The following is a 55,342-nucleotide window of genomic DNA, read 5'->3' on the forward strand; positions in this document are numbered from 1 at the left end:
AGAACACCTGGTCCCCGCCGCCGGGGTGGTCCTTGCCGCGGAAGAAGTGGTTGAACCCGACCTCGTACAGGGTCGCAGCTCCGGCGTAGGTGGAGATGTGCCCGCCGACCCCGATCTCGGGCCGCTGCGCCCGGTGCACCATCACCGCCGCGTTCCAGCGCATGTACGCCCGGTACCGGCGTTCGAACTCCTCGTTGCCCGGGAACTGCGCTTCCTGGTCCACCGGGATCGTGTTCACATAATCCGTGGTGGTCACCATCGGAACCCCGACGCTCTGCGCGCCGGCACGCTGCAGGAGACTGCGCATGATGTATTGGGCACGCTCCGTGCCCTGTTCCCTGATCAACGCATCCAGGGACTCAACCCACTCGGCGGTCTCTTCCGGATCACGATCAGGCAGCTGGTTAGTCAACCCGCTGAGGATATGGGAGGTATCTTCTCCTGCAGCCACGTCCAACCTCTCTTTGCGCGCATTCATCGGCGCACTCAGGTCCGGCAGGGTAGCTGCCCGGCGTGAACGCGTCGTGTGCGTCATATCGGTTACAACAGCCCGGTCATGTGCGCCGGGCAGGGTTCTATCTCGTGTGTATGACTGCCTATTTGTCCGGGGCGGTCGCCCCTCTAGGCATAGTTGTCAACAGTCACTGTAGCTCTGACGGCCTGCGGATGCGTAGCCGTGGCTGAACCCCCGGACGTATTTGACCGTCATACTTGTTGTGTGACGCACAATAAGCCGCACCGCGGCGCACGTAGCTTGAAGCCCGCGCCCAAAGGGTGTTGGCTTGGAGTAATCGAAATCACTATGCACAGGAGGAACACGTGAGCGAGGCCGACGCCGCCACTTCGGTTAATGTGGCGGAAAAATTGGGTTTCAAGGACGGGGATCTGATTCAGGAGTTCGGTTACGACGATGACGTCGACTTCGACTTGCGTGATGACATAGAGGATCTGACCGGGTCAGAGCTCCTGGATGAGGATGATCACGACGTCGTAGACGCCGTGATTTTCTGGTGGCGGGACGGCGATGGCGACCTCGTGGACACCCTGGTCGACTCGCTCACCACCCTTACGGAAGGCGGCGTGGTGTGGGTCCTCACACCCAAGTCCGGCCGCCCGGGCTATGTATCGCCTTCCGATATCCAGGACGCCGCGCCCACCGCAGGGCTGCACTGCACCACGTCCGCTGGCGTGTCCAAGGACTGGAGCGCCACGCGCCTCGTCACCAGGAAGAACAAGTGACGGGACAGGCGGCCGTCGCAGCAGCTGACCTGGCCGAGGTGCCCGCCGTCGGACAGCCGGCGCCGGATTTCACCCTCGTTAACCAGTTCGGCGAACCCGTCCGGCTTGCCGATTACCGCGGACGCAACGTGGTGGTTGTTTTCTACCCGTTCGCGTTCTCCGGCATCTGCACGGGCGAGCTGTGTGAGATCAGGGACAACCTCGCTGTTTTCGAGCACGCCGACGCCGAAGTGCTGGCCGTCTCAGTGGACAGCAAGTTCTCCCTCCGCGCGTACGCAGAGCAGGAAGGCTATGGCTTCAGCCTGCTGGCCGATTTCTGGCCGCACGGGGCAGTCGCCGAAAAATACGGTGTGTTCGACGCGGAAACCGGAATGGCACGGCGGGGAACATTCATCATCGACGCCGGCGGAACGGTCCGCTACGTCGTTGTGAACCCGCGCGGCCAGGCCCGTGACCTTGCCGACTACCGGCGCGTCCTCGCAGAACTGGCCCAGGCCTAGGCGTCAGGGGCCAGTCCATGGATCGGCGGCGGACCGGCATCGGCCTGACAGGGTTCGCCAGCCTGCCGCCCGTCCAGCGTGCCGGGTCATCGGCCGATGACGTCGATGTGCTGGGCGGGATCCGGGATCTGCTGGCCGGGCTGCACCTGGCGCTTCTGACCGGAGCCGGATTAAGTACCGACTCCGGCATTCCGGACTACCGGGGGCCGGACTCGCCCCCGCGCTCACCCATGACCTATCAGGAGTTCGTGGCTGACGCCGCCAACCGCCAGCGCTACTGGGCCCGCAACCATATTGGCTGGTCCCACCTGAGACGGGCCAGCCCCAATGCCGGCCATGCCGCCGTCGCCGTCCTGGAACAACGCGGTCTCCTGACCGGACTGATCACGCAGAACGTGGACCGCCTCCACGAGGACGCCGGAAGTGTCAACGTGGTGGACCTGCACGGACGTTTCGACCAGGTGATTTGCCTGGAGTGCCGCCGCACGTACTCGCGGCACCTGCTCGCCAGGGTTCTGGAAGAGCTCAACCCGGATTTCCTGGACCACGCCTTGAAGTCCGGTCTCATTGAGATGGCCCCGGACGCAGACGCCACAGTCGAGGACCTGCGGCTGATCCGGAGCTTCGTGGTGGCCCGCTGCCCGGCATGCGGCGGTGTCCTGAAGCCGGACTTTGTGTACTTCGGCGAAAACGTCCCCAAGGACCGCGTGGAGCGCGCCTATGCAATGGTGGACGAAGCCGAGGGCCTGCTTGTTGCCGGCTCCTCACTGAGCGTCATGAGCGGGCTGCGGTTTGTCCGCCATGCTGCCAAACAGGGAAAGCCCGTTGTCATCATCAACCGCGGACAGACCCGCGGTGACGACCTCGCCACGATCAAACTCGAAGCCGGCGTCAGCGAGTCCCTCGCCTGGCTGGCGGAAGAATTGCCGGGGCTTGCCCCGGACCCGCCCGATTAGCGTTTGAGGGTTCTGTTCGGGTAGAGTCTATGTTCGTTGGTTGGAGCGCTTCGGTGCGAAAACACTGCGATTGGGTCTTTAGCTCAGCTGGTAGAGCGCCACGTTTACACCGTGGATGTCATCGGTTCGATCCCGGTAGGACCCACCTTGAAAAAACCCCGTTCGACCTCGCAAATCCGCCAGGTCGAGCGGGGTTTTGCGTTTGCCGGCGGATTTCGAATCGATGCCATGGCCGCCTCCAAGTTCTTTACGGAAAAATGTCCGGGCCTGGCCTTAGCCTGCGGGCATGGAACACGTACTTGTGAAGACTTCTGCCGACGGGCAGCCGGGGGCTGTGATCCGCGGCGGCCAGGAATGGACGGTGGGCGCGGAACCGCTGAGATGGTTTGAACGCGTCAGCTGGTGGGAGGCGGAGCGCCGGATGCCGCTGGGACTCAGCCGCGTGGACGTCGAAGTGTGGCGGCTGCAGACCCGGCTGGGACGCAACGCCGGATCAGCGCTGACCACCATGGAGATCGTGCGCGACGGACTTGGCGGCGGGTGGCGGCTGCGGAGCGCCGTTGCGGATGCAGCCTAGAAACGGGGGAGCCCGGAAATTGGATAAGCCCTCCACCGCGACTATTGGGGGATGCCGCGGTGGAAGGCTTGAACTTGAATATACCGTGAACATTCGGAAACACGAAACGAATAAGCGCGTGGCGCGCCGCCCGCTTTTCGCAGCATCCCAGCTTCGTCCCGCCTTCAGGCACCACAAGCCAGCCAGTATGATGGTAGGTGTTCAGTTGACTGGACAATTCCTCGGCATCGCCGCCGGAGCTGGTGGACGATGCGACTTCACGAGTCCCGCTGTCCGGGCGTGTACCGAAAAGGAGAATCATGGCCGATTCCCGCACCACCAAAGCCACCGACGGACTGGGCAGCGCATCCCCCGCGCCGGCCGTGACGCGGGCCGCCGCCGTTCTGGAGTCGCTCGCGGCGTCCGCCACTGGCAGGCTGACCCTCAGCGACCTCGCCCGGGAGCTCGGGATCCCCAAATCGTCAACGTCCAACCTCCTGTTGGCCCTCGAGGAGGCCCGGCTCATCAGCAGGCAAGGTGCCGAATACACGCTGGGGCGCAAGCTGGTTGAGCTGGGTGCCGCCTACCTCAGCCGGATGGACGAGGTCCAGGAGTTCTACCGATTCTGCGAGCAGGCACCCACGCTGTCCGGTGAAACCGTGCGTATCGCGATGCTTGACGGCACCAACGTCATCTATCTGGCGCGCTACGAGGGTCACCCTGCCGTCCGCCTGACGTCCAACATCGGCGACAAGATGCCCGTGTCCCTCTGCGCCGTGGGCAAGGCTCTGATCGCGAAGCTTCATGACCACGACGTTGATGCAATGTTCGCGGACGACGACGAGCTTCCCGTGCTGACGCCCAAATCACTGCGGACGGGTGCGGAGCTGAAGGCCCAGTTGGAGCAGATCCGCGAGCAGGGCTATGCGTTTGAAGATGAGGAATCGACAACAGGCGTGGTGTGCCTGGCTGTGACTGTACCCACCCACGGGGCGCACGGACCCAGCCTCGGCCTGTCAGTCACCGCGCTGAAGGCGACATATTCGCCGGAGCAGGGCGCACAGATGGTAAAGGAGCTGAACGAGCTGGCAAGGTCCCTCGGCAACCCCATGGGTTAAGGACACACCCGCACTATTGGCGCCTCGTTCAATATGTTGTACGCTGTTCAGCATAGTGATCGACGCAACAGTGTTGTCACTACTCACCAGGCCAACGGGGGCCTGGTGTCTTTGAGGGAGTGCTAGTGACAACTCGTACTGATTCACCGCTGGCTGATGCCGACGGCGCCGTCGTCGAACCGGAACAGCTGCGGAGGGCAACGCTTGCCAGCTCCGTAGGCTCCGCTTTGGAGTACTACGACTTTTACATTTACGGCCTGGCCTCGGCCCTCATCTTCGGGCCGCTGTTTTTCAAGCCGCTCGGCGACGAGGGTGCGCTGATCGCATCCTTCGCCACATATGGTGTGGGCTTCGCGGCCCGGCCTTTCGGCGGGATCGTCTTCGGCTATATCGGCGACCGGTTTGGCCGGAAGATGGTGCTGATCCTGACCATCGGCCTGATGGGAGCCGCCAGCTTCGCCATCGGCCTGCTGCCTACCTTTGAGCAGGCGGGAATGCTCGGCGCGATTCTCCTGGTGATACTCCGGATCGTCCAGGGGCTCGGTGCCGGCGCTGAGCAGGCCGGCGCTACAACGCTGATCTCGGAAGTGGCCCCGCCCCGCCGTCGTGGTTTCTTTGCCTCGCTGCCGTTCGTGGGGATCCAGCTGGGCACCCTTCTGGGGGCCGGCACGTTCGCTCTCATCGCAACCGCCAACAAGGACGTCCTCGAGGGCTGGCTGTGGCGTGTACCCTTCCTGGCCAGCGTGATCCTCATTGCCATTGCCGTCTTCATCCGCCTGCGCCTCAAGGAAACCCCGGTGTTCCAGGAGCTGGAGAAGCACAAGAACGTCGTCAAGAACCCGGTGGGCCAGCTCTGGAAGCACTCCAAGAAGAATGTCCTGGTGGGCATCGGCCTGCGCATGGGTGAGAACGGAAACTCCTCCATCTACTCGGCGCTGCTGGTGGCATTCCTGGCAGCGCCGGCGGGTGTTTTTCCCGGCGACAAGTTCATCGGTCCGGTGGGCCTCCTGATCGCCGCCGGCTTTGCCGCCCTCATGGTGGTCACCTTCGGTGCGTTGTCCGACCGCTTTGGCCGCGTCCCGGTCTACCGCTACGGGGCGCTGTTCCAGGCCGTCATCGCCTTCCCGGCTTTCTACCTGGTGACGCTCGGCAACGTCACGCTGGTATGGGTGGTCATGGTGGTTGGCATCGCCCTCGGCGTGCAGTCGATGCTGGGACCACAGTGCCCCCTGCTGCCCGAACTGTTCGGTTCGCAGTACCGTTTCACCGGTGTTGCCATGGCCCGCGAGATTTCCGCTGTGCTGGCCGGCGGCCTGGTGCCACTGGTGGGGGCGGCCCTGCTGGCAGCCACCGGCTACTCGTGGCTGGTCCTGGCGCTCTACTCCCTGGTCCTTGCCCTGATCTCCTTTGTGAGCACCTTCTTCACGCCGGAAACCATGGGCCGCAACCTGGTTGACATCGAGGACGCGCGCTAGGAAGCCGCAGAAGCCAGAAACCACAGCGCGAACGTACATTTGTGGCCCCGCCCGGCAACGGGTTGGGGCCGCAAGTGTACGTTCGCGCTTGGACTGGGGGTCGATTGGGCACGCAAGAGGAGAGCCGGGCAACCCTGTTCACGGGGCTGCCCGGCTCTTCCGGTACTACTGCGGCAGGGTTTAGTAGAAGTGGACCGTGTCCACGAGGTGCGGGAGTTCCCCGCCGTCCAGGAAGGTCCTGAGGTTGCTGCAGAAACGCTCCGCGATCAGGCGGTTCTCGGCGGCGCTCAGGGCCGAGGTGTGCGGCGACACCATGACGCGCGGGTGGTTCCAGAGCGGGCTGTCCTGCGGCAGCGGTTCGACGGCGAACACGTCCAGGCAGGCGTAGGAAACCTGGCCGTTCTCCAGGGCCTCAAGCAAGGCGTCCTCGTCCACCACGGTTCCGCGGCCCACATTCACGAACACCGTGCCGGGCTTCATGGCCGCGAAGATTTCGCGGCTGAAAAGCTTCTCCGTGTACGGGGTACCCGGCAGCGTGTTCACGACGGCGTCGGCCGAGGAAAGGAGGCCGGCCAGGCCGCTGTTGTCCGCGACTTCCTCGATGCCGTCGATCGGCTCTACGGAGCGCTTGGTGCCGCTGACTTTCATGCCGAGGGCCCGGGCAATGCGCGCGGTTTCCAGCCCGATTTCCCCGAGACCCGTGACCACCAGCGAGGACCCGTTGACCAGCCTGGTGGGAATGCGCAGTTCCGGCCACACCCTGGCTGCCTGGTCCTGGGCCAGTTCCGCAGTGCGCTTGAAGCCGTTGAGGATGCCGAGCGCGGCAAACTCCGCGAGGGGCAGTGCATGGACGCCTGCGGAGGTGGTCACCTTGAACTTGTTCAGGGTCCCGGCATCCAGCCCGGATGCCTTCACTGCGCCGCCTGCCCCCGCCGCCATGGCATGGATCCACTGCAGGCGCGGGTTCTCCTTCGCGATCCGCGCCAGGCCTGCAGGGTTCTCGTTTGGAAAGCCGTACAGCACATCGGCTTTGCCCAGCATCGCCCAGTAACGCTCCTCCTGCTCGGGGGTGCGCGTGAAATCGGGGTCGCCGGCATGGTCAGCCGGGAACCGTTCCGGCGGCAGCAGGTCCGGTTCGTAGAGAACGGTCACAGAGGGGTCAACGGCGCGGATGCGCTCCACGAACTCGGCTTCGAGCGGGACGGCGATCGCGACGGTCGTTTCAGTCGTCATGCTGTTCATCATACTGAATGAAGGCTAGAATACTGAACAGATTTCTTTGACCACAACGAAGTGAGGACGCACCTCGATGAACATACAGCGGGCAGGCTTTGTAGGCCTGGGCCTGATGGGCGCGCCCATGGCGGCGAACCTGGTGCAGAAGGGCTGGTCCGTTACGGCATGGAACCGGTCGCCGGGCGCGCTTGAGGATTTCCGGAGCCTCGGCGGCGCGGCAGCAGACAGTGTGGTGCAGCTAAGGGACGAGCCGGTGATCGTTTTCATGCTGCCGGACCTCGCCTACATCGAGGACGCGGCCACCGGCCTGCTGGCGGACTGGCAGTCTTCACCGCCGGCGGCCGGTACGGCTGTGGTGGTCATGAGCAGCGTTTCCCCCACCGCAGTCAGGGCCTTCGGGCATAAGGTCGCGGAGGCCAGTGCAGGCAATGCCGTGGTATTGGACGCGCCGGTCAGCGGCGGGACGAAGGGCGGAATGGAAGGCACGCTGGCCATCATGGCCGGCGCGGACGATGAGGCCGACTTCCGCCGGCTGCTTCCGTTCTTCGAGGCGATGGGCACCACGGTCAGGCTCTTGGGGCCGCTCGGCGCAGGATCGCTGGCAAAGGCCTGCAACCAGTTGGTGGTGGGAACCACGACGGCGGCGCTCGCCGAAGCTGCCGAGGTCGCCGAGCGCTCCGGCGTCGACGTTGCGGCCCTCTACGAGGTCCTGTCCGGCGGTCTGGCCGGAAGCAGGGTGCTGGACCAGGTGGGTCCGCGGATTGCCCGAAAGGACTATGCCCCCACCGGCCCGGCGAAGTTCATGCACAAGGACCTGTCCTTCGTCGTGGAGTCTGCCGACGCGACAGGCGCCGCAGTCCCGATGGCGCGGGCCGGCGTCGAGCTCTACGCCGAGCTGAAACGGCAGGGCCTGGGTGACCAGGACCTGGCCGTTGTGCGGCAAACCATTTCCAACCTCAGCAGGACAGGTGCCGCGGGCGCCACAGAAGGGATCGTTTCATGACTTCACTTTTTGATTTGACCGGGCGGGTTGCTTTGGTGACTGGTTCGAGCCGGGGGATTGGTAACGCGTTGGCGCGGGGCCTGGCTGACGCGGGCGCGACGGTGGTGTTGAACGGGGTCAACGCCGGGCGGTTGAAGGCGGCGGAGGCTGCGATGGCCGCGGATTATGCGCCGGGCCGGGTGCACAGTGTGGCGTTTGACGTCACGGACGACGCCGCCGCGCAGGCCGGGGTGGCGTGGGTCGAGGAGCACGTGGGCCCGTTGGAGGTATTGGTGAACAATGCCGGGATCCAGCACCGGGTGCCGATGCTGGAGCTGGATGTGGCGGACTGGGAGCGGGTGCTCTCGACGGATCTGACGAGCGCGTTCCTGGTGGGCCGGGCTGCGGCGAGGCACATGATCGGCCGGGGGCACGGGAAGATCATCAATATCTGTTCGGTGCAGACGGACCTGGCCCGGCCCACGATTGCCCCGTATGTGGCGGCGAAGGGCGGGCTGCGGAACCTGACGCGGGCGATGACTGCGGAGTGGGCGGGGTCGGGGCTGCAGATCAACGGGATCGCGCCGGGGTATATCCATACCGAGATGACGCAGAACCTGGTGGACGACGAGGCGTTTAATGCGTGGATTCTGGGCCGGACGCCGGCGGCGCGGTGGGGTACGGTGCAGGATTTGGCGGGTCCGGCGGTGTGGCTGGCCTCGTCCGGGTCTGATTTCGTGAACGGGCAGACGATCTTTATCGACGGCGGAATGACGGTGGTGGTCTGATGACAACAGCGGTGAACAGTGTTCTGCCGGTGTCGGGTCCGGCGGTGGTCGCGCACGGCAAGGGCGACCTGCGGATCGACGAGGTCCCGCTGCGGGCGCCGGGACCGGATGAGGCGGTGGTGGAGGTCCTGTTCGGGGGGATTTGCGGGTCGGACCTGCATTACTGGCTGCACGGTGCGGCGGGGGAGTCGATCCTGAAGGCCCCGCTGGTGCTGGGGCATGAGATCAGCGGCCGGATCGTCAAAGCAGCGGCCAATGGTGAGGGCCCGGTGGCGGGCACGCCGGTGGCGGTGCACCCGGCCACCCCGGGCCCCGGCGACGGGTCGGTGCGGTACCCGCAGGAGCGGCCCAACCTGTCGCCGGGGTGCACGTACCTGGGGTCGGCGGCGCGGTTCCCGCACACGGACGGGGCGTTCAGCCGGTACGTGAACCTGCCGGTGCGGATGCTCCGGGAACTGCCCGAAACATTGGATTTGCGGACCGCGGCGCTGATCGAACCGGCCAGTGTGGCGTGGCATGCGGTGTCCCGGGCCGGGGACGTGGCCGGCAAGACCGCCCTGGTGATCGGGTCCGGCCCGATCGGGGCGCTGACCGTGGCCGTGCTCAAACGCGCCGGCGCGGCCCGGATCGTCGCGGTCGACATGCACGACAAACCGCTGGAGATCGCCACGGCGGTGGGCGCGGACGAGGTCCTGCACGCCGCGGACGCCGAGGCGATCGCCGCGGTGCAGGCCGACGTCGTGATCGAATCCTCTGGCAACCACCACGGCCTGGCCTCCGCGATCACCGGCGCGGGCCGGGGCGGGACCGTGGTCATGGTCGGGCTGCTGCCCACCGGGCCCCAGCCGGTCCTGATCTCCCTGGCCATTACCCGCGAACTGGACCTGAAGGGCTCGTTCCGGTTCAACGACGAAATCGACGAGGTCATCACCGCCCTCGCCGACGGCACCCTGAACATCGGCCCGGTCATCACCCACGACTACCCCGTCACCCACGCCCTCGAAGCCTTCGGCACCGCCCGCAACTCCGCCCAATCCGGCAAAGTCCTCCTCAACTTCGGAGGTTAGGGGCACAGGCCAGGCGGCGGACCGCAGATCGGAGACCTAGGCGGACTGGGTCCGCCGCTGCAGCGGAACGAACACCCGCGGCTGCTCAACCCACACGGGCTCCATTTCCGAGATGGTGCGGCGCATGATCCTGCTTGACGCCTCACGGGCCTCTGCCGCATGTCCGCCGAAAATGGCTTCGGCCACGTCCAGGTGCCACTGCAGCGTCAGGTCCCGCGGGCGGTCCGGCATGAGCCCATGCACGGTGCGGCCGGTGAGGGTCTCGGCCACCTGGCCTACGAGGTTGGCGAACATTTCATTGCCCGAGCCGCTGAGCAGCAGGGAGTGGAACTGGATGTCCAGCTCAAGGAAGCGGGGAACGTCGCCCGCCTTGCCGGCGTCGCGCATGGCCAGGGCAACGTCGAGCAGTTCCTGCCGCAGCTCCTGCGGGGCATTGACCGCTGCGAGTTCCGCGGCCACGGGTTCGACGGCGGAGCGGAGCTCCGCGAGGGAACGCAGCTGGGCGCCGCGTCCTTCCCCGGCCAGCCGCCAGCGGATCACAAGCGGATCAAACGGGTTCCAGCGGTGGGCCGGCAGGACTTTGATGCCGACGCGTTTGGTGGTCTCCACCAGGCCCAGGGACTGCAGCACGCGGACTGCCTCCCGGATCACCGAACGGGACACCTGCAGTTCATCCTCCAGCTGTTCCGCGAGCATCACGTGCCCTGGCGGAAGGCTGCCGTCGACGATTCTGGTACCCAGGTGCTCGACGGCACGGTGGTGGAGGCTGGTTGACATAGTGGTAAGCATAATCGGCGGTTTGCGTCCAAGGAGTGGTCACAGGCTTTCGCCGCTGGCCACGAATATATATGCTTTATTCACAACGACCGACGCACACACTGAATTGGAGTTTTTGATGTCAGCACACATCGGTGTCACCGGCCTTGCGGTGATGGGCGCCAACCTGGCCCGCAACCTTGCCCGCAACGGCTTCACCGTTGCCCTGCACAACCGCTCCGTCGGCAAGACCGACGCCCTGCTCGAAAAGCACGGCCACGAGGGCGACTTCGTCCGGACCGAATCCCTTGAGGAACTGGTCAACTCCCTCGAAAAGCCGCGCCGCGTCCTGATCATGGTCAAGGCAGGTGCCCCCGTTGACGCAGTCGTCGACCAGCTGGTTCCCCTCCTGGAAGAGGGCGACATCGTCATCGACGCCGGCAACTCGCACTACGAGGACACCCGCCGCCGGGAGGCTGCGCTGGCCGCCAAGGGCCTGCACTTCGTCGGCGTCGGAGTTTCCGGCGGTGAAGAAGGCGCCCTCAACGGCCCGTCCATCATGCCTGGCGGTTCCAAGGAGTCCTACAAGGCCCTCGGCCCGCTGCTGGAGAAGATCTCCGCGAAGGTCGACGGCGAACCCTGCTGTGCATGGGTTGGCACGGATGGCGCCGGCCACTTCGTGAAGATGGTCCACAACGGCATCGAATACGCCGACATGCAGGTCATCGGCGAGGCCTTCGACCTCCTTCGCTCCGGTGCCGGCATCGAGCCCGCCGAGCAGTCCAAGATCTTCGCTGAATGGAACAAGGGCGACCTGTCCTCCTTCCTGATCGAAATCTCCGCCGAAGTCCTGGGCCACGTGGACGCCAAGACCGGCAAGCCGTTCGTCGACGTCGTGGTGGACGCCGCCGGCCAGAAGGGCACCGGCCGCTGGACGGTCATCTCCGCACTGGAACTGGGCTCGCCGGTGTCCGGCATCGCGGAGTCCGTGTTCGCCCGCGCGCTGTCCTCGCAGGCCGAGCAGCGCAAGCTGGGCCAGGAGCTGCTGGCGGGCAACGAGGCGACCGTTGAAATCCCCGAAACCTTCGTCGAGGACGTCCGCCAGGCACTGTACGCATCCAAGCTGGTCTCCTACGCCCAGGGCCTGGACATGCTGACGTCCGCTGCCAAGGAATACGGCTGGGACCTCAAGCTGGACGAGATCGCCTCCCTGTGGCGCGCCGGCTGCATCATCCGCGCCGAGCTGCTCAAGGACATCACCAAGGCCTACGCTGCCGACGAAAAGCCGGCCAACCTGCTGTTCGCTCCGGCGTTCACCAAAGCCATCGCCGACGCCCTGCCGGCATGGCGCCGCGTGGTGGCCGTCGCCGTCCAGCTGGGCATCCCGGTTCCGGTCTTCTCGTCGTCGCTGGCCTACTACGACGGCCTGCGCCGCAAGCGCGTCGCTGCTGCCCTGATCCAGGGCCAGCGTGACCTCTTCGGTGCCCACACCTACGGCCGCGTCGACGCCGAGGGTACCTTCCACACCCTGTGGGGCGAGGACAAGTCCGAGATCGAGGCAGTGGACACCCACTAGCCACATTCGCGGCATGACACAGCTACGGCCGGCCTCCCGGATTATTCGGGAGGCCGGCCGTTTGTGTGTCCGCGGTGCCGAAGCGGACCGCCTTCAGGGACGGATCCTCAGAAGGGGGTCAGATCCGGTACTCGATGTAATACTCTGCCGGGTCCACTGCGGGCTTGGTCTCCCGCTGCGCGTCGCGGTGCCGCCAGCTCGCCGGGATACCGGTGATGATGGACTCGGCCGGTGCGTCCTTGACTACGACGGCGTTCGCTCCCACGGCGCTGTCGTTGCCGATGTTGATCGGCCCCAGGATCTTGGCCCCCGCGCCGATCGTGACCCGGTCCCCGATGGTGGGGTGGCGCTTGACCTTGGCCAGGGAACGGCCGCCGAGCGTGACGCCGTGGTAGATCATGACGTCCTCGCCGATCTCGGCTGTTTCGCCAATGACCACGCCCATGCCGTGGTCGATGAAAAAGCGGCGGCCGATGGTGGCGCCGGGATGGATCTCAATGCCGGTCAGGAAGCGTGCCAGCTGTGAAATGAGCCGGGCGGGGAACCGGGTGGCCGGGTTCTGCCACAGCTTGTGCGTCAGGCGGTGCGCCCAGATGGCATGCAGCCCGGAGTAGGCGAAAAAGTTCTCAAAAGAACCTCGAGCCGCCGGGTCATGTGACCGGGCGGCGTCGAGGTCTTCCTTAAGTCTTGCGAAGAAACCCACAAAGATCTTTCTACAGGAAACGGAAAGCGGCTGGCTAAGGCCTAGCCTCGGATATCGTCATAGAGGACGGTGGAGATGTAACGCTCACCGAAGTCGCAGACGACCGCGACGATCAGCTTGCCCGCGTTCTCCGGGCGCTTGGCCAGTTCGAGGGCGCCCCACACGATGGCGCCGGAGGAGATGCCGCCCAGGATGCCTTCCTTGATGCCCAGCTCGCGGGCCACGGCCACGGAGTCTTCGAGGGTGGCGTCCAGGACCTCGTCGTAGACGTTGGTGTCCAGGAGCTCCGGGATGAAGTTGGCGCCGAGACCCTGGATCTTGTGCGGGCCGGGGGCACCGCCGTTGAGGATCGGGGAGTCCTTGGGCTCCACGGCCACGATCTGAATGTCCGGGTTGCGCTCCTTCAGGACCTGGCCGACACCCGTGATGGTTCCGCCGGTGCCGATGCCGGAGACGAAGATGTCAACCTTGCCGTCGGTGTCGGCCCAGACCTCCTCAGCGGTGGTCTTGCGGTGGATCTCCGGGTTGGCTTCGTTGGCGAACTGCTGGGCCCAGATGGAGTTCTCGGTGTTGGCCACGATTTCCTGGGCCTTTTCCACGGCGCCGCGCATGCCTTCGGAGCCCGGGGTCAGCACAATTTCGGCACCAAAGGCGCGGAGCATGACGCGCCGCTCGGTGGACATGGTTTCCGGCATGGTCAGGATGACCTTGTAGCCGCGGGCTGCGCCCACCATGGCCAGGGCGATGCCGGTGTTGCCGGAAGTGCCTTCGACGATGGTTCCGCCGGGCTTCAGCGCGCCGGACTTTTCTGCAGCGTCGATAATCGCGACGCCGATACGGTCCTTGACGCTGTTGGCCGGGTTGTAGAACTCAAGCTTGACCGCAACGGTGGCGTCCAGGCCTTCCGTCAGGCGGTTGAGCTTGACCAGCGGGGTGCCGCCCACCAGCTGTGTTACATCGTCGTAGATCCGTGCCATGTGTACTTGCGCCTATCTCTCAGGAGGGAATACTTTGGCCAGCCTAACGATGGGGTCAGCGCCCCTGCTACGCATTAAGCCACGCAGAGTAATATTTCCGCGCCTTGGCCAGCTTCGGGTTGATGATGACCTGGCAATACCCCTGCTCCGGGTACTTGGCGTAATAGTTCTGGTGAATGTTCTCCGCCGGATAAAACACCGGAAGCCGGCTGACTTCGGTCACAATCGGCCGGGACCACAGCGGCTGGTTCCGCTCGATCGCCTCCTCGAAGAGGATCTTTTCCTCGGTGGTCTCATAGAACATTGACGAGCGGTACTGCGTGCCGACGTCGTACCCCTGGCGGTTAAGCGTCGTGGGGTCGTGCAGGGCGAAGAACATGTCCAGGATGATCTCGGCCGGGATGACCTCCTCATCGAACGTCACGGCGACCACCTCCGCATGCCCCGTGGTGCCGGAACAGACGGAGTAGTAGTCGGGGTCGCGCTCATGGCCGCCGGTGTATCCCGATACCACTGACGTGACGCCCTTCGTTTTCTGGTAGACGGCGTCCAGGCACCAGAAGCAGCCTCCGCCAAGCACAAAAGTTTTCATGTCCTCTTCAATGGTTGACGCGCGCCAATGATTCCCCAACCAAGCCTAGGCTTAGCTCCCGGTCCGAGTCATCTGCCAATCAGGGCAAGAGCCGGCGGTAGGGTAAAAATATGAGTATGGAACCTGTGAACAGCGACGTTGCAGCGGAACCGGAAGAAGCTCCCGACGCCGCCGAGTCACCAGCAGCGGCAACGCTGGGCCAGCTGATGCTGGCTGTGGAGGAACTCTGGCCCGAGTCCCTTGCCGAGGCATGGGATGAGGTGGGCCTCGTGGCCGGCCACCCCTCCGCTGAAGTCACGCGCGTCATGTTCGCCGTGGACCCCACCATCGAGGTCATCGACGAGGCCATCGAATGGGGCGCGGAACTGCTCATCACCCACCACCCGCTGCTCCTTAAGGGCGTCACCTCGGTCGCTGCCAACACTCCCAAAGGCAGGGCCGTGCACCGGCTGATTGAATCCGGCACTGCGCTGCTGACCGTCCACACCAACGGCGACTCAGCCGTGGGCGGCGTTTCCGACGTCCTGGCCGACGCCCTGGGCCTGCAGAACGTATCACCGCTGACCCCCGCGTCCGACGGCCTTCCGGAGGAAGGCATCGGGCGGGTCGGGGACCTTGGCGAGTCAATGACCCTGGGTGATTTCGCCGCGCGCGTCTTCGGGATCCTCCCGTCCGTGGCCGGCGGAGTACGCGTATCCGGCGACAAGGACGGGCTGGTGCAGCGGGTTGCCGTGTGCGGCGGCGCGGGGGACTCCCTCTTCGACGAGGTCAGGGCCAGCAACGCTGACCTGTATGTCACTGCGGACCTGCGCCACCACCCGGCGTCGGAAGCCAGGGAAGCGGCCGTGAACGGCCGTCCGTACCTCATTGATGTTTCACATTTCGCGAGCGAATGGCTGTGGCTTCCGGCCGCCGCCGAAGCGCTGGGCAACGTGCTCACGGACCAGGGCCTCGACGTCGAGATCCGCGTCAGCACCACCAACAGCGATCCGTGGGACTTCATACTCACTCCCGGTTAAGCCCGGCGTGCCCGCACCGGGCGCACGCCGGCGAGGCTGGGGAGCGCGTTAGGCGCTAGAGTCTAGAAAACCCCACAGGGGTGCCGGCCGGCGGCCGGATGGGATCAACGCGGAGGTAAAACGTGGCCAAGGCAGCACCGGCGGAACAATTGAAGTTGCTCGAGCTCCAAGGCCTGGACGCCCGGCTGAAAGCACTCTCCAACCGCCGCCGCAGCCTGGAAAACGATCCCCGGATCACCGATCTCGAAGCCGCCCTCAACGTAGCCAACGGGGAACTGGGCGCCGCGAAGCTCGCCGTCCATGACGCCGAGGCGGAGCTGAAGCGTGCCGAGGCGGATGTGGAGCAGGTGGCGGTGCGGATCGAAAAGGACGAGGCCAGGCTCAACAGCGGCACCGGCCTGTCCAAGGATCTCGTTGCACTGCAGAAGGACATAGCCTCGCTCAACAAGCGCCGTTCAGACCTGGAGGACGTCGAGCTGGAGGTCCTCGAGCGGCTGGACGTCCTGCGGGAACGGCAGGCCGCCCAGCAAAGCATCGTGGATGACATCCAGGGTTCCTTTGGCGGGATCCGTGCCGAGCTCGATGCCGCCCTGGCCGAAGTTGCTGCGGAAGAGAACGAGGTGGCCGCAAAGCGGACCGCCTTCGCCGCAGGGCTGGACACCGGAATGCTTGCGGTCTACGAGAAGACCCTGGCCCGCCGCGGAGTGGGTGCGGCGCGCCTCTTCCACGGCACCTCCGAGGGCTCCGGCATGCAGCTGAGCCCGGGGGACCTCGCCGAGATCAAGGCCGCCGCCGAGGACGACATCGTCTTCTGCCCGGATTCCGGCTGCATCCTGGTGCGCTCCGCCGAGTGGGTCTAGCGCATCGGCCGCGGCCCCGGCGCAGGTCTAGCCCGGCAGGATGATGTTCAGGGCGTGCGCCTTGCGCGCCGTGCCCGGAACAAGTTCCGCAGCCCACTTTTCGGCCGCGGCCTTCCGCAGCTGCTCCGGCGTCTCCGGGGCCTTGCCCCGGCGCGTCAGCAGGTGCCGTGCCAGCTCACCCCGGGTGTGCTTGGCGAAGTGGCTGACCACCTTGCGTGTGCCGTTCACCTCGGTGAAGACATTGACTGTCACGGTGGCTGCCGCCGGGGGAGCCCACGCTGCGGCGTAGGTGCTGGAGCGGCAATCAACCAGGAGGTGGCCGTCGGCCACGCCGCCGAGGGCATCGGTCAGCTGCGGTTTCCAGAATGAGGCAAGGCGTCCGACGTCGGGCAGTGCCGTTGACATGGACAGCCGGTAGGCGGGCACGGAGTCTGCGAACCGAATGGCGCCCCACAGCGCGGAGATGACCAGGACCGACTCATCCGCCCGGCGCCGCTGCGCCGGCGTCATCGACCTGTAGCCGAGTGCGTCGTACAGCACCCCCGAATACACTTGGTGCGCCGGAGCCGCCGGTTCGGCGTGGAGCCGGGTGTTGCGTTCGACGTCGTCCTTGAGTGAGGCTCCGACGCCCAGCAGGGCGAGGGCATCCTCATGCGCGCTCACTGTTCCCAGCGCGTCCAGCACCTTTGCCCGGTAGGCGTTCAGCGCGGGGAAGCTCAATGAAGCCCAGTCCATGGCGGCGCCGTCGGCAGCAGGAGTCTTGCCTTCGGAGGGGGGAAGCAGAATCAGCACCGTACGATCTTAGCCGCCGGGTTCGCCCCCGCCGGCCAGTGCGCCCGGATCAGCCAGTGCGCCTGGATCAGCCGAGGGAGCGCCCCATGAAATCCAGCACATCCGGCAGCACGGACCGCCAGTAGGTCATGTTGTGCCCGCCGGGCCCGATGCCTCCCTCCACCTGTCCGGGAAGTCCCGACCGGTAGGCCCGCACTTGTGGGGCCAGGGCATCTTCGCTGCCGCAGTCGACCCACGTGGGTGTCGCGGCAAGCCGCGGCCGCAGCGGGAAAACGTTGTTCGCCGCGAAATCGGCGGGGCTGTCGAAGGCGCCGGACATCCCTGACTGGTAGCTGGGCCAGATGGCCGGGCTCATGGCCGCAACGGCGCGAAGCCCCGCCACCCTGCCCAGCGATGCCAGAAGGAGGGCGCCGAAACCCCCCATCGAGATGCCGAAGAGGGCGACCTTTCCGAGGTCAAACCCCTGCTCGGCCAGGAACGGCAGGAACTCCAGCACCAGCATCGACTGGGTGTCGGTGCCGTCGGCGCGGGCATGCCACCACGAGTTGCCGCCGTCGACGGCGGCAATGCCAAAGGGCGTCCCGCCGTCGGCGAGATAGCTTTGCAGCGCCCGGTGGGCAGCGAGCTCGCGCAGCAGGATGTCGCTGCTGCCGCTCCGGCCGTGCAGGAAGACAGCTACGGGCAGCAGCTGGTTGGCCTGTTCCGGAAGCGGCACGGCCATGGACCAGCGTGTGGTCACCGACGGACGGAAGCGGGACACAAAAGCGCCGCGCCGGGTGGAGACCGTGAAAGGCCGCACGGGGGACGGGGAAGGCGTCGGAATGCCCGCGCTGGTTGCCGGGCGGCTTAGATCGGGGACCGGAGACGGGGCCGTGCAGGCTGACGTGGCGGCCGCGGTCAGTCCTGCAGCGATTCCTGTCAGCTTCAGCATGTGTCGCCGCGGAAAACGCGGCCCCGGAGAGGGCATCAGGTCCATTTCCTGATCCTAAGCCCCGGGACGGGCGTTCATATGACACCGCTGGAAGACCGTAGACTGGACTGAAGGATGGGTTGGCCAGGCGGCCGCGCGCCACGGAAGTGGCTCGAGGAACGTCCGGGCTCCACAGGGCAGGGTGGTGGGTAACGCCCACTCGGGGTAACCCGCAGGCCAGTGCCACAGAAAACAGACCGCCCGGGTCGCGCCGATTTGAAAGCGGCACGAACCGGGTAAGGGTGAAACGGCGGTGTAAGAGACCACCAGCTTTCCGGGTGACCGGAAAGGCTAGGTAAACCCCACCCGGAGCAAGGCCAGACAGGGCACGTTTGAGGGCTGCCCGCCCGAGTGTCCGGGTAGGCCGCTGGAGGGCGTCGGCAACGGCGTTCGTAGATGGATGGCCGCCACTCCCGTGCCGGCAACGGCCCGGGAGGACAGAACCCGGCGTATCGGCCAACCCATCCGCACAACGCTGGAAGGTAAACCCGTGACTGACGATCTCCCGCATAAAACGTCCGGCATCGACCCGCGGCTGGACCTGCTGCTCGCACCCCTCTTTGGCCCCGGCCGCCAGGATCCTGACGGCACCATCGAGCTCACGGTCATAGTCGACGGGACGATAGTCTCCGGCTCGGTCGTCAGTGAGGAAGCGTGGACCCGGCGCCAGATGGCTCAAATCAGCACATCAAGCGAGTACCTGGCGGAGACTCCCGGCGGGGGACAGGCTGCACCGGAGAACCAGGTCCGGTTCATCCATTTTCTTGAACCCATGGTGATCTCCGGCGGAACCCCCATCCGCCTGAACGCCACGAGGGTGGACCTGCGGAACGTCTCTGCATGGAGCATCGGCCGTGTGCAATATGGCGAGAGGTAAATCACCGTGTGAGTGATTTCACGGGCGCACGGCCGTTCCGGGCCTCCGGCCCGCCCTAGAATGGATGGTGAACGTAGAAGTTCTTCCGCCGGATCTGCGTTCGCAGCCGGCGGTTTTTCTTTGCACGTCCAACGGCATCCGGGGTAGACCGAAACCCCGCCGGTGCCAGCTTGCCCTGGATAACTTCCAGTGGCCGCCATCCGGCTTACGAGGACGTAGCCGGTTGAACCAAGGAAGGTAGTTCTGTGAGCCAGACGTCAGATTCTTGTCTTGATACGTGGATGAGCCGGGAGGCACTCGCCGAGGCCATGATCCCGGTGATCGGCCGGCTGTACCGTGAAAATAACGTGGTTACCTCCATCCACGGCCGCAGCCTGATCAACAAGTCCACCATGAACATCCTGAAGGCCCACCGCTTCGCGCGCCGGATGAGCAAGGACGAGCTGCTCCTGGAGGAGACGGCACCGCTGCTGAACACGCTGGCACAGCTGGACCTTGGTGCCGCCGCCATCGATATTGCCCGCCTGAACCAGAAGTTCAAGTCCGACGGCGGCGACCTGACCCTGGAGGAATTCCTCCGTGCCGAACTGGCTGAGATTGTTGGCAAGCGCGGCGCCGACGAGCGTACCAGCACCGACGTCGTGCTCTACGGCTTTGGCCGGATCGGCCGCCTGCTGGCGCGGCTCCTCATCGAAAAGGCCGGCGGCGGCCACGGCCTGCGCCTGCGCGCCATCGTGGTCCGGCGCGGCTCCGACAACGACCTCACCAAGCGCGCCAGCCTGCTGCGCCGCGACTCCGTCCACGGCTCCTTCGAAGGAACCATCCGGGTGGACACCGAGGCCAACACGATCACGGCCAACGGCGTCCGGATCCAGGTCATCTACTCGGACAACCCCGCGACCATCGACTACACCGCCTACGGCATCAAGGACGCCCTCGTGGTGGACAACACCGGCCGCTGGCGCGACGCCGAAGGGCTCGGCCAGCACCTGCTGAGCAAGGGCGTCGCCAAGGTCCTGCTCACCGCGCCGGGCAAGGGCGAGCTGAAGAACATCGTCCACGGCATCAACCACCGCGACATCGCCGAGTCGGACAAGATCGTGACGGCAGCGTCCTGCACCACGAACGCCATCACCCCGGTCCTGAAGGCGCTCAATGACAAGTACGGCGTGATCCACGGACACGTGGAGACGGTCCACTCCTTCACCAATGACCAGAACCTGATCGACAACTTCCACAAGGGCGACCGCCGCGGACGCTCCGCCGCCCTGAACATGGTGATCACCGAGACGGGTGCCGCCAAGGCCGTGGCCAAGGCGCTGCCGGAACTGCAGGGCAAGCTCAGCGGCAGCTCCATCCGCGTCCCCACCCCGGACGTATCCCTGGCTGTCCTGAACCTGAACCTCGAACGGGGCACCACCAAGGACGAGGTCAACGATTACCTGCGCGAGATGTCGCTGCACTCGGACCTGCGCAAGCAGATCGACTACATCGACTCTCCCGAAGTGGTTTCCACCGACTTCGTCGGCTCCCGCCGTGCCGGCATCGTCGACGGCCTCGCCACCATCTCCAACGACAAGAACCTGGTTGTCTACGTCTGGTACGACAACGAGTTCGGCTACAGCTGCCAGGTGGTCCGTGTCATGGAGGAAATGGCAGGGGTCAACCCGCCGACCTTCCCGGCGAAGGACTCCGACAAGGATGCCGCCCCGGTCCTGGCCGCGGCAGCCTCAGTCTGACCCAAAACTGCCGTCAGCCCCGCCCGCACAGCCGTGCCGGCGGGGCTGACGCCTTCCCCGGAAGTTCCCGGGGAATTCTCTGGAATCGGCCGGTAATCGGGGACAGACTTGTGTCATGGAACAGAACCCGACACTCCAGCATGAGACCACCCTGGAACATGCCCTCGATGTTGCAAAGGCCAACCAGAAGGAAGCCCAGAGGCTTCTGGATGAGGCACGCATTTCACATGCGGCCGGGGAAATCGGCGACGAAAGAGTGGCCCAGCTGGAACGGCTCCTTGACCTCGCCAACACCGATCTCCGCCGGGTCATGCGCGAGCAGTAGGGAACCCGCCCTCCACACGGCACCTGTCCTCAACACTGTGGATACCCGCACAGCCCCGGGCGGTATCGCCTAGGCTCCTGGGTGTGGAACCCCAACATGGCCGAAACTGCTGCCCGGGGCCGTACCTGTGAGCGCCAGCTGGGCCGCTTACCGGCGGGCCCGCCGCCACTCCCGGCAGGCCTGGGCGGTGCTCGCTGCCGCCGCCGTTTCGGTGCTCGCCGCCGTCCTGTGGTTTTTCACGGCCGGCCAGTTCATCGCCGTCGGGCCCGCAGTGTCCGGCCCCAGCGAGGCGCCCGTGTTCGACGCCACCTGGATGAAGCCGGTTACGCCCCCGCACCCGGTACCGCGGGGCGGCGCGGCCGCTGCCCTGGAAGAACTCGCCGTAAAGGGCAGGGCCTCCGGCGGCGACTATGACCGGGCCGCCTTCGGCCAGGCCTGGCAGGACGCGGACCACAACGGCTGCGACACCCGCAACGACATCCTGCGCCGCGATCTCCGCGACGTCACATACACCAGGGGATCAAAGTGCAAGGTCGCCTCCGGCAGCATGCACGAGCCGTACGTGGGGCTGTCCGTCAGGTTCGTCCGCGGAGCGGAATCGAGCAAAGACGTCCAAATCGACCACGTCGTTGCACTGGGCGACGCCTGGCAGAAGGGCGCCCAGCAGTTAACGCTGACCGAGCGGCAAAACCTCGCCAACGACCCCCTCAACCTCATAGCTGCCGACGGGCAGGCCAACCAGGATAAAGGCGCTTCGGATGCCGCGGCCTGGCTGCCCAAGAACAGGGCACTCCGGTGCCACTACGTGGCGCGGCAGATTTCGGTGAAGGCAGCGTACGGGCTGTGGGTCACGCAGCCCGAGAAGGAAGCCATGGCCCGGGTCCTGGCTGCATGCCCGCAGCAGCAGACAGTGGTGCCGCGGTAGGCAGCCGGGGCTAGTAGCCGAAAGGGTCAGTGCCCGAAAGGGTCAGTGGCCGAAGGGGTCCGGGTCCACGCCGGGCATCCAGGTCAGGCCGGGGACGCCCCAGCCGCTCTTCTTCGCCTGCTTCATCGCCTTGCGTGCGTACCTGTCGATGAGGCGGTTGACGTAGAGCTTGCCGTCCAGGTGGTCGTACTCGTGCTGGATGATGCGGGCGAACCAGCCGGTGGCCTCAAACTCCACCGGATCGCCGTGCCCGTCGAACCCCTGGACGCGTACCCACTCGGCGCGCTTGAGCGGATACTGCTCACCGGGGAAGGAAAGGCAGCCCTCCACTTCCTCGTCCGGATCCGGCAGCGCCCCGGAGACCTTGGAGAGGGTAAGGACAGGATTGACGACCACCCCGGCCGGGGGAGCGCCGTCCTCGTTCTCGTACTTGTACACGAAAATCCGTTTGCCTACGCCGACCTGCGGGGCCGCCAGTCCCACGCCGTTCGCCTTGTCATTGGTCTCGAACATGTCGGCAATCAGCTGGCGGAGCCCGTCGTCGAACTCCTCGACTTCGGTGGCCCGGCGGTGCAGCACCGGCTCACCCCAGATGGTGATGGGCAGAACGGTCATGTGAGGGAATTCCTTCGGCGCTTTGCCGGGCGCGAGCCGGCAGGGGTGAAAACCAACAAAGGCCGCACCGGGTAACCGGTACGGCCTTTGTTGCTGGCCGGCAAATACTTGCCGGCCTCGGTGCGGGTGAGCGACGGGGGTTGAACCCGCGACCTCCTGGACCACAACCAGGCGCTCTGCCAACTGAGCTACGCCCACCATGTGCCCCGCAGACCGTCCGGTTTTCCCGGCCGTCCGAAAAGGCAACGAGAAATAGTGTACCTGCTGTTGGGGCTTGCTTTTGCCACTTTTGGCAGTTTCGGCAAAATTTCCCTCAAACGTGGCGCAGATTACTTCTGCGCAGTGGTCGGCGGAACGCTTTCCGGTGCCTGCTGGTCAACGGCGGAGGGCGAGGCCGCGATTCGCTGGGAGATCTTCTGGGCCGTGGCGCTGTCCGGCCCCGGGGCGGCAACGAAGACGGCTTCCCGGTAGTACCGGAGCTCGTCGATGGAATCCTTGATGTCACCAAGGGCGCGGTGGCCGCCGAGCTTCGCCGGCGCCTGGAAGTAGGCCCGCGCGTACCAGCGGCGGGCCAGTTCCTTGATGGTGCTGACGTCAATGATGCGGTAGTGCAGGTGCTCCACCACCGAAGGCATGTCCCTGGCCAGGAAGACCCGGTCCGTTCCCACCGAGTTGCCGGCGAGGGGTGCCTTGCGGGGGTCCGGAACCCACTTGCGGATGTAGTCCAGCACCAGTTCTTCCGCTTCGGCCATCGTTTTTCCGGCCGGAAGTTCTTTCAGGAGGCCTGAGCGGGTGTGCATGTCCCGCACGAAGTCGTTCATCTGCGCGAGGGCGGTGTCGTCCGGCTTGATCACCACATCCACCCCGTCGCCGAGGATGTTCAGCTCGGAATCGGTCACCAGGGCAGCGACCTCGATCAGGGCGTCGTTGACGCTGTCGAGGCCGGTCATTTCGCAGTCGATCCAGACGATGCGTTCGTTAGTAATAGGCACCCGTTCAGCCTACCGTTTAGCCGCTGGCAAGCCTTGGAGAGGCGCTCCGATGCTAATATTTCGGGTACACGGCAACGGGTTCCTGCGCGGCCGCGTGCCCGGGTACGCCCCATTTGGCCGGCCGCCCAGCCTGCCGGCGCGTGGGTTTGCGCCCACAAAAGACAAGCCTAGGGAGAATAGGCGCAGAAGAGATTGGATGATCCTGAGATGACGGCGCCTGTGCCTGCGATAGGGGAAACGGCCACCGGCACTTCCATGGACCCGGCCCGGCCGGAAGTGGACAACCCACGTTCGCCGATTCTCTCCGGTTTCATCGGTTCCATGTTCCTGCTCATCGGCTCGCTCGGCGTCGGCTGGCTGGCTCCCGTCTCGGAGCTGCGGCGGATGCCGCTGTTCATCTGGATGCGCACCGAAGCGTTCGGCGTCGGGCTCTCCATCGTTCTGCTGGCAGTGGGCGGCATGCTCCTGGTCCGGGCCTGGCTCAGGCTGGGCCAACACGTTCATGTCTGGGGCCGCCAGGCCCGCAGGGCTACGCTCCAGGCCGTGGTCGCCTGGGGCCTTCCCATGATGTTCACGGTTCCCCTCTTCAGCCGGGACGTGTACGCCTATATCGGCCAGGGCCGGTTGATGGTCGAGGGCTTCAACCCCTATGAAAACGGCATCTCGGCGCTGTCCAACTACTTCCAGCTTGGCGCGGACAAGATGTGGACCGAGGCTCCGGTTCCCTACGGCCAGCTGTTCCTGTGGATCGAGCAGGTCGTGGTGTGGTCCACCAATGTGCATCCGGAAGCCAGCATCATGCTGTTCCGACTCGCTGCCTTGGCCGGTGTGGTGCTGTGCATCATCTACGTTCCCAAGCTTGCCGACCTGCACGGGGTCAATCCGCACCGTGCCCTCTGGCTGACGGCAGCGAACCCGCTGTTCCTGACCAACTTCATCGCCAGCGTCCACAACGATGCCCTGATGATCGGGCTCGCCCTCGCGGGCCTGTACTACTGCGCCACGCGGCGGGTCATCCTCGGCATCGTTCTGGTCACGGCCTCCATCGCGGTGAAGCCCATCACCGTGGTGTTCCTTCCGTTCATCGGCCTGCTGTGGGCCGGCAAGGGAGCCAGCTGGCCCCGGAAGTTTGTGTTCTGGGGTTTGACGGCCGGAATCAGCGTTGCCCTGCTCTATGCAATGAGCCTGGTGAACGGGTTCGGGTTCGGCTGGATCAACGGCCTGTCGGCGCCGGGCAGCGTCTGGATCTGGTACGCACCGGTGGGGCTGCTTGGCCTGGTGGTGGCCTCCATCGCCAATGCGTTCAGCCTGGACGGCTGGGGTCTTGCCAAGTGGGTTTACGACGCCGGGAAGCTGCTTGCCGTGGGCATCGTCGCGTGGCAGATCTTCCGGGGTGGGCACGACCGCCTCATGCGCCGGCTGACCCTGGCGTTCGCGGCGGTGGTGGTGCTGGCGCCCATGATCCAGTCCTGGTACGTGGTGTGGCTGATCCCGCTGTTCGCCGTCACCGGCATCCGCGACGACTGGCAGGTCAAGGCCCTGTACTTCATTGTGTCCTTCTTCATGGTCTACGCCATCTCCGACCAGCTGGAAGTCTTCCCCTACCTGCAGACCGACGACCTCGGCCTTGCCCTGGCACTCGCCCGGAATGCGGCCGCCATTATCGCGCTGCTGTTTGCGCTGTACCTGATCTTCCTGGACCGCAGCACCAAGCTGCTGTTCAGCAAGGCGGACCAGCCGGTCACAACCCGTCCGGTTATCTGACCTGTCCGTCCCGTCCGGCAGGATCCGCTGCGGCACGATCCGTTGCCGCGGGAAGGTTTTTCAGAGCCTCCCGGCGTGAAAGCGGGCTGAGGGCCGGTCCATGGCGTGTCACGAACCCGAGCACCCAGCCGGGGTCGGTCTTGGCGAACTCACGCAGCGCCCACCCGATGGCCTTGCGGATAAAGAACTCATTGTCGGCCAGGTTCGCCTCGATGACCGCCGAGAGCAGGCCGGTGTCCGTCCGGGATTTTGCTCCCAGCTGGGCGGTTATGGACGCCCGCCGGAACCAGAAATCCCGGTTGGTGCTCCAGTGCAGCAGGACACCGGTCATTTCCTCCCGGTGGGCCTGGAGCAGCGCGCCGATCCGGTGCGCCACACCGTCCACGTAGTCCCACGATGAGCCCGTGCGGATGATCTCCTCGTACACCGGCAACATCCGGAGGTCCACGGCCACGCTCCGCAGTCCTGTCAGGTCAATCGCCGCATACCGTTCCTCCCGGTATTGGGCCTCGCGCCACAGGGCAAGCACCGTGGACCGCAGCTCTTCGGAGGTGCCAAAGGGATGGGCGGCGGCCGCGGCTTTGACGGTCTTGCGCACCTCCGGCACGCGGACTCCGAGGGACGGCGTGGAGGACTTCATGTAGGCCTGCGCCGCGGCGCCGCGGACGGGGTCCGCCGCCGCCCGCAGCTGGGCGCGAATCAACGCCAGCACCGCTTCATTTGCCATGCTGCCAAGATAGTCGTCGCAGGGGCCTGAGACGCGGCGACCGGCTTAAGCCACGCGCAGCCGCACCACCGCGCGCCCGGGAACAGCGTCGCTGACCACTTCAAACCCGGCGCCGAGGAACAGCCCGAGCGTGCCCTGGTACAGGTCCGCCGGCCCGGCCTTCGGCCGCTGCGCGGGGTCCACCGGATACGCCTCCACGATGGCGGCCCCGTTGGCGCGTGCGTGGTCGACGGCGGCGCCCAGCAGGGCGGCGGCCACGCCGTTGCGCCGGTGGCCGGGAGCGACCACAAAACAGCTCACCGACCAGACGCAACTCTGTTCGTCGCCAGCGCTGTCGCCGGACACTGCCGCGCCGGCCGCCCTGAACACCTGCGACCGGAGAATTCGTGGGTAGCAGTGCCGCGGTTCCACGGCGCACCACCCGACGGCGGAACCGCCGCGGTGTGCCAGGACGCCCGGTGCCGGTCCACCGCCGTCGAACTTGTTTTTCAGCTGTGCCTTGCGGTCAGCAGGCTGAGTGGCGCCAAAGCTGGCACCCGGCAGGGCAAAGAAGCGGCACCAGCACCGGGACGGTTCACCCCGGACGCCGAACAGCTGTTCGACGGCGGGCCAGTCGGCGGGCGCTGTGGTGATGGCGCCTGCTGCCTCGTGTCCACGCTGTGCCATGGTTACCTCCCTTGCCGGGCGGCGTTGCTGCCGCAACTGGATCTGCCGGGGAACTATTTGTCGGGGAACTAGGAAGCGGGTTCGCCGGCCTGCCTGGGCTCTCCGACAGGCTCCGTGCTGCGTCGTAGCGTCACCTCGCCGGTGACAGCCGCATCAGCGGCTTCCGGCTGGCCCGGTCCGGGAACAGCCAGCCTGCCGATCTCCTCCAAGGGGAGCCGGACGGTGGAGAGCGCAGGGCGGAAATCCCGCAGGGTCTCGATGTCGTCAAACCCGGCGATTGCCGCATCCCGGGGGATCCGCAGCCCTTTGGAACGCAGGGCTGCGGTGGCGCCGATTGCCATGACGTCGTTAACCGCGAAGATGCAGAGCCGGGGACGTGAGGAGGCGGAACTGTCCCCATCGGTTCCGCCGTGCCCCCCGATGCGGCCGGCGAGTTCCAGCCCGGCGTCATAGCCGCCCGCGCGGTCGAATCCGGTATGCAGGACATCCGCCTGCGGCAGCCCGGCATCCGCCAGGCCGCGCTGGAAGCCGCGGACCCGGTCGTCGGATGTCAGGAGACCCTCCGGGCCGGCAATAACCACGAACTCCCCGGCATGGAACCTGGCCAGTTCGCGGGCGAGTTCCGCCGCAAGCGCCTCGTTGGGAACTTCAACCACGTGATAGCCCTCGTCCGATTCGGCGCCTACCACGGCGTGCCCCACCACGCCCACCCGGCCGCCGTTGCGGCAGTAGCGGTCGAGCTCGGCGGCCAGTTCGGCGTTGCCCTGGCTGTCGGCAGTCCGCGCAGACCGTGATCCCGCGATCACAATGGAGTCCGCCCGGCGTGCGGCAAAGGCCGCCACAGCCGCCCGTTCGTCGGCCGGGCCGCCCGCCGTCGTGGCCAGCAGCACCATCTTGTTCTGGTGGCGGGCAGCGGCCTGCACACCGCGGGCAATGGCCGAGAAGTAGGGGTCGGCAATGTCATGCACGATGAGCCCGATGAGCCCGGAACTCGACTTGGCGAGGCCCTGCGCCTGGGCGTTGGGGATGTAGCCGAGGGAGTCAGCGGCCTTCCGCACGCGCTCCGCGATGTCAGGTCCCGGGGTCCTGGCGGAACCGTTGAGGACACGGCTGGCGGTGGCGGGGGAGACTCCTGCCAGGCGGGCTACTTGGGTCAGTGTGCTTGCGGCCACAAACGTAACTCCTCTTCAACGGGCCCCGGCTCGGGAAACTCGGTTGGTGCCCACATTATCGCAGTCGGAAGAATTTGTGGAAAGCGCTTGCCAGATGGGCAATCCTTCTGCAGTATGGGAGCGGTGGGAATGCGCTTTCCCAGCCGACTTCCAAGAACGATGAATGAGGACTCATGGACTTCGAAACAAAGACGATCCGCATTGCCATGAACGGCATCACCGGCCGGATGGGATACCGCCAGCACCTGCTGCGCTCGATTCTTCCCATCCGTGATGCCGGAGGCTTCACCCTGGAGGACGGCACCAAGGTCCAGGTCGAGCCGATCCTCGTCGGCCGCAACGAAGCGAAAATCCGTGAGCTTGCGGAGCTGCACAAGGTTTCGGAATGGACCACGGACCTGGACGCCGTCATCAGCGATCCCACTGTCGACGTGGTCTTCGACGCTTCCATGACCAGCCTGCGGGCCGCGACCCTGAAGAAGGCGATGAAGGCCGGGAAACACATTTTCACCGAAAAGCCGACGGCCGAAACCCTTGAGGAGGCCATTGAGCTGGCCCGCATCGGCAAGGAAGCGGGGGTGACCGCGGGCGTCGTGCACGACAAGCTTTACCTGCCCGGTCTGGTCAAGCTGCGCCGCCTCGTGGATGAGGGGTTCTTCGGCCGGATCCTGTCCATTCGCGGTGAATTCGGCTACTGGGTCTTCGAAGGTGACGTGCAGGCGGCCCAGCGGCCGTCGTGGAACTACCGCAAGGAGGACGGCGGCGGAATGACCACGGACATGTTCTGCCACTGGAACTACGTTCTGGAAGGCATCATCGGCAAGGTCAGGAGCGTCAACGCCAAGACCGCCACCCACATCCCCACCCGCTGGGACGAGTCCGGCAAGGAGTACAACGCTACGGCGGATGACGCCTCGTACGGCATCTTCGAACTCGTTACCCCCGGCGGGGACGATGTCATCGGCCAGATCAACTCCTCGTGGGCCGTCCGGGTTTACCGCGACGAGCTGGTCGAGTTCCAGGTGGACGGCACGCACGGGTCCGCCGTCGCGGGCCTTAACAAGTGCGTCGCCCAGCAGCGTGCCCACACGCCAAAACCGGTCTGGAACCCGGACCTCCCGGTCACCGATTCCTTCCGCAGCCAGTGGCAGGAAGTGCCGGCCAACGCAGAGCTGGACAACGGCTTCAAGCTGCAGTGGGAAGAGTTCCTGCGGGACGTCGTTGCCGGCCGCGAGCACCGCTTTGGTCTGCTCTCCGCCGCCCGCGGCGTACAGCTCGCCGAGCTCGGCCTGCAGTCCAGCGATGAACGCCGCACCATCGACATCCCGGAGATCACCCTCTAATGACATCACTGATCCTTCCCACCACCGACGGCGGAACCCGGGAATACCGTCTTCGCGCCGCCACCACCTGGGCCAAGCCGGCTGCACCGCTGACGTCGCGCCGGGCGTACGCGGCCGCCCATGTCATCCCCGAAGTCACCGCCGACAACACCCCGGGTGCCCCGGCCCGCCTTGACTGGGATGCCACCCTGGCCTACCGGCACGAGCTGTGGTCCTACGGGCTCGGTGTCGCTGATGCGATGGACACCGCCCAGCGCGGCATGGGCCTGGACTGGGCCGCCACGCAGCAGCTGATCAAGCGCACCGGGGCGGAGGCGGCCTCGGTGGTCACCACCGGGGGAACGGCGACGGCGGGCATGACGGTCCGGGACCTCGTCTCCTGCGGCGCCGGCACCGACCAGCTGGACCTCGCTGCCCTGCCGTCCGGCGAAGCCGGGCTGCAGGCTGTCCTGGCCGCCTACCGCGAGCAGGTCGCCGTCGTCAGTGAAGCGGGGCCCAAGGTGATCCTCATGGCATCCCGGGCGCTGGCCCGGGTGGCGGCAAGCGCCGAGGACTACCTGAAGGTCTACTCCACGCTGCTGCAGGAAGCCGAGCAGCCGGTCATCCTGCACTGGCTCGGCACCATGTTCGATCCGGCACTGGCCGGTTACTGGGGTTCGGATGACGTCGCCACGGCCACGGAAACCTTCCTCTCGCTCGTCCGGGACAACGCGGACAAGGTGGACGGCGTCAAGGTCTCCCTCCTGGACGCATCGCACGAGATTGCCCTCCGTGCCGCACTCCCCGAAGGTGTCCGCCTCTACACCGGCGACGACTTCAACTACCCGGAACTGATCGACGGTGACGGCACCCTCCACTCCGACGCCCTGCTCGGCATCTTCGCCGCCATCTACCCCGCGGCGTCAGCGGCGCTGCAGAGCTACGACGCCGGAAACGCAGCCAAGGCGCGCGCCATCCTGGACTCCACCCGGGAACTGGGCAAGCACATCTTCAGCGCCCCCACGTTCTACTACAAGACCGGGATCGCCTTCCTTTCCTGGCTCAACGGCAAGCAGCCCGGCTTCCAGATGGTCGGCGGACTGCACTCGGGACGCTCCGTCGTGCACCTCGCCAAGACCTTCGAACTGGCCGACGATGCCGGGCTGCTGAAGGACCCTGCGCTTGCTGCGTTCCGGATGTCCGATTTCCTGCGCATCAACGGGGTGGGAGTATGACCGACTTCTCACGGCTTTCCCTCAACAGTGCCACCACCAAGAAATGGACGCTCGCCGAGGCCGTGGACGGGTGCGTCCGGGCCGGCATCCCCGCCATCGGGCCCTGGCGCGACATCGTCGCCGAGGCCGGACTGGACAAGGCCGCGAAGCTGATCAAGGACGCCGGGCTGCGGGTTTCCTCGCTGTGCCGCGGCGGGTTCCTCACGGCTCCGGACACCGGCGGCCAGGCAGCAGCCCTGGCGGACAACCGGGCAGCGGTCCTCGAGGCCGTCGCGCTCGACACGCAGGAACTCTTCCTCGTGGTCGGGGGCCTGGCGCCGGGGGAGAAGGACGTCGTGGCCGCCCGCCAGCGCGTGGCCGACCGGCTCGAGGATCTCGTTCCGTTCGCCGTCGAGCATGGTGTCCGCCTGGTGCTGGAACCCCTGCACCCGATGTATGCCGCCGACCGGGCCCTCATCTCCACGCTGGGGCAGGCGCTGGACCTTGCCGCCCCGTATGACGCCAGGGCGGTGGGGGTCGCCGTCGACACCTTCCATGTCTGGTGGGATCCGGAGCTGAAAGCCCAGATAGAGCGCGCGGGCAGGGAGAACCGCATCGCCTCCTACCAGGTGTGTGACTTCAACCTTCCGATCGCGGCGGACGCGCTGCTCTCGCGCGGAATGATGGGCGACGGCGTGATCGACTTCGCCACGATCGGAACCTGGGTGCGGGACGCCGGCTACACCGGCGACATTGAGGTGGAAATCTTCAACCAGGAGATCTGGGACACCGACGGCGACGAGGTGCTGGCGACGATGAAGGACCGCTACGCGGAACTGGTTCTTCCCTTCGCCTGAACGCAGTGCCTCTTACCCGCCGCCGCCTTCCGCCGGTAGGGTGACGCCAAGGAGGGACGCCATGAACAACCAATTCAGGGATGCGCAGGCAAGCGTTGTGGTCGGGGCGGGACCGGGCCGCGTGTGGCAGGCACTGACGGATCCGGCGGACGTCAAGGAATACTTCCTGGGAACCCACGTCACATCAACGTGGCAGCCGGGAGAGCCGGTGACGTTTGAGGGGGAGTGGCAGGGCAAGCCGTACCGGGACAAGGGGACCGTGCTGGAAGCCCGCCCCAACGAGCTCCTGCGCATCACCCACTACAGCCCCCTGTCCGGGCTGCCTGACGTGCCGGAGAACTACCACACCGTGGAATACGGGCTGGAGCCGGTAGGTGAAGGCACCCGCGTCAGCATCGTCCAGGGCAACAACAAAAGCGATGACGAGGCGGCGGAGTCGGAGAAGCTCTGGGGCATGGTGCTCGGCAACCTCAAGGAGTACCTGGAGGGCTGACCGGTCCTTTCGGGTTTACCGCTTTCGGCCGGCCAGCACCCTGTGGCGGTGGGCTGCGGCACGCAGCTGGATGATGCGTGCTGCGCCCGCCATGGCCACCAGGACTCCGCCGCCGACCGCTGCGATGAAGAGCGACACCCCGAGGGACACCGCTCCTTCGAGGCCGAAGAACTTCACCTGGACGAGTTCCTGGTTCTGCAGGATAAAGACGATCAGCAGCACCAGCACCACCAGGGCGGAGGCCACCGCGGCCCAAATCATCCCGGCTCGCGTCACGCGACGCTCAGGTTCGGCCCCGCCCGGCTGAGGTGACGTCGTTCCGTCGTAGCCCGGAATGGCGGCGGTGCCGGGATGGCGGCCTGCCGCAGACGTTCCCGAAGCCGGACCCGGTTGAATCTGACCCGGTTGAACCTGACCCGGTTGAACCTGACCCGGTTGAACCTGGTCGCGGGGAGCTTCGGCGTTTGGCTGGTCTGCTGGGGAGGCCGCAGGGCGTGGCGTCTCCGGATCGGTGGGGTATCCGCCCGACTGGCTGTGCTGCATCCGGGTCTTCCTTCCTCGACGGTTGGTCCAGGTTTACCGGCACTGTGTTTCGCCGGCGCCAGTCCGATCATAGGCACAGATCCCCACAAATAGTAAGCATGCTTTGCAGTTGCAGCCGGACAAGGAACCAGCAGGCAAAGAAAAACACCCCGGTCCAAAGACCGGGGTGTTTGCTGCTTCATCACAAACGCGCCCCAGGAGGGAATCGAACCCCCGACCGGCGGATTAGAAGGCCGCTGCTCTATCCCCTGAGCTACTGGGGCAATGACTGGCCCGCACATTGCTGGCGCCTAAAAAGTCTACATTGACTTGCGTGCTGCCAGCGTCAACCACCCGGCTGTTTCTCCCGGCTTCGGAGGTCCCGGCCCTCCGGTTTTCCACATACGGAATCCCGGCCCTCCCTGCCAGGCTGCTGCCGGTTGATGCTTGAACTGCCTGCTAGGGCATGACACTTCGAGACAGGACACCAAGATGACCGACACTATTACGCTCCGGGGCTTCGTGGCCACGGATATCAAGAGTTCCACAACCCCCGGCGGCATTCCCACCGCCTCATTCCGGCTCGGTTGCCCGGAACGGCGGTTCGACAAGGCTGCCAATGCCTGGGTGGAAACCAACATGAGCTGGTTTACTGTCCAGGGATACCGCCAGCTGGCCGGGAACATGGGCTGCAGCATCAAGAAGGGCCAGAAAGTCATCGTCGTCGGCAGGCTGAAAATGCGTACCTGGGAGAAGGACGGCCGCATCCACTATGACGCCGAGGTCAACGCCGACGCCGTGGGTCACGACCTCAGGTGGGGCACCGCCAACTTCCTCCGCAATTCGTGGAACACGCAGTCCGCCGATGGACTTGGTCCCGCGACCGACGGAAGCCTTTCCTCGGGTCCGGGCGACGACGGGCCCGACGAAGACCGGGAGGTGGACGAACGGGAGGGGGATGCGGCAGAGGACGGCATTTTCGTCGATGACGCGGGCGATGAACTGCAGCTCGATCCCGAAACGGGGGAGCTCACCGGAGCCGCTGCCTGACCGCCCACGGCGTGCGGCACCGCACCCCCTGGCGGTGCCGCATGGCAGAATGGCAGCGTGATTCGAGCGACGACACTTCAGCGGAACACGGCACACCGCGGCAATGCCACTGCTGCCCGGAGGAACGCCAGCCGGGTTGCCGGCCGGTTTGCCGTGGCAGTTGTGTTGCTGCCGGCTGTGTTGCTGCCGGCGCTCGCAGCCTGCACGGCAACGGGGGATCAGGCGACGGTGAACCAGCCGGCAGGCGGCCCGGCAGCAACTGCTGAAACTGCTGCTACGGGGGCGTCGGAACGGCCATCTGCAGGTGCCTCCGGCCCCACTGCGCAGGCCGGTAACAGCCCTGCCTCCGGTGCCGCCGCGTCCTCCGGCGCGACAGCCGCCCTGGAGCGAACCATGGCCGACGTCCTCGGGAACGTCGTCAAAGCCAGTGCGAAGCCGGCCCAGGCGGACATCACCTCCGCGCTCACCGCGGCAGGCATCCCGGCAAAGAACCTTGAGGTGTCGGCGGGACGGACACCCACCGGACTCGAGGTGGATTCCATGGAGGCGGCGGCAGTGCAGGGGAAGGACTGCGTGGTCGGCCAGATCCGGGAAGGAAAGGTGACGGTGACCGTGCTGCCGGCCCTGTCGAACGGCAGGTGCTTCGTAGGCGCGCCCGCCTGATGCAGTATGAGGCCTGATGCGAATGTCGGGCCTGACGCGAATGTGAGTTATGCCCGCCAACCCACTAGATTTGGAACCATGGCGGAATTTATCTACACAATGACCAAGGCCCGAAAGGCTGTTGGCGAAAAACTTATTCTCGACGACGTAAGCATGTCCTTCTTCCCGGGCGCCAAGATCGGTGTTGTTGGCCCCAACGGTGCCGGTAAGTCCACCATCCTGAAAATCATGGCCGGCCTGGACACCCCCTCCAACGGCGAAGCCCGGCTGAGCCCCGGCTACACCGTGGGCATCCTGCTGCAGGAGCCGCCCCTGAACGAGGAGAAGACCGTCCTGGGCAACGTCCAGGAAGGCGTGGGCGAGATCTACGGCAAGATCCAGCGCTTCAACGAAATCTCCGAAGAGATGGCCAGCCCGGACGCGGACTACGACGCACTCCTCGAAGAGATGGGCCACCTGCAGGAGGCCATCGACTCCGCCGACGCCTGGGACCTGGACTCCCAGCTCGAGCAGGCGATGGACGCCCTCCGCTGCCCGCCGGCCGACGCGGATGTCACCCTGCTCTCCGGTGGTGAACGCCGCCGCGTGGCGCTCTGCAAGCTCCTCCTCCAGAAGCCGGACCTCCTGCTCCTGGACGAGCCCACCAACCACCTTGACGCCGAGAGCGTCCTGTGGCTGGAACAGCACCTCTCCACCTACGAAGGTGCCGTCCTCGCCGTCACCCACGACCGGTACTTCCTGGACCACGTCGCGGAATGGATCGCCGAAGTCGACCGCGGCCACCTGTACCCCTACGAGGGCAACTACTCCACCTACCTGGAGAAGAAGCGCGCCCGCCTGGAAATCCAGGGCAAGAAGGACGCCAAGCAGGCCAAGCGGCTCGCCGAGGAACTCGAATGGGTCCGCTCCAACGCCAAGGGCCGGCAGACCAAGTCGAAGGCACGTCTGGCCCGCTACGAGGAAATGGCAGCCGAGGCGGACCGCACCCGGAAGCTGGACTTCGAAGAGATCCAGATCCCGCCGGGACCGCGCCTGGGCGGACTGGTCCTCGAGGCCAAGAACCTGCAAAAGGGCTTCGACGACCGCACCCTGATCGACGGACTGTCCTTCTCCCTGCCGCGCAACGGCATCGTCGGCGTCATCGGCCCGAACGGTGTTGGCAAGTCCACGCTCTTCAAGACCATCGTCGGCCTCGAACCCCTCGACGGCGGCGAACTGAAGATCGGCGACTCGGTCAAAATCTCCTACGCGGACCAGAGCCGCGGCGGCATCGACCCCAACAAGACCCTCTGGGAGGTCGTGTCCGACGGCCTCGACCACATCCAGGTGGGGAACGTTGAAATGCCCTCCCGCGCCTACGTCGCCGCCTTCGGCTTCAAGGGCCCGGACCAGCAGAAGAAGGCCGGCGTGCTCTCCGGCGGTGAGCGCAACCGCCTGAACCTGGCGCTGACCCTCAAGCAGGGCGGCAACCTGCTGCTGCTCGACGAACCCACCAACGACCTCGACGTTGAAACCCTCAGCAGCCTGGAAAACGCGTTGCTGGAGTTCCCCGGCTGCGCCGTCGTGGTCTCGCACGACCGCTGGTTCCTGGACCGGGTGGCCACCCACATCCTCGCCTACGAGGGCGACGACGAGAACCCGTCGAAGTGGTACTGGTTCGAGGGCAACTTCGAATCCTACGAGGAGAACAAGGTGCAGCGCCTCGGCCCCGACGCGGCCAAGCCGCACCGCGTTACGCACCGCAAGCTGACCCGCGACTAGTCAGGCAGCGGCAAAACTAAACGCGAAAGGCCGGCCCCGGGCCGATCAGTTCAACTGGTCAGTCCGGGGCCGGCCTTTCGCATGCCAACGATCCGTCAGGCCTTGCGCATCTGGTGCTGCAGGAGCTTTGACTGCACCGCGCCGGCAACCTTGCTCTTGATGTCGGTCGGGACCCGGACCATGCCCTCCTGGGCCACGGATGCCACGTGCAGGCCCTCCCGGTTGAAGATCTTGCCGGTCGCCAGGCCGCGTGCCCCCTGGGCGCTGGGCGACTCCTGCACATACAGGAGCCACTCGTCCACGCGTACGGGACGGTGCCACCACATGGCGTGGTCGAGGCTGGCCACGCTCATGCCCGGTGTGATCCAGCTCAGCCCATGCTTGCGGAGAATCGATTCGAGTAGCGTGTAGTCACTGGCGTAGGCCAGGGCGGCACGGTGCGTGTTGTCGTTGTCCGGCATGGGGCTGAACGTCTTCATCCACACGGCGTTGCGAGCTTCCTTCTTCCCGGTGGCCGCCACGTACAGGGCGGGGTCCACATGGCGGATATCGAAGGGCCGCTCGTACGCCCAGTGCCGTGCCACGGGATGGTCAAACTTGCCCAGCAGGTCAGCGGTGCTCGGCAGCGTCTCCGGGTCGGGGATGCCGGCCGGCATCTGGGACTGGTGTTCGATCCCGTCGTCGCCTGCCTGGAACGAGGCGATCATGGACAGGATGGGCGTGCCGTCCTGATAGGCATGCACGCGCCGCGCGGAGAACGAGCGGCCGTCCCGCAAGCGCTGGACACCAAAGGTAATCGGCTTGTTCGCGTCGCCGGGCCGCAGGAAGTAACCGTGCATGGAGTGGACCGTGCGCTCCTCGTCCACGGTCCGCATTCCCGCGATCAGGGACTGTGCCAGGACCTGGCCGCCGAAAACCCGCTGGTGCGGCTGGCGCTGTGACGGACCCATGAAGATGTCCTCGTCGGTGCGGGCGCCTTCCAGCTCGCCGAGGTCCAGCAGGTCCAGGAGGGAAGTTGTGGGGTCGTTCGTGGGCAAGGCCTGCAATCCGGCGTCCGCTTCAGTCATGGTTTGACTCTAGACGGCGCCCCGGGACCGCTCAACCGGGCCCCAGCCGGTAGTGTTCTTAACGTGTCTGATCTCCTTACCCAGTCTTTCCGCTTTGCCGACCCCCGCGACCTTGCCGATCTCAGGACGTTCGTCACCCGCGCCAAAGCCATCGACGACGGTGCCATCCGCCTGCAGGCAGCAGGCACGGTGCTGGCCGCCTACGTCTGCATCCTCCGGCCGAGGATCCTGGGCGAGGCAACGCCCACCATCCTGGGCCTGCGCACCATGGGACTGGCGGAACCGTCCGCCGTGGACGTCACGGTTCCGCTCGCCTCCGTCCTTGACCGGCTGGCCCGGGCGGGGGAGAACGACGCCGAACTGCCGGTCCCGCCGTCGACCGTCACCGAATCCTGGGCCGGGGTGGGTGCCCCGCGCAGCGGCTGGGAACTGGTCGATACCGTCCCCGACGCCGAACTGCGGCAGGCCGCCGAAGCGGGCATCGCCGAAGTGGCAGGGATCGTTCCGGACAAGCCGGGCGCCGCGATCGTGAACAATGCCCGCGCCGCGGTCTGGGGGCGCGAACTGGAGGGCCGGCACGGGATGCCGGCCGGAGCAGCTTTCGCCGCCCTTGCCCTGGGTTTCCTCGGCGGGGACGAGGCGGCCGGCAACGAACAGCAGCTCTACCGTGCCGGGCGCTGGTTCCGGCTCAGCGGCAGCCGCGGGCACGTGCTGGCCCGCACCGGCGCCGGCCTGCTGTAGTAGCCGGCGCCGGCACCCTTTAGTTGGCGCCGGCCGGGCTGTTCACCATCGAGAGGGCAGCCCGTTCCATGTAATCCCACAGCGTGCCCTCGTATAGCGGCGGCAGGTCCAGTGAATCGACGGCTGTCCGCATGTGGTGCAGCCAGCGGTCCTTGGCCTCGGGCGTTACCCGGAACGGCATGTGGCGCATCCGCAGCCGGGGGTGTCCGCGCTCCTCCCCGTAGGTGGTGGGGCCGCCCCAGTACTGCTCCAGGAACATCAGGAACCGCCGCTTGGCCGGTCCCAGATCCTCTTCCGGATACATGGGGCGCAGCAGCGGATCGGTGGCCACGCCGTCGTAAAAGACATCGATGAGCTTCACGAATGTCTCGTGGCCACCCACCGCGTCATAGAAGTTGTCCGTGTAGCCCGGCTGGCTGAACGGGTCGTTGCGCATCAGCGGCTTGCGGGCGCCGGGCTCCGGCGGGGTGGGAAGGGATGGCATGGTCATGGCTATTCTCCGGCCTTCTGCTGGGGTGCGTGTTCGGCTTCGGCAGCCGGTTCGTCAGGTTCCGCCGGCGCCACGTAGTTGCCCTGCGAGCGGTTGCCCACGCGGAGGATCTCGCCGTTGCGGAGGTACCAGATGGCGCCGTTCTCGTCGCGGACACGGGTAATCCGCAGGCCGATCGACTCCACGACGCCCACCACCTCGCTGGTCTCAATGACATCGCCGATGCCGTACTGGTCCTCGATGGTAATGAAGATGCCGGCCAGGAAGTCCCTGATCAGCTGCTGGGCACCGAAACCGATGGCGATACCGAGGATTCCCACGCTGGTCAGCAGCGGCGCCACGTCGACGTCGAGGTTCTTCAGGATGTAGATGCTGGTGATGACGGCAATGATCACTCCGATGCCGCTCTTCAGGAGCGAACCGATGGTGTTGGCCCGCTGTACGCGCCGCTCGTGGTCCAGGGCGCGCAGCGCCGGGGCCACCCAGCGGAAGTGGGGCTTCTTGAACAGCGACGTGCCGTTCGCCACGCGTTTGGTGATCCTGGCGATCAGGAAACTCGCGGCCACCCACAGGACGATGCCTGCACCGAGGCTGATGGCCACACCGGCGAGGTCGAGGCCGGTGGGTTCCAGTGAGGCCGAAGGCGTTGTGAACATGCTGTACATCTGCAGGAAGGCTCCTAGCTGCTGTCCGGCGGCGGCCGGTCTCCTCGCGTGGCGGGAGGCCGGCCGCTCCTTGGTCGCTTTTAAGCCTAGCGGGGTCTGCCGCTGGTTATGGACTTCCGGCTGTGGTAACGGGAACGTGCAGCACAGGGAAATTTACGCTGCGGGCTATGAAACACACCTTGTTCGCCTCGTGGTGCATCTGCCCGGCCAGCACAATGTGCGCGGGATCCGCCACCGTCACCTGCGGGTGCAGCGTCACGGTTTCGAACTGGCCGCTGCCGTCCCGGTTCAGCCGCATCATGCCGGTGGCGTTGTCCTCGTAGGAGAGAACCACCACGCCATGCCTCACCGCGACGTGCAGGAAGGAGAGCATGTGGCACTGGGCCAGCGCGGCCAGCAGCAGCTGCTCCGGGTTGTACCGGGAGCGGTCGCCGTGGAAGGTGGGATCGGCCGAGCCCTGCAGGACCGGCAAACCGGGAATCTCGATGTCGTGGTCCCGGGAGTAGTCCCGGTAGGACGACGTGCCGCTTCCGAGGTTGCCGGTCCAGCGGACCGCCAGCGAATAGCGGTGCTCGTCGAGCGCCATCAGCGGTCCGCGGCGCGGGCGCGCAGGGCCCGCGCAACGCCGTCGCGGTTTTCCAGCATCATCCGGCGCAGGGCGGCGCTCTCTTCGGGCAGCGACGCGAGGAATTCGTCGGTCCGGTCCACGGTGGCCTGCCTCGTCAGCTGCGCCGGGTACAGTCCGAGGACAATCTGCTGGGCCAGGGCGAATGTCCGCTCGGCGACGATCCCGGGCACAGCCTCGAAGTACTTTTCCGCGTATGGCTCCAGCAGGGCCGTGTCCAGCACGCGGGTGAAGCCGGTGACGGCCGAGGCCTGGATGGCGTTGGAAAGATCGCCCTTGACCACGATCGACTCCCACGCCTCGGCCTTTGCCTCCGGCGTGGGGATGGCCGCCTTGGCCAGGGCGGCGGCGTTCTGGCCGCTGGACGTGTTGTCCCGTTCCAGTTCCTGGTCGATGTCCTCCTGGCCCAGCCGGCCGCCTGCCACGAGGGCGGCTACCAGTTCCCAGCGGAGGTCCTGGTCCACGGTCAGTCCGGCGAGGGTGGCCGAGCCGTCCAGCAGCCCGGCAATCCGGTCCAGCTGGTCCCCGCTGCGGGCCAGCAGGGCAAAGGACTTGATGAACTGCAGCTGCGCGTCCGATCCGCCGGGCACGTCCGAGGCAAGTTCCCAGAGGCGGTCGACGGCGGCCACAGTGGTGGCTTCGCGGTGCTCCTCGGCAACGTAGAACGTGAGCGTGGTGGCCAACTGCCGCAGCTGCACCAGGATCACCGAGGAGTCGGTCTCGGAGGCGATGTTGGCCAGGATCAGCTCCACATAGCCGCGCGCGGGGCTCTCGCCGTCCCGTGCAGCATCCCACGCCGAGCCCCAAACCAGGGTCCGCGGCAGGCTCTCGCGGAAATCCTTCAGGTGCGCCGTGGCGGTGGCCAGGGACCGCTCGTCGAGGCGAACCTTGGCGTACGCGAGGTCGTCGTCGTTAAGCAGGATCAGGTCGGGCCGCTTGAGCCCGGCCAGTGCCGGGACCTCGGCGCGTTCGCCGTCGACGTCCAGTTCCTCCCGGTGAACGCGCTCCAGCGTGCCCTCGCCGGTGAGGTCGTAGAACCCAACTGCGAGCCGGTGCGGCCGGATGGTGGGCTGCTCGGCCACGGCGGACTGCAGGACGGCGAAGGATGTGATGGTCCCGTCCGCATCCACCGAGAGTTCGGGCTTGAGCGAGTTCACCCCGGCCGTTTCCAGCCACAGGCGGCCCCACTGGTCCAGGTCCCGCCCGCTGGCCTTCTCCAGTTCCACCATCAGGTCACCGAGCTCGGTGTTCTTCCAGGAATGCTTGGCGAAGTACTCGCGCACGCCGGCCATGAACTTTTCCGGCCCCACCCAGGCCACCAGCTGCCGCAGCACGGAGGCGCCCTTGGCATAGGTGATGCCGTCGAAGTTCACCTCCACGTCATGCAGGTCGTTGATCTCGGCGAAGATCGGGTGGGTGGTGGGCAGCTGGTCCTGGCGGTAGGCCCACGACTTCTCCACAGAGGCGAAGGTGGTCCAGGCGCTCTGGAACTTCGTGTTCTCCACGGCGGCCAGGTGTGACATGTATTCGGCGAAGGACTCGTTGAGCCAGAGGTCGTTCCACCAGCGCATGGTCACGAGGTCGCCGAACCACATGTGGGCCAGTTCGTGGAGCACGGTGATGGCACGGCGTTCCACCTGTGCCTCCGGGACCTTGCCGCGGAAGACGTAGCCCTCAAGGATGGTGACCGCGCCGGCGTTTTCCATGGCGCCGGCGTTGAACTCGGGAACAAACAGCTGGTCGTACTTCTCAAACGGGTACGGGCAGCCGAACTGGGCCTCGAAGAACTCGAACCCCTGCCGTGTGAGCTCAAAGATGTTGTCCGCGTCCAGGTACTGCATGAGGGACTTCCGCGCGAAGACGCCCAGCGGCACGACGCGGCCGTCCGAACTGGTGACATCGCTGCGCACCGACTGGTACGGTCCGGCGATCAGCGCGGTGACGTACGAGGACAGGCGGGGCGTCGGGGCGAAGTCCCACACTGAGCGGGCGCCGCCGCCGTTCTCCGGGGAAGCCGGCACGGGCTCCGGGGTGGGGGAGTTGGAGACGACGTCCCAGTGCGAGGGCGCGGTGACGCGGAACCGGAAGGTGGCCTTGAGGTCGGGCTGTTCAAAGACGGCGAACATCCGGCGTGAGTCCGGCACCTCGAACTGCGTGTACAGGTACACCTCCCCGTCCACCGGGTCCACGAAGCGGTGCAGGCCTTCGCCGGTGTTCATGTAGGGGGCGTCCGCCACCACCGTCAGCTCGTTGTCCGCCGCAAGGTCCGGCAGCTGGATCCGGATGCCGTCGGAGACCTCGGCGGGGTCCAGTTCCCGGCCGTTCAGCGTCACGCTGTGGACGGCGTCCGTCACGGCGTCGATGAACGACGACGATCCCGGCGCCGCCGTGAACCTGACGGTGGTGGTGGATCCGAAGACGGTCTCGCCCCTGGTCAGGTCCAGGCTGACATCGTAGGAGTCGACGGAGATCAGGGCGGCGCGCTCGCGTGCTTCGGCGCGCGTCAGGTTCATGCCTGGCAAGGTTGTGCCTCCAGAGGTTGTGGTGGCCGGACTGGCCCGGCCCGCATCACTGTGAAGCCATTGTTTCATTCCGGCGCCCCTTGGCAAGTTGCGCAGCTCACGTTCCTGCCGGCGCACTCCGGTCCCGTACCCCTCACCAGCCGGCAGGCGCAGGGGTAGCGTTAAGGCATGGGAAAGATCCTCGATGCTGTGGACACTAAGGCGCTGCGGTTCGCGATCGGCTTCCCAGTCTTGCTCGCCGCGGGATTCGCCGTCAGTGCCGTGCTGTTGCGGCCGGACCTGCCGGAACCCCTGGCGGTCATGTGGAACAACGACGGCGGCACCGCCTTCGCGCCGTTCCCCGCCTTTGTGGGTGGCGGGTCCGCGCTGATCGTTGTTATCGGCTGGCTGGTCCTGCTGCAGGCCGTGCCGCTTTCCCGGCCCACAATCATGCGCCGGATCATGATGGGCGCAGGGCTGACGGTGAGCCTCTTTGTCACCACCGTGCTGGCGGCAGCACTGGTGGGCCAGGCCGGGGTGGCCGATGCCAGGGAATCCAGTGTGGACGTGATCGTGCTGGCCATGGGCAGCGGCGCCGCGCTGTCGCTGGGCGTCATCATCGGATTTGTCTTCAAGGCAGACCACCAGTGGACACCGGAGGACGACCGCGCCCTGCAGCGGGCTCTGGAGCAGGAACTCGACCCCGAGCTGGCCGGGGATTCCGTGCGGTTCTGGGTGCATGCACGCAGCTCCGTCTTCGTGATGATCGCCATCGCCAGCCTGTTTCCGGCCTCACTGATCGCCATCGCGGTGCCGTGGCTGGGCGTCCTGCTGGTGGCGGTTGCCCTGGTGGGCGCAGCGTTCCTGTTCGCCCGGGTCACCGCGGACCGCAGCGGCCTGCGGGTTTTCCTGGCCGGCATCCTGCGCGTGGTTGATGTCCCCGCAGCCGCCATCTCCGCCGCCCAACCTGCTGACGTGCGCGCCGCGGACTACGGCGGCTGGGGCTACCGGCACCACGACGGAACCGCAGCGGTCCTCGTCAGCAGCGGCCCCGCCGTCGTCGTCCGGAAAACCGACGGCCACCGGCTCGCCGTTAGCGGCGGAAACCCGGCTTCCGCTGCCCTTCTCGCGGAAGTCCTGACCCGGGTGGCGGCGAGGGCGCACCGTGACACCCGTCCGCCGGAAAACCGTCCGCCAGCGGAGGGCGGGGCGGAGACGTAATTGCCGCGTAACGGCGCGGGCCCCGCCGCGCCGCCGGAAGCACACCGAGTACTCTTGGATCTGTTGATCTGACCTGTACCAGCCCGGCCGCGCCCCGGTGCTCATGACTGAACGGAAGCTACCGTGACCACAAACCCTGCCTTTCCGCGGGTCCACATCGCCACCGACCACGCCGGCATGGAGCTCAGCGCCCACCTGGTCAAGCACCTGACGGCGAACGGCTACGAGGTGGTCGATCACGGCCCCAAGGAATACGACGCACTGGATGACTACCCCTCCTTCTGCATCAACGCGGCGCTCGCGGTGGTGGCGGACCAGGAGGCCGGGGTCCACGCCCTGGGCATCGTGCTGGGCGGGTCCGGAAACGGCGAGCAGATCGCGGCCAACAAGGTCAAGGGTGTCCGCGCCGCCCTCGCCTGGAACCACGCCACCGCCACGCTGGCCCGCGAGCACAACGATGCCAATGTCGTGGCCGTTGGCGGGCGCCAGCACAGCGTCGAGGAAGCCACCGCGCTGATCGAGGCCTTCCTGCAGGAGCCCTTCAGCAACGATGAGCGGCACGTGCGGCGCATCGGCAAGATCGCCACCTACGAAACCACCGGCGAGATCGTCGAATAGTGCCCGAAGGCCACTCGATCCACCGGCTGGCCCGCCAGTTCGGCGACGTGTTCGCCGGCGAGCGGCTGGCTGTCAGCAGCCCGCAGGGCCGCTTTGCCGCCGGCGCCGGCCTGCTGGACGGGCACTGCATGCTGCGCGCGTCCGCGCACGGCAAGCACCTGTTCCTGCACTTTGAGCACGGGCTGGTGCTCCACGTCCACCTCGGCCTGTACGGGGCCTGGGATTTCGGCGGGGACAGCCAGTTCCGGGGGGCCTCCACCATTGGCGCGCCCCGCCGGGTGGGGGAGCGGGAAGTGGCCGGTGACTCCGGTGATCCTGCCGCCGCCGGGTACGCCGGTCCGCCGGCGCCGGTGGGCGCGGTGCGCGTGCGGCTGGCGAGCAGCCACGGCTGGGCCGACCTGCGCGGCGCCACGACGTGTGCGGCCATCACCGAGGACGAGGCCGCCGCCGTACTGGACAGGCTGGGTCCCGATCCGCTCCACAACACCGCCGGGAGCAGGGATGACTTCATCCGGCGCATCCTGACGAAGCGGACACCCGTGGCCACGCTGCTGATGGACCAGAAGGTGATTGCCGGCGTCGGGAATGTCTACCGGGCCGAGGTGCTGTTCCGCGGCCGGATCGACCCCCTGCTTCCCGGCCGCGCGCTCCCGGAGGAGGCCGCCGGCCTCCTCTGGGACGACATGGCCGCGGTGATGTCCGACGGCGTCCGCGACGGTCGGATCATTACCACCACCGCCGGTTTCTGGACCCGGAGCGACCAGCTTCCGCCGGGGGACGAGGCACACTTTGTCTACCGCCGGCATGGCCAGCCATGCCGGATCTGCGGCACCACTGTTGCCCTGGCCGAACACGCTGCCCGCAAGCTGTATTGGTGCCCGTCCTGCCAGCAGCCGGAGTGAGCTGACCCTCGTGGGGGCGGCGACAACTGGCGGGCCGGTGCGCGAGTATTCGTGGGCGCAGGTGTGCGCCAGGCGCCTCGAGCGCCAGTGGCTTGCGGCTCCATCTCCGGATGCTTCTCCGGCTGACATCGTGCGGGCCATGTGCGGCGCACATGCCCAGGTGATGCCGGCCGCCGAGCTTTCTGTGGGAATGCGCGGCGACGGCATATCCCGGATCGACGTACGCAAAGCGCTGTGGGAAGACGCAACCCTGGTCAGGACCTTTGGGCCCCGGGGCACCGTGCATCTGCTGCCGGCTGCCGATCTGTCCCTCTGGACCGGGGCGCTGGCAGCCATTCCCTCCCACACCTCGCTGGGACAATTCCTGACCCCCGGCCAGACGGATCAGATCGTGGACGCCATTGCAGACGCACTGCGGCAGGACGAGCTGACCGTCGACGAACTCAACGACGCCATCGTCGCCAGAACCGGAGCATGGGCTGCCGTCCCCGTGATGCCCGCCTTCCAGACGATGTGGCCGCGGTGGCGGGCGGCGATGGGGACAGCGGGCTTCCGCGGGGCGCTCTGCTTTGGCGCCGGCAGGGGGCGGGCAGCGACGTACCGCGGCCCCCGGCAGCTGCTTCCCGGGTTCCGGCCCGCTGAGGCCGCGCCGGCTCTTGGCTGGCTTGTCCGGACCTACCTGCGGGCGTACGGCCCCGCTACGCCAGCCCACTTCGCGCGGTGGCTGGCGGTTCCGAACGTGTGGGCAGCCAGGCTCTTCGACCACCACCGGGGAGACCTGGCTGAAGTAACGGTGGCAGGGGTGCCCGCCTGGGTGCTGCGGCATGACGCGGGGGACATCTCTGCTGAACCAGCGGGGGTCAGGCTGCTGCCCTACTTCGACTCCTATGTTGTGGCCGGCCAGCCCAGGGAACATCTGTTCCCGGGTGTGGCAAGTACCCGCGCCCTGTCCCGGGGGCAGGCAGGTAACTATCCCGTCATACTTGTCGACGGCGTCGTCCGCGGACTCTGGCATCACCGCCGCGCCGGAAAGAAACTGGAGATCACCGCCGAGCTGTTCCAGCCGGCCGGTACAACCCAGCTGGAACAGCTGGCCCGGCAGGCGGAACGGATCGGACAGTTTCTGCAGGCCGAAGCCCGCCTGGTCCTCGGCGAAGTGGGCATTGGGGGACACGCCTAGCCCTGAACAGCCGCTGTTCACGGGAGGGGCTTAACGTGAAAGAGGCCCCTCGTCGAGGGGCCTCTTTCTGCGGAGGGGACGACGGGAATCGAACCCGCGTAATCAGTTTGGAAGACTGAGGCTTTACCATTAAGCTACGTCCCCAAGGAAAGCCTTGGGCTTTTCTTCGGTGGCTGTCCAAGCCGGATATAACTAAACCTAATTCATGCCCCCAGTGTCAAATGTGCAAACCCGGCAGGTATGACCGTAGACTGTCCTGTGCATTACGGGGTGTAGCTCAGCTTGGCTAGAGCGCCTGCTTTGGGAGCAGGAAGTCGCAGGTTCAAATCCTGTCACCCCGACTCTGCGGCCCGGGCCCCAGGCCTGGTCACAACAACGCGTTTGCAGAGCCCATCCAACAAAACCAGGAGTACTTAGACCGTGAAGAGCGCTGTCGAGAACCTCACCCCCACGCGGGTCAAGCTCAATGTTGAGGTCCCCTTTGAGGAATTGAAGCCCAGCATCGACGAGGCATACAAGACTGTTGCTTCGCAGATCCAGGTCCCTGGCTTCCGTAAGGGCAAGGTTCCCGCCAAGCTGATCGACCAGCGCGTCGGCCGCGGCTACGTCCTCGAGACCGCCATCAACGAAGGCCTCAACGGCTGGTACCAGGCTGCTGTCCAGGAATCCGGCATCCGTCCCCTCAGCCGTCCCGAGGTTGAGATCACCGAGGTTCCGGACCCTTCCGCCACCGAGGGTGAGCTGAAGTTCCAGGCCGAGGTTGACGTCCGCCCGGAAATCGAGCTGCCTGACTACTCCGGCATCAAGGTTGAGGTTGCCGCCGCCGAGTCCTCCGACGCCGACGTCGACAAGGCCCTCGACGAGCTGCGCGGCCGCTTCGGCACGCTGAAGACCGTTGACCGCCCGGCCGCCGACGGCGACTTCCTGAGCATCGACATCACGGCAAGCATCGACGGCGCCGAAGTGGACTCCGCAACCGGGCTGTCCTACCAGGTCGGTGCCGGCACCATGCTCGAGGGCATGGACGAGGCCGTGACCGGCCTCAGCGCCGACGAGGACGCGATCTTCGACACCACCCTCGTGGGCGGCGACCACGCAGGCGAAGCCGCGCAGGTCAAGGTTGTCGTCAAGTCCGTCAAGGAGCGCGAGCTGCCTGAGGCGAACGACGACTTCGCCCAGCTGGCCTCCGAGTTCGACACCCTCGCCGAACTGCGCGAGGACCTGGCCAAGCAGGCCGCCGACTCCAAGGTCGTGGAGCAGGGCGTCGAGGCCCGCGACAAGGTCCTGGACAAGCTCGTTGAACTCGTTGAGGTTCCCGTTCCGGAATCCATCGTCGAAGAGCAGCTCGAGCAGCACTTCAAGGCTGAGAACTCCCACGGCGAAGGCGAGCACGACACCGAGGAACACCGCGCCGAGGTCAAGGCCAACACCGAGCGCGCCTTCCAGAACGAGATCATCCTCGACGCCATCGCCGAGAAGGAAGAAGTGGGCGTCAGCCAGAACGAGCTGATCGACTACATCGTCACCACCGCCGGCCAGTACGGCATGGACCCGAACCAGTTCGCGCAGATCATCGACCAGAGCGGCCAGGTTCCCATGATGGTTTCCGAGGTCCGCCGCCGGAAGGCGCTGGCCGTCGTCCTGGGCCAGGCCGAGGTCACCGACACCGAGGGCAACAAGGTTGACCTCAGCGACTTCGTCCGCCCCGGCGGCGAAGAAGCTCCGGCCGTTGAAGCCGAAGAAGCAGCCGAAGCTGAAGAGGCAGCCGGCGAGACCGCCGCGAACGACGATCCCGCGGCCGTGAAGTTCTAACAGCTGTGAAGCTCTAACAGCTGCGTGCAGCAGTGGTGCCAGCCCCCGGGTCTTCGGATCCCGGGGGCTGGTGCGTTAACCGCCGGTGAGCACCTCCCGCGGGCAATCGTGCGCCGTCAGCGAACAGTGCGATTCCGGCGAACAAAACCACTGTGAAAGCGGTTAGTGTCCAAGTAGTGAAGTTCAGTGATGTCGAAGAGTAACGTCACCGTCACCAGCGAGAGGTAAGTACAAATGTCACAGCAAGCAGCGGCCCCCCGCATGGCAACCGTCGATCCTGCAGCCCAGGACAACTACATCTACAACCGCCTGCTGAAAGAGCGCATCATTTGGCTTGGCTCCGAGGTCCGGGACGAAAACGCGAACGCAATCTGCTCACAGCTGCTGCTGCTTTCCGCCGAGGACCCCAACAAGGACATCTACCTCTACATCAACTCACCCGGCGGCTCGGTGACCGCCGGCATGGCCATCTACGACACCATGCAGTTCATCCCCAATGACGTCGTCACCGTGGCCACCGGCCTCGCAGCCTCCATGGGGCAGTTCCTGCTGTCCTCCGGAACCAAGGGCAAGCGGTACGCCACCCCGAACGCACGCATCCTGATGCACCAGCCCTCGGGCGGCATCGGCGGAACGGCATCGGACATCAAGATCCAGGCCGAACTGATCCTGCACATGAAGAAGGTCATGGCTGAACTGACGGCTGAGCAGACCGGCCAGACTGTGGAAACCATCCTCAAGGACAACGACCGCGACAAGTGGTTCACCGCCTCCGAAGCGCTGGAATACGGCTTCTTCGACAAGATCTCGGCCCACGCAGGGTCTGTCGCCGGCGGCGGCGGAACCCAGAACGCATCATCCAACGGCCAGAGCTAACCGGCATCAAGACAGAACTGAATCCAGGAGCAATGAACATGAACTACAATTTCGGATCGTCTGCCGGTAACCTGCCGACAAGCCGCTACGTTCTGCCGCAGTTCGAGGAGCGGACGCCGTACGGCTTCAAGCGCCAGGACCCCTACACCAAGCTGTTCGAGGACCGCATCATCTTCCTCGGTGTCCAGGTGGACGACGCCTCCGCCGACGACATCATGGCGCAGCTGCTGGTGCTGGAGTCCACGGACCCGGACCGCGACATCACCATCTACATCAACTCGCCAGGCGGCTCGTTCACCGCCATGACCGCGATCTACGACACCATGCAGTACATCCGCCCTGAGATCCAGACCGTGTGCCTGGGCCAGGCGGCAAGTGCCGCCGCCGTCCTGCTCGCGGCGGGAACGCCCGGCAAGCGGCTCGCCCTGCCCAACGCCCGCGTCCTGATCCACCAGCCGGCCCTGTCCGGCGGCCAGGGCGGGCAGGCGTCCGACCTGGAGATCCAGGCCGCCGAAGTCATGCGCATGCGGACCTGGCTGGAGGAGACCCTGGCCAAGCACTCCGGCCGGACGCCGGAACAGGTCAACAACGACATCGAACGGGACAAGATCCTCACCGCCGCCGAGGCGCAGGACTACGGCCTGATTGACCAGGTCCTTGATTCCCGCAAGATCAAGCCGCAGGCACTCGCCCGGTAATTACGGGCACATGCCGGGCAAACAGCAGTAGCGGACGCCGGTGCGGTTGAGATTTTTGAACCGCACCGGCGTCCGGTTTCCACTCCTCGGGGCGAATGTGACCTAGAGTGGATGTAGTCATTGCCGGTTTCCGGCAGTGGCTGGGAAGCAACCGGTGCAAAGCTGCCCTTGCGGCAAGATACTAAGGGGTTCACATATGGCTCGGATTGGCGAGAGCGCGGATCTGCTCAAGTGCTCTTTCTGCGGCAAGAGCCAGAAGCAGGTGCGCAAGCTCATTGCCGGGCCCGGCGTCTACATCTGCGACGAGTGCATTGAGCTCTGCAACGAGATCATTGAGGAAGAACTCGCGGAAGTCGCCGATCTGGGCAGCTTCGAACTGCCCAAGCCCCGCGAAATCTTTGACTTCCTGCAGGAATACGTCATCGGCCAGGAACCGGCAAAACGTTCCCTGGCCGTCGCGGTTTACAACCACTACAAGCGGATCCAGGCCGGGCATTCCCCCAAGAGCGGCACCCTGGCCGACGGAGTCCATCATGACGACGTGGAGATCGCCAAGTCCAACATTCTCCTCATTGGCCCCACGGGCTGCGGCAAGACCTACCTCGCGCAGACCCTGGCCCGACGGCTGAACGTGCCCTTTGCCGTCGCCGACGCCACCGCCCTGACCGAGGCCGGCTACGTGGGCGAGGACGTGGAGAACATCCTGCTCAAGCTGATCCAGGCAGCCGACTACGACGTCAAGAAGGCCGAGCAGGGCATCATCTACATCGACGAGATCGACAAAATCTCGCGCAAGAGCGAAAACCCGTCGATCACCCGCGATGTTTCAGGCGAGGGTGTGCAGCAGGCCCTGCTGAAGATCCTCGAAGGAACGGTTGCCTCGGTTCCCCCGCAGGGCGGCCGCAAGCACCCGCACCAGGAATTCATCCAGATCGACACCACCAATGTCCTCTTCATCGTTGCCGGAGCTTTCGCCGGCCTGGAGGACATCATCGGCTCCCGCTCGGGACGCAAGGGCATCGGCTTTGGCGCGCCGCTGAACGAGGTCAAGAACACCGACTCCTACGGCGAAGTGATGCCCGAAGACCTGCTGAAATTTGGCCTGATTCCGGAGTTCATCGGCCGCCTGCCCGTCATCACCACGGTCTCCAACCTTGACCGTCCGGCCCTGATCCAGATCCTGTCCACGCCGAAGAACGCCTTGGTCAAGCAGTACCAGAAGATGTTCCAGCTGGACGGTGTGGAATTGGTGTTCGACGACGCCGCGCTGGACATGATTGCCGACCAGGCGCTGGAGCGGGGAACCGGAGCCCGCGGACTGCGCGCGATCATGGAGGAAGTCCTGCTGCCGGTGATGTTCGATCTCCCCAGCAGGGACGATATCGCCAGCGTGGTGATCACCGCGGACGTGGTGGCGAAGAAGGCCCAGCCCACCATGATCACGCACGATGTCGTGGCCAAGCGCCGGAACAAGTCCGCCTAGCAGCAATTAACCGGTCCGGCCGGAATAAATTCAGCGGGTCCGTCGCTGTCCCTTAAGCGTGCCGGGCGAGTAATGCCACGTGGCACGCCACACCCCGATGACTTCCCGAGGAGATTTGCTGTGTCTGAGAACGCCGCCAACAAGGCCGACTTCTGGTTCGACCCCCTCTGCCCGTTCGCGTGGATCACATCGCGCTGGATCGGTGAAGTGGAAGATGTCCGCGACATTCAGACCGACTGGCACGTCATGAGCCTGTCCGTCCTGAACGAAGGACGCGACCTCGATCCCAAGTACCGCGAGGCCATGGACAAGGCCTGGGGCCCGGTCCGCGTCATCATCGCCGCCCAGGAACAGCACGGCGACCACGTGGTCAAGCCGCTCTATGACTCGATGGGTTCGCAGATCCACGACGGTGGCGAGAAGGACTTCTCGATCGTCATCAGCAAGGCCCTGGCCGAGTGCGGCCTCCCGGCCGAACTGGCAGCCGTCGCCGGCTCCGACGAGTACGACCAGCAGCTGCGCGCCAGCCACGAAAAGGGTATTTCCCTGGTGGGCCAGGACGTTGGAACCCCCGTGGTCGCCTTCAACGGCACTGCCTTCTTTGGCCCCGTCCTTACCCGAATCCCGCGGGGCGAGGAAGCCGGGAAGATCTGGGACGCGTCCGTGACGCTGGCGGCCTACCCGCACTTCTTCGAGATCAAGCGCAGCCGCACCGAAAGCCCCGCCTTCGACTGAGCTGCGTTCGACTGAAGCTGCGGGAGCCGCCGTCGGCCGAAAAAAGCCCCGGCAGAACTACATCAGAGTAGTTCTGCCGGGGCTCTTGCGCATCCGCGGCCGGAGGACAAAGATAGTTCTTACCCACTTCGAAAGAAGTGAGACGCAAGAACCAAAGATTCAGTGACATGCTTCCAACGCAGCCTTCGGCAAAGTTAGAAGCAGGCTACCAGTGACAAGGTAGGAAGACCTGAAATTCCAAGGATCTTGCCAGACTGTCAAAGATGTCACCAGACAGCCGAAAAGTCGAAGCCCCACCAACGGCAAAACGCTGATGGGGCTTCCCCTTTGCCCAAAAGCAGGGCCGCCCGGATTCACCCGGGCTCATTCCGTGTCAGGCCTGTGCCGGCTCCTCGGCCGGGGCCAGCTCCACGTCGCTGACCGTGAGCTCGCCCTCGCCTGTGATGAGCGAGATCTCCTGGGCGTTGGCCGCCGCCTTCAGGTCCCCGAGCCCTGCCTGCAGCTGCGCGACGAGCGCCTCCGGGGCAGTGATCGTGGCCGAAAGGACTTCGGTGCGCTGCTTGACCTTGGCCTCGGACTTGGCCTTCCGGATGCCGCTGAGCGCAAGGCCCACGGTGCCCAGCATGCCGGTGTCGCCGTCGGCGATCTCCAGTGGCGCAGGCCACGCGGCGCGGTGGACCGAACCGGCCCGCCACCAGCCCCAGACCTCTTCGGTGGCGAAGGGCAGGAAGGGCGCGAAGAGCCGCAACAGGGAATCCAGCGTGGTGGCGAGGGCCGCCAGCACGGAAGCCTGCTCGGCTTCGCCGGCGGCACCGTAGGCGCGGTCCTTGATCAGTTCGACGTAGTCGTCGGTGAACTGCCAGAAGAACGATTCGCTGATCTGCAGCGCGCGGGCGTAGTCGTAGTTGTCGAACGCCTTGGTGGCCTGGGCCACGACGTCGGACAGTTGGGCCAGCAGTGCACGGTCCAAGGGGTTGGTCAGGGGTCCCCATGCGGGCGTTTTTTCCGCGTGGGGCTGACCAACCCCGGGGTTGGTCAGGACGGACAGGTCGGTGGAGACCACCGAGTTCTCCGTCGCTCCCAGGTTCAGGACGAACTTCGAGGCGTTCAGCAGCTTGATGGCCAGACGGCGGCCGATCTTCATCTGCGCGATCTCGTAGGCGGTGTCGGCGCCCAGGCGCGCGGAGGCAGCCCAGTACCGGACGGCGTCGGAGCCGTATTCGTTCAGGACGTCCGTGGGCACCACCACATTGCCCTTGGACTTGGACATCTTCTTGCGGTCCGGGTCCAGGATCCAGCCGGAGATGGCGGCATGCTTCCAGGGCGCGGCGTCCTGCAGGGCGTCAGCGCGGACGACGGAGGAGAACAGCCAGGTCCGGATGATGTCGTGGCCCTGGGGGCGCAGGTCAAACGGGAAGACCTTGGCGAACAGGTCCTCGTCCCGGCTCCAGCCGCCCACGATCTGCGGGGTCAGGGATGACGTGGCCCAGGTGTCCAGCACGTCTGCGTCACCGGTGAACCCGTTGGGCTGGTCGCGCTGGGATTCGTCGTACCCGGGTGCGGCGTCTGCCGCCGGGTCGACGGGCAGCAGGTCGTCGGAGGGCAGGACGGGGTTGTCGTAGTCCGGGTTTCCCTGGGCGTCCAGCGGGTACCAGACCGGAATCGGCACGCCGAAGAAACGCTGGCGGGACACCAGCCAGTCGCCGTTCAGGCCCGCAATCCAGTTCTCGTAGCGCGAGCGCATGAAGGACGGGTGGAAGTCGATGTCCTGCCCGCGGCCGATCAGGCGTTCGCGGCGGTCCTCGTCCCGGCCGCCGTTGCGGATGTACCACTGCCGGGATGTGACCACCTCGAGGGGTTTGTCGCCCTTTTCGAAGAAGTTCACCGGGTGGGTGATCTTCTTGGGCTCGCCGTCGAGCAGGTCGGCGGCGGTGAGCAGCTCCACCACGGCCTCCTTGGCCGAGAAGACCGTCTTGCCGGCGATGGCCGCATAGGCCTCGCGGCCGGCGTCGGTGGTGATCCATTCCGGCGTCTCGGCGAGGATGCGGCCGTCACGGCCCACGATCGCACGGGTGGGGAGCTGGAGTTCACGCCACCAGGTGACGTCAGTCAGGTCTCCGAAGGTGCAGACCATGGCGATGCCGGAGCCCTTGTCGGCCTTGGCCAGCGGATGCGCCTTGACCTCCAGCTCGACATCGAACAAGGGGGACTTCACGGTCTTGCCGAACAGCGGCTGATACCGTTCGTCGTCGGGGTTTGCCACCAGGGCGGCGCAGGCCGCCAGCAGCTCGGGGCGGGTCGTCTCGATGAAGATCTTCTCGCCGTCGGCCGTGAAGAACGGGTAGCGGTAGTACGCGCCCGGCACTTCGCGGTCCTCGAGTTCGGCCTGGGCCACGGCGGTGCGGAACGTGACGTCCCACAGCGTGGGCGCCTCGGCCATGTAGGCGTCGCCGGCGGCAAGGTTGGCAAGGAACGCACGCTGGGAGACAGCACGGGACGTGTCGTCGATGGTGCGGTAGGTGAGGTTCCAGTCGACGGACAGGCCCAGGGTCTGGAACAGATTCTCGAAGACCTTCTCGTCCTCGACCGCGAGCTCCTCGCAGAGTTCGATGAAGTTCTGGCGGGAGACGACGTCGAAGTCCCGCTGGTTCTTCGCCGGCTGCGCCGGGGGCTGGTAGTCAGGGTTGTACGGGATGGCGGGATCGCAGCGGACACCGTAGTAGTTCTGGACGCGGCGCTCGGTGGGCAGGCCGTTGTCGTCCCAGCCCATGGGGTAGAAAACGTTCTTGCCGGTCATGCGCATGTAGCGGGCCTGCACGTCGGTCTGCGTGAAGGAGAACATGTGGCCCACGTGGAGCGAGCCGGACGCGGTGGGCGGGGGAGTGTCGATCGAGTAGACCTGCTCCCTGGTGGTGTTGGGGTCGAACCGGTAGGTTCCTTCCGCGAGCCAGCGCTGCGTGAGGGCAGCCTCCAGGCCTTCCAGGGCCGGCTTGTCGGGAACGTTGATGGGGGTGGTGGCGGGCGTGTCTGTACCCTGCGTTGATTCAGCCATGCCTTCAATTGTTCCATGCCGGGCATTTGTTTCCTGCCGGGCGGTACGCGCCCGCCGCCGGAGCCCGGAGTAGCATGCGGCCTATGGGCAAAGCAGACGCTTCCTTTGCGATCAAGCGCATCTATGAGGAACCCGCGGACGACGACGGCTGCCGGGTTCTGGTGGACAGGCTCTGGCCGCGCGGGGTCAGCAAGGAACGGGCCCGCCTGGAGCTGTGGCTGAAGGAGATTGCCCCCTCGCCGCCGCTGCGCCAGGAGTTCGCCCACATGCAGGAGCGCTTTGAGGATTTCCGCGCCCGGTACGAGGACGAACTGGCCGGCAACCCTGCCGTGGGCCAGCTCCTGGAGCTGGCCGCCACGCACGGGAAGGTGACGCTGCTGTATGCGGCCCGGGATCCGGAAGTGAACCACGCCCGCGTGCTGCTGGAATTCCTGGCAGACCGCTAGGGTGGTGCCATGACTGACCTTTCCGGAAGCTCCGACGTGTCCACCAACAAGGCCGCCCTGGTGACGGGTGCCAGCTCCGGCATCGGTGAGGCCACCGTGCGTGCGCTCCGCGCCGACGGCTGGACCGTCTACGCCGTTGCCCGCCGGCAGGAACGGCTGGCCGCGCTGGAAGCCGAGACCGGCGCCGTCGCCCTGAGCGCGGACATTTCCGAGGACGCAGACGTGGCCCGGCTCCTGGCCGAGGTGACCTCCGCCGGCGGAATCGACACTCTGGTCAACATTGCCGGCGGCGCCCGCGGGGCGGACCGCGTGGGCCAGGCCGTGACCGAAGACTGGGACTGGATGTACCGCGTCAACGTCCTGGGCACCATGAAGCTCACCCGC

56 protein-coding genes, 5 tRNA genes and 1 other RNA gene (2 of these 62 only partly in view) are annotated in these 55,342 nt (G+C 66.1%); 39 read left to right on the forward strand and 23 right to left on the reverse strand.

What is annotated here, in order from left to right; translation table 11 throughout:
- Positions 1-478: the start of a pyruvate dehydrogenase (acetyl-transferring), homodimeric type gene (gene aceE, locus ACFUTU_RS07695; RefSeq protein WP_377962949.1), read on the reverse strand. Its footprint begins 2,291 nt before the window's first position; the window shows 478 of its 2,769 coding nt (coding positions 1-478); the start codon lies at positions 476-478; its stop codon lies beyond the left edge, outside the window.
- A 341-nt stretch (positions 479-819) separates the two neighbouring features.
- Between aceE and ACFUTU_RS07700 the strand changes: the two genes are divergently transcribed.
- From ACFUTU_RS07700 to ACFUTU_RS07730, 7 genes are all read left to right on the forward strand, one after another.
- Complete coding sequence (locus tag ACFUTU_RS07700; RefSeq protein WP_087873741.1) at positions 820-1,239, forward strand: DUF3052 domain-containing protein; 420 nt, start codon at positions 820-822, stop codon at positions 1,237-1,239.
- On the forward strand, positions 1,236-1,739 hold the full coding sequence (locus ACFUTU_RS07705; protein WP_377962844.1) for a peroxiredoxin: 504 nt from the start codon (positions 1,236-1,238) through the stop codon (positions 1,737-1,739). Before ACFUTU_RS07700 ends, ACFUTU_RS07705 begins: the two co-directional genes overlap by 4 nt.
- Positions 1,740-1,756: 17 nt before the next feature.
- Positions 1,757-2,695, forward strand: coding sequence for an NAD-dependent protein deacetylase (locus tag ACFUTU_RS07710; protein ID WP_377962846.1), 939 nt, complete (start codon positions 1,757-1,759; stop codon positions 2,693-2,695).
- Positions 2,696-2,767: 72 nt separating this feature from the next.
- Positions 2,768-2,840: transfer RNA gene (locus ACFUTU_RS07715), tRNA-Val, on the forward strand.
- 141 nt (positions 2,841-2,981) lie between these two features.
- Entirely contained in the window at positions 2,982-3,272 is a 291-nt protein-coding gene (locus tag ACFUTU_RS07720; protein ID WP_377962848.1) for a hypothetical protein, read from the forward strand.
- A 299-nt stretch (positions 3,273-3,571) separates the two neighbouring features.
- Positions 3,572-4,369, forward strand: coding sequence for an IclR family transcriptional regulator (locus tag ACFUTU_RS07725; protein WP_377962850.1), 798 nt, complete (start codon positions 3,572-3,574; stop codon positions 4,367-4,369).
- A 125-nt stretch (positions 4,370-4,494) separates the two neighbouring features.
- On the forward strand, positions 4,495-5,844 hold the full coding sequence (locus ACFUTU_RS07730; protein ID WP_377962852.1) for an MFS transporter: 1,350 nt from the start codon (positions 4,495-4,497) through the stop codon (positions 5,842-5,844).
- Between the two features lie 180 nt (positions 5,845-6,024).
- Here the strand turns inward: ACFUTU_RS07730 and ACFUTU_RS07735 are convergent, their stop codons facing one another.
- Entirely contained in the window at positions 6,025-7,089 is a 1,065-nt protein-coding gene (locus ACFUTU_RS07735) for a D-2-hydroxyacid dehydrogenase (RefSeq protein ID WP_377962854.1), read from the reverse strand.
- A gap of 64 nt (positions 7,090-7,153) precedes the next feature.
- Here ACFUTU_RS07735 and ACFUTU_RS07740 point away from each other — a divergent pair, with 64 nt between their 5' ends.
- The 3 genes from ACFUTU_RS07740 to ACFUTU_RS07750 are packed head-to-tail and all read left to right on the forward strand — an operon-like array spanning position 7,154 to position 9,917.
- On the forward strand, positions 7,154-8,083 hold the full coding sequence (locus ACFUTU_RS07740; protein WP_377962856.1) for an NAD(P)-dependent oxidoreductase: 930 nt from the start codon (positions 7,154-7,156) through the stop codon (positions 8,081-8,083).
- Positions 8,080-8,850, forward strand: a complete 771-nt coding sequence (locus tag ACFUTU_RS07745) for an SDR family oxidoreductase (protein WP_377962858.1) — start codon at positions 8,080-8,082, stop codon at positions 8,848-8,850. Before ACFUTU_RS07740 ends, ACFUTU_RS07745 begins: the two co-directional genes overlap by 4 nt.
- Positions 8,850-9,917, forward strand: coding sequence for an L-idonate 5-dehydrogenase (locus tag ACFUTU_RS07750; RefSeq protein WP_377962860.1), 1,068 nt, complete (start codon positions 8,850-8,852; stop codon positions 9,915-9,917). The genes ACFUTU_RS07745 and ACFUTU_RS07750 overlap by 1 nt, the downstream gene beginning before the upstream one ends.
- A gap of 36 nt (positions 9,918-9,953) precedes the next feature.
- Here the strand turns inward: ACFUTU_RS07750 and ACFUTU_RS07755 are convergent, their stop codons facing one another.
- A complete protein-coding gene (locus tag ACFUTU_RS07755; RefSeq protein ID WP_377962862.1) occupies positions 9,954-10,694 on the reverse strand; it encodes a FadR/GntR family transcriptional regulator in 741 nt (246 codons plus the stop codon).
- Positions 10,695-10,812: 118 nt separating this feature from the next.
- Between ACFUTU_RS07755 and gndA the strand changes: the two genes are divergently transcribed.
- Positions 10,813-12,249, forward strand: a complete 1,437-nt coding sequence (gene gndA, locus ACFUTU_RS07760; RefSeq protein ID WP_377962864.1) for an NADP-dependent phosphogluconate dehydrogenase — start codon at positions 10,813-10,815, stop codon at positions 12,247-12,249.
- Positions 12,250-12,367: 118 nt separating this feature from the next.
- Here the strand turns inward: gndA and epsC are convergent, their stop codons facing one another.
- From epsC to msrA, 3 genes are all read right to left on the reverse strand, one after another.
- A complete protein-coding gene (epsC, locus tag ACFUTU_RS07765; protein ID WP_377962866.1) occupies positions 12,368-12,952 on the reverse strand; it encodes a serine O-acetyltransferase EpsC in 585 nt (194 codons plus the stop codon).
- A 41-nt stretch (positions 12,953-12,993) separates the two neighbouring features.
- Positions 12,994-13,929, reverse strand: a complete 936-nt coding sequence (gene cysK, locus ACFUTU_RS07770; protein ID WP_377962868.1) for a cysteine synthase A — start codon at positions 13,927-13,929, stop codon at positions 12,994-12,996.
- Between the two features lie 67 nt (positions 13,930-13,996).
- Positions 13,997-14,521 (reverse strand): peptide-methionine (S)-S-oxide reductase MsrA, encoded by a 525-nt coding sequence (msrA, locus tag ACFUTU_RS07775; protein ID WP_377962870.1) that lies wholly within the window; start codon positions 14,519-14,521, stop codon positions 13,997-13,999.
- 116 nt (positions 14,522-14,637) lie between these two features.
- Here msrA and ACFUTU_RS07780 point away from each other — a divergent pair, with 116 nt between their 5' ends.
- Both ACFUTU_RS07780 and ACFUTU_RS07785 read left to right on the forward strand, forming a co-directional pair.
- Complete coding sequence (locus tag ACFUTU_RS07780; protein ID WP_377962951.1) at positions 14,638-15,540, forward strand: Nif3-like dinuclear metal center hexameric protein; 903 nt, start codon at positions 14,638-14,640, stop codon at positions 15,538-15,540.
- Positions 15,541-15,662: 122 nt separating this feature from the next.
- On the forward strand, positions 15,663-16,400 hold the full coding sequence (locus ACFUTU_RS07785) for a zinc ribbon domain-containing protein (protein WP_377962872.1): 738 nt from the start codon (positions 15,663-15,665) through the stop codon (positions 16,398-16,400).
- Positions 16,401-16,427: 27 nt separating this feature from the next.
- Here ACFUTU_RS07785 and ACFUTU_RS07790 read toward each other — a convergent pair whose 3' ends face one another.
- Together ACFUTU_RS07790 and ACFUTU_RS07795 are read right to left on the reverse strand one after the other, a co-directional pair.
- Positions 16,428-17,192: a YaaA family protein gene (locus ACFUTU_RS07790; protein ID WP_377962873.1), complete on the reverse strand. Its 765-nt coding sequence runs from the start codon at positions 17,190-17,192 to the stop codon at positions 16,428-16,430.
- A 67-nt stretch (positions 17,193-17,259) separates the two neighbouring features.
- Complete coding sequence (locus tag ACFUTU_RS07795; protein WP_377962874.1) at positions 17,260-18,123, reverse strand: alpha/beta hydrolase; 864 nt, start codon at positions 18,121-18,123, stop codon at positions 17,260-17,262.
- 115 nt (positions 18,124-18,238) lie between these two features.
- Between ACFUTU_RS07795 and rnpB the strand changes: the two genes are divergently transcribed.
- The 5 genes from rnpB to ACFUTU_RS07820 all read left to right on the forward strand — a co-directional run bounded on the left by rnpB (position 18,239) and on the right by ACFUTU_RS07820 (position 22,028).
- Positions 18,239-18,630: RNase P RNA component class A (gene rnpB / locus ACFUTU_RS07800), an RNA gene on the forward strand.
- 22 nt (positions 18,631-18,652) lie between these two features.
- Entirely contained in the window at positions 18,653-19,039 is a 387-nt protein-coding gene (locus ACFUTU_RS07805; RefSeq protein ID WP_377962875.1) for a hypothetical protein, read from the forward strand.
- Between the two features lie 245 nt (positions 19,040-19,284).
- On the forward strand, positions 19,285-20,778 hold the full coding sequence (locus ACFUTU_RS07810) for a glyceraldehyde-3-phosphate dehydrogenase (protein ID WP_377962877.1): 1,494 nt from the start codon (positions 19,285-19,287) through the stop codon (positions 20,776-20,778).
- A 115-nt stretch (positions 20,779-20,893) separates the two neighbouring features.
- On the forward strand, positions 20,894-21,103 hold the full coding sequence (locus tag ACFUTU_RS07815) for a hypothetical protein (RefSeq protein WP_377962879.1): 210 nt from the start codon (positions 20,894-20,896) through the stop codon (positions 21,101-21,103).
- A gap of 127 nt (positions 21,104-21,230) precedes the next feature.
- On the forward strand, positions 21,231-22,028 hold the full coding sequence (locus ACFUTU_RS07820) for an HNH endonuclease family protein (protein WP_377962881.1): 798 nt from the start codon (positions 21,231-21,233) through the stop codon (positions 22,026-22,028).
- Positions 22,029-22,070: 42 nt separating this feature from the next.
- Here ACFUTU_RS07820 and def read toward each other — a convergent pair whose 3' ends face one another.
- The 3 genes from def to orn all read right to left on the reverse strand — a co-directional run bounded on the left by def (position 22,071) and on the right by orn (position 23,635).
- On the reverse strand, positions 22,071-22,643 hold the full coding sequence (gene def / locus ACFUTU_RS07825; RefSeq protein ID WP_377962883.1) for a peptide deformylase: 573 nt from the start codon (positions 22,641-22,643) through the stop codon (positions 22,071-22,073).
- 125 nt (positions 22,644-22,768) lie between these two features.
- Positions 22,769-22,841 (reverse strand) — tRNA-His (locus tag ACFUTU_RS07830).
- A 131-nt stretch (positions 22,842-22,972) separates the two neighbouring features.
- Positions 22,973-23,635, reverse strand: coding sequence for an oligoribonuclease (orn, locus tag ACFUTU_RS07835; protein WP_377962885.1), 663 nt, complete (start codon positions 23,633-23,635; stop codon positions 22,973-22,975).
- A 207-nt stretch (positions 23,636-23,842) separates the two neighbouring features.
- On the opposite strand from orn, the gene mptB reads away from it, so the two are divergent.
- The gene (gene mptB, locus ACFUTU_RS07840; RefSeq protein WP_377962887.1) at positions 23,843-25,399 is read left to right on the forward strand and encodes a polyprenol phosphomannose-dependent alpha 1,6 mannosyltransferase MptB; all 1,557 of its coding nucleotides are present in this window, start codon (positions 23,843-23,845) and stop codon (positions 25,397-25,399) included.
- Here the strand turns inward: mptB and ACFUTU_RS07845 are convergent.
- The 3 genes from ACFUTU_RS07845 to ACFUTU_RS07855 form a co-directional block, all read right to left on the reverse strand.
- Complete coding sequence (locus ACFUTU_RS07845) at positions 25,392-26,126, reverse strand: DNA alkylation repair protein (RefSeq protein ID WP_377962889.1); 735 nt, start codon at positions 26,124-26,126, stop codon at positions 25,392-25,394. The genes mptB and ACFUTU_RS07845 overlap by 8 nt on opposite strands.
- A gap of 45 nt (positions 26,127-26,171) precedes the next feature.
- Positions 26,172-26,792 (reverse strand): GNAT family N-acetyltransferase, encoded by a 621-nt coding sequence (locus ACFUTU_RS07850; protein ID WP_377962891.1) that lies wholly within the window; start codon positions 26,790-26,792, stop codon positions 26,172-26,174.
- Between the two features lie 68 nt (positions 26,793-26,860).
- The gene (locus ACFUTU_RS07855; protein WP_377962893.1) at positions 26,861-27,964 is read right to left on the reverse strand and encodes a LacI family DNA-binding transcriptional regulator; all 1,104 of its coding nucleotides are present in this window, start codon (positions 27,962-27,964) and stop codon (positions 26,861-26,863) included.
- A 173-nt stretch (positions 27,965-28,137) separates the two neighbouring features.
- Here ACFUTU_RS07855 and ACFUTU_RS07860 point away from each other — a divergent pair, with 173 nt between their 5' ends.
- The 4 genes from ACFUTU_RS07860 to ACFUTU_RS07875 all read left to right on the forward strand — a co-directional run bounded on the left by ACFUTU_RS07860 (position 28,138) and on the right by ACFUTU_RS07875 (position 31,850).
- The gene (locus ACFUTU_RS07860) at positions 28,138-29,307 is read left to right on the forward strand and encodes a Gfo/Idh/MocA family protein (RefSeq protein WP_377962895.1); all 1,170 of its coding nucleotides are present in this window, start codon (positions 28,138-28,140) and stop codon (positions 29,305-29,307) included.
- A complete protein-coding gene (locus ACFUTU_RS07865; RefSeq protein WP_377962897.1) occupies positions 29,307-30,521 on the forward strand; it encodes a dihydrodipicolinate synthase family protein in 1,215 nt (404 codons plus the stop codon). Before ACFUTU_RS07860 ends, ACFUTU_RS07865 begins: the two co-directional genes overlap by 1 nt.
- Positions 30,518-31,357, forward strand: a complete 840-nt coding sequence (locus ACFUTU_RS07870) for a sugar phosphate isomerase/epimerase family protein (RefSeq protein WP_377962899.1) — start codon at positions 30,518-30,520, stop codon at positions 31,355-31,357. The genes ACFUTU_RS07865 and ACFUTU_RS07870 overlap by 4 nt, the downstream gene beginning before the upstream one ends.
- A 61-nt stretch (positions 31,358-31,418) precedes the next feature.
- On the forward strand, positions 31,419-31,850 hold the full coding sequence (locus ACFUTU_RS07875; protein ID WP_377962901.1) for an SRPBCC domain-containing protein: 432 nt from the start codon (positions 31,419-31,421) through the stop codon (positions 31,848-31,850).
- A gap of 15 nt (positions 31,851-31,865) precedes the next feature.
- Here ACFUTU_RS07875 and ACFUTU_RS07880 read toward each other — a convergent pair whose 3' ends face one another.
- Both ACFUTU_RS07880 and ACFUTU_RS07885 read right to left on the reverse strand, forming a co-directional pair.
- Entirely contained in the window at positions 31,866-32,111 is a 246-nt protein-coding gene (locus ACFUTU_RS07880; RefSeq protein WP_377962903.1) for a lipopolysaccharide assembly LapA domain-containing protein, read from the reverse strand.
- 472 nt (positions 32,112-32,583) lie between these two features.
- Positions 32,584-32,656, reverse strand: a tRNA-Arg gene (locus ACFUTU_RS07885).
- Positions 32,657-32,864: 208 nt separating this feature from the next.
- Here ACFUTU_RS07885 and ACFUTU_RS07890 point away from each other — a divergent pair.
- The 3 genes from ACFUTU_RS07890 (at position 32,865) to ettA (ending at position 35,846) form a co-directional block, all read left to right on the forward strand.
- The gene (locus ACFUTU_RS07890; RefSeq protein ID WP_377962905.1) at positions 32,865-33,422 is read left to right on the forward strand and encodes a single-stranded DNA-binding protein; all 558 of its coding nucleotides are present in this window, start codon (positions 32,865-32,867) and stop codon (positions 33,420-33,422) included.
- Between the two features lie 57 nt (positions 33,423-33,479).
- Positions 33,480-34,085 carry a DUF6993 domain-containing protein gene (locus tag ACFUTU_RS07895; RefSeq protein ID WP_377962907.1) on the forward strand — a complete coding sequence of 202 codons (606 nt, stop codon included), beginning with the start codon at positions 33,480-33,482 and terminating at the stop codon, positions 34,083-34,085.
- A 78-nt stretch (positions 34,086-34,163) separates the two neighbouring features.
- A complete protein-coding gene (gene ettA / locus ACFUTU_RS07900) occupies positions 34,164-35,846 on the forward strand; it encodes an energy-dependent translational throttle protein EttA (protein WP_377962909.1) in 1,683 nt (560 codons plus the stop codon).
- Positions 35,847-35,941: 95 nt separating this feature from the next.
- Here ettA and ACFUTU_RS07905 read toward each other — a convergent pair whose 3' ends face one another.
- Positions 35,942-36,913, reverse strand: a complete 972-nt coding sequence (locus tag ACFUTU_RS07905) for an acyl-CoA thioesterase (RefSeq protein WP_377962911.1) — start codon at positions 36,911-36,913, stop codon at positions 35,942-35,944.
- Positions 36,914-36,976: 63 nt separating this feature from the next.
- On the opposite strand from ACFUTU_RS07905, the gene ACFUTU_RS07910 reads away from it, so the two are divergent.
- Positions 36,977-37,654: a hypothetical protein gene (locus ACFUTU_RS07910; protein WP_377962913.1), complete on the forward strand. Its 678-nt coding sequence runs from the start codon at positions 36,977-36,979 to the stop codon at positions 37,652-37,654.
- Positions 37,655-37,673: 19 nt separating this feature from the next.
- Here the strand turns inward: ACFUTU_RS07910 and ACFUTU_RS07915 are convergent, their stop codons facing one another.
- The 4 genes from ACFUTU_RS07915 to pepN all read right to left on the reverse strand — a co-directional run bounded on the left by ACFUTU_RS07915 (position 37,674) and on the right by pepN (position 41,947).
- Positions 37,674-38,144 (reverse strand): globin, encoded by a 471-nt coding sequence (locus ACFUTU_RS07915; protein ID WP_377962915.1) that lies wholly within the window; start codon positions 38,142-38,144, stop codon positions 37,674-37,676.
- 2 nt (positions 38,145-38,146) lie between these two features.
- The gene (locus ACFUTU_RS07920; RefSeq protein WP_377962917.1) at positions 38,147-38,809 is read right to left on the reverse strand and encodes a mechanosensitive ion channel family protein; all 663 of its coding nucleotides are present in this window, start codon (positions 38,807-38,809) and stop codon (positions 38,147-38,149) included.
- 106 nt (positions 38,810-38,915) lie between these two features.
- The gene (locus ACFUTU_RS07925; protein WP_377962919.1) at positions 38,916-39,395 is read right to left on the reverse strand and encodes an OsmC family protein; all 480 of its coding nucleotides are present in this window, start codon (positions 39,393-39,395) and stop codon (positions 38,916-38,918) included.
- Positions 39,395-41,947 (reverse strand): aminopeptidase N, encoded by a 2,553-nt coding sequence (gene pepN / locus ACFUTU_RS07930; protein WP_377962953.1) that lies wholly within the window; start codon positions 41,945-41,947, stop codon positions 39,395-39,397. Before pepN ends, ACFUTU_RS07925 begins: the two co-directional genes overlap by 1 nt.
- Positions 41,948-42,124: 177 nt before the next feature.
- Here pepN and ACFUTU_RS07935 point away from each other — a divergent pair, with 177 nt between their 5' ends.
- The 4 genes from ACFUTU_RS07935 (at position 42,125) to ACFUTU_RS07950 (ending at position 45,856) form a co-directional block, all read left to right on the forward strand.
- Positions 42,125-43,156 (forward strand): hypothetical protein, encoded by a 1,032-nt coding sequence (locus ACFUTU_RS07935; RefSeq protein WP_377962921.1) that lies wholly within the window; start codon positions 42,125-42,127, stop codon positions 43,154-43,156.
- Between the two features lie 123 nt (positions 43,157-43,279).
- Positions 43,280-43,774 carry a ribose-5-phosphate isomerase gene (locus tag ACFUTU_RS07940; RefSeq protein ID WP_076802514.1) on the forward strand — a complete coding sequence of 165 codons (495 nt, stop codon included), beginning with the start codon at positions 43,280-43,282 and terminating at the stop codon, positions 43,772-43,774.
- A complete protein-coding gene (locus tag ACFUTU_RS07945; protein ID WP_377962923.1) occupies positions 43,774-44,676 on the forward strand; it encodes an Fpg/Nei family DNA glycosylase in 903 nt (300 codons plus the stop codon). The genes ACFUTU_RS07940 and ACFUTU_RS07945 overlap by 1 nt, the downstream gene beginning before the upstream one ends.
- A 37-nt stretch (positions 44,677-44,713) precedes the next feature.
- Entirely contained in the window at positions 44,714-45,856 is a 1,143-nt protein-coding gene (locus tag ACFUTU_RS07950; protein WP_377962925.1) for a winged helix DNA-binding domain-containing protein, read from the forward strand.
- Between the two features lie 73 nt (positions 45,857-45,929).
- Here the strand turns inward: ACFUTU_RS07950 and ACFUTU_RS07955 are convergent.
- Positions 45,930-46,000 (reverse strand) — tRNA-Gly (locus ACFUTU_RS07955).
- Positions 46,001-46,122: 122 nt separating this feature from the next.
- Between ACFUTU_RS07955 and ACFUTU_RS07960 the strand changes: the two genes are divergently transcribed.
- The 6 genes from ACFUTU_RS07960 to ACFUTU_RS07985 all read left to right on the forward strand — a co-directional run bounded on the left by ACFUTU_RS07960 (position 46,123) and on the right by ACFUTU_RS07985 (position 51,460).
- Positions 46,123-46,197, forward strand: a tRNA-Pro gene (locus tag ACFUTU_RS07960).
- Positions 46,198-46,276: 79 nt separating this feature from the next.
- On the forward strand, positions 46,277-47,668 hold the full coding sequence (gene tig, locus ACFUTU_RS07965; protein WP_377962927.1) for a trigger factor: 1,392 nt from the start codon (positions 46,277-46,279) through the stop codon (positions 47,666-47,668).
- A gap of 261 nt (positions 47,669-47,929) precedes the next feature.
- On the forward strand, positions 47,930-48,544 hold the full coding sequence (locus tag ACFUTU_RS07970) for an ATP-dependent Clp protease proteolytic subunit (RefSeq protein WP_377962955.1): 615 nt from the start codon (positions 47,930-47,932) through the stop codon (positions 48,542-48,544).
- 38 nt (positions 48,545-48,582) lie between these two features.
- On the forward strand, positions 48,583-49,242 hold the full coding sequence (locus ACFUTU_RS07975; RefSeq protein ID WP_377952825.1) for an ATP-dependent Clp protease proteolytic subunit: 660 nt from the start codon (positions 48,583-48,585) through the stop codon (positions 49,240-49,242).
- Positions 49,243-49,438: 196 nt separating this feature from the next.
- Complete coding sequence (gene clpX / locus ACFUTU_RS07980; RefSeq protein WP_076802524.1) at positions 49,439-50,725, forward strand: ATP-dependent Clp protease ATP-binding subunit ClpX; 1,287 nt, start codon at positions 49,439-49,441, stop codon at positions 50,723-50,725.
- Positions 50,726-50,797: 72 nt separating this feature from the next.
- Positions 50,798-51,460 (forward strand): DsbA family protein, encoded by a 663-nt coding sequence (locus tag ACFUTU_RS07985; RefSeq protein ID WP_377962929.1) that lies wholly within the window; start codon positions 50,798-50,800, stop codon positions 51,458-51,460.
- Between the two features lie 373 nt (positions 51,461-51,833).
- Here ACFUTU_RS07985 and valS read toward each other — a convergent pair whose 3' ends face one another.
- On the reverse strand, positions 51,834-54,512 hold the full coding sequence (gene valS / locus ACFUTU_RS07990) for a valine--tRNA ligase (RefSeq protein WP_377962931.1): 2,679 nt from the start codon (positions 54,510-54,512) through the stop codon (positions 51,834-51,836).
- 83 nt (positions 54,513-54,595) lie between these two features.
- Here valS and ACFUTU_RS07995 point away from each other — a divergent pair, with 83 nt between their 5' ends.
- On the forward strand, positions 54,596-54,958 hold the full coding sequence (locus ACFUTU_RS07995) for a DUF488 domain-containing protein (RefSeq protein ID WP_377962933.1): 363 nt from the start codon (positions 54,596-54,598) through the stop codon (positions 54,956-54,958).
- A gap of 9 nt (positions 54,959-54,967) precedes the next feature.
- Positions 54,968-55,342, forward strand: the 5' portion of a protein-coding gene (locus ACFUTU_RS08000; protein ID WP_377962935.1) for an SDR family oxidoreductase. The gene runs 405 nt beyond the window's last position; 375 of the gene's 780 nt are visible here — the first part of the coding sequence; the start codon lies at positions 54,968-54,970; its stop codon lies beyond the right edge, outside the window.

Source organism: Arthrobacter sp. NPDC057388 (genome assembly GCF_042668165.1).
Taxonomy (GTDB): Bacteria; Actinomycetota; Actinomycetes; order Actinomycetales; family Micrococcaceae; genus Arthrobacter.

Excerpts from the sequence above, each read along its gene's own strand:
- ACFUTU_RS07710 (WP_377962846.1), top strand. The coding sequence starts at position 1,757 with ATGGATCGGCGGCGGACCGGCATCGGCCTGACAGGGTTCGCCAGCCTG.
- ACFUTU_RS07720 (WP_377962848.1), top strand. The coding sequence starts at position 2,982 with ATGGAACACGTACTTGTGAAGACTTCTGCCGACGGGCAGCCGGGGGCT.
- ACFUTU_RS07725 (WP_377962850.1), top strand. The coding sequence starts at position 3,572 with ATGGCCGATTCCCGCACCACCAAAGCCACCGACGGACTGGGCAGCGCA.
- ACFUTU_RS07735 (WP_377962854.1), bottom strand. The coding sequence starts at position 7,089 with ATGATGAACAGCATGACGACTGAAACGACCGTCGCGATCGCCGTCCCG.
- ACFUTU_RS07740 (WP_377962856.1), top strand. The coding sequence starts at position 7,154 with ATGAACATACAGCGGGCAGGCTTTGTAGGCCTGGGCCTGATGGGCGCG.
- ACFUTU_RS07745 (WP_377962858.1), top strand. The coding sequence starts at position 8,080 with ATGACTTCACTTTTTGATTTGACCGGGCGGGTTGCTTTGGTGACTGGT.
- ACFUTU_RS07750 (WP_377962860.1), top strand. The coding sequence starts at position 8,850 with ATGACAACAGCGGTGAACAGTGTTCTGCCGGTGTCGGGTCCGGCGGTG.
- ACFUTU_RS07755 (WP_377962862.1), bottom strand. The coding sequence starts at position 10,694 with ATGTCAACCAGCCTCCACCACCGTGCCGTCGAGCACCTGGGTACCAGA.
- gndA (WP_377962864.1), top strand. The coding sequence starts at position 10,813 with ATGTCAGCACACATCGGTGTCACCGGCCTTGCGGTGATGGGCGCCAAC.
- cysK (WP_377962868.1), bottom strand. The coding sequence starts at position 13,929 with ATGGCACGGATCTACGACGATGTAACACAGCTGGTGGGCGGCACCCCG.
- msrA (WP_377962870.1), bottom strand. The coding sequence starts at position 14,521 with ATGAAAACTTTTGTGCTTGGCGGAGGCTGCTTCTGGTGCCTGGACGCC.
- ACFUTU_RS07780 (WP_377962951.1), top strand. The coding sequence starts at position 14,638 with ATGGAACCTGTGAACAGCGACGTTGCAGCGGAACCGGAAGAAGCTCCC.
- ACFUTU_RS07795 (WP_377962874.1), bottom strand. The coding sequence starts at position 18,123 with ATGCTGAAGCTGACAGGAATCGCTGCAGGACTGACCGCGGCCGCCACG.
- ACFUTU_RS07815 (WP_377962879.1), top strand. The coding sequence starts at position 20,894 with ATGGAACAGAACCCGACACTCCAGCATGAGACCACCCTGGAACATGCC.
- def (WP_377962883.1), bottom strand. The coding sequence starts at position 22,643 with ATGACCGTTCTGCCCATCACCATCTGGGGTGAGCCGGTGCTGCACCGC.
- mptB (WP_377962887.1), top strand. The coding sequence starts at position 23,843 with ATGACGGCGCCTGTGCCTGCGATAGGGGAAACGGCCACCGGCACTTCC.
- ACFUTU_RS07845 (WP_377962889.1), bottom strand. The coding sequence starts at position 26,126 with ATGGCAAATGAAGCGGTGCTGGCGTTGATTCGCGCCCAGCTGCGGGCG.
- ACFUTU_RS07850 (WP_377962891.1), bottom strand. The coding sequence starts at position 26,792 with ATGGCACAGCGTGGACACGAGGCAGCAGGCGCCATCACCACAGCGCCC.
- ACFUTU_RS07860 (WP_377962895.1), top strand. The coding sequence starts at position 28,138 with ATGGACTTCGAAACAAAGACGATCCGCATTGCCATGAACGGCATCACC.
- ACFUTU_RS07865 (WP_377962897.1), top strand. The coding sequence starts at position 29,307 with ATGACATCACTGATCCTTCCCACCACCGACGGCGGAACCCGGGAATAC.
- ACFUTU_RS07870 (WP_377962899.1), top strand. The coding sequence starts at position 30,518 with ATGACCGACTTCTCACGGCTTTCCCTCAACAGTGCCACCACCAAGAAA.
- ACFUTU_RS07875 (WP_377962901.1), top strand. The coding sequence starts at position 31,419 with ATGAACAACCAATTCAGGGATGCGCAGGCAAGCGTTGTGGTCGGGGCG.
- ACFUTU_RS07880 (WP_377962903.1), bottom strand. The coding sequence starts at position 32,111 with ATGATTTGGGCCGCGGTGGCCTCCGCCCTGGTGGTGCTGGTGCTGCTG.
- ACFUTU_RS07890 (WP_377962905.1), top strand. The coding sequence starts at position 32,865 with ATGACCGACACTATTACGCTCCGGGGCTTCGTGGCCACGGATATCAAG.
- ettA (WP_377962909.1), top strand. The coding sequence starts at position 34,164 with ATGGCGGAATTTATCTACACAATGACCAAGGCCCGAAAGGCTGTTGGC.
- ACFUTU_RS07905 (WP_377962911.1), bottom strand. The coding sequence starts at position 36,913 with ATGACTGAAGCGGACGCCGGATTGCAGGCCTTGCCCACGAACGACCCC.
- ACFUTU_RS07915 (WP_377962915.1), bottom strand. The coding sequence starts at position 38,144 with ATGACCATGCCATCCCTTCCCACCCCGCCGGAGCCCGGCGCCCGCAAG.
- ACFUTU_RS07920 (WP_377962917.1), bottom strand. The coding sequence starts at position 38,809 with ATGTACAGCATGTTCACAACGCCTTCGGCCTCACTGGAACCCACCGGC.
- ACFUTU_RS07925 (WP_377962919.1), bottom strand. The coding sequence starts at position 39,395 with ATGGCGCTCGACGAGCACCGCTATTCGCTGGCGGTCCGCTGGACCGGC.
- pepN (WP_377962953.1), bottom strand. The coding sequence starts at position 41,947 with ATGAACCTGACGCGCGCCGAAGCACGCGAGCGCGCCGCCCTGATCTCC.
- ACFUTU_RS07935 (WP_377962921.1), top strand. The coding sequence starts at position 42,125 with ATGGGAAAGATCCTCGATGCTGTGGACACTAAGGCGCTGCGGTTCGCG.
- ACFUTU_RS07970 (WP_377962955.1), top strand. The coding sequence starts at position 47,930 with ATGGCAACCGTCGATCCTGCAGCCCAGGACAACTACATCTACAACCGC.
- ACFUTU_RS07975 (WP_377952825.1), top strand. The coding sequence starts at position 48,583 with ATGAACTACAATTTCGGATCGTCTGCCGGTAACCTGCCGACAAGCCGC.
- clpX (WP_076802524.1), top strand. The coding sequence starts at position 49,439 with ATGGCTCGGATTGGCGAGAGCGCGGATCTGCTCAAGTGCTCTTTCTGC.
- ACFUTU_RS07985 (WP_377962929.1), top strand. The coding sequence starts at position 50,798 with ATGCCACGTGGCACGCCACACCCCGATGACTTCCCGAGGAGATTTGCT.
- valS (WP_377962931.1), bottom strand. The coding sequence starts at position 54,512 with ATGGCTGAATCAACGCAGGGTACAGACACGCCCGCCACCACCCCCATC.
- ACFUTU_RS07995 (WP_377962933.1), top strand. The coding sequence starts at position 54,596 with ATGGGCAAAGCAGACGCTTCCTTTGCGATCAAGCGCATCTATGAGGAA.